Here is a 57,671-nt window from a genome sequence, read left to right on the forward strand (position 1 = left end):
GGCCAGAGCATCGCGCGCGCATTGCAGCGGCCATTCGTCCGCGTGTCGTTGGGCGGGGTACACGACGAAGCCGAGATGCGTGGTCACCGCCGCACCTATATTGGCGCAATGCCGGGTAATATCGTACAAAGCTTGCGCAAAGCCGGTGCGCGCAACTGTGTGATGATGCTCGATGAGGTCGACAAGATGTCGGCCAGTCTCCATGGCGATCCATCGGCGGCGCTGCTCGAAGTGCTGGATCCAGAACAGAATTCGACCTTTCGCGACAATTATCTCGGCGTACCGTTTGATTTGAGCCGTGTTGTCTTCATTGCTACGGCGAATGTAATCGATCATGTGCCGCCCCCGGTACGCGACCGCATGGAGATCATCGATCTGCCGGGCTATACCCGCGAGGAAAAACTTCAGATCGCGCTGCGCTATCTGGTGCACCGTCAACGCGAGGCTAATGGCCTGAGCGAAGCGCAGTGTGAACTGGCGACCGAGGCGCTGGATAGCATCATTGCCAATTACACGCATGAGGCTGGAGTGCGCCAGTTCGAACGGGAAATTGGGCGCGTAATGCGCCACATAGCCATGCGTGTCGCCGATGATGAGCGCCTTCAGGTAAGTGTCAATGCCGCGGACCTCGACGCCATCCTCGGGCCCGCGAAATTCGAGCATGAAATCGGGCTGCGTACCAGTCTACCGGGGGTGGCCACCGGTCTGGCCTGGACGCCGGTGGGCGGCGACATCCTCTTCATCGAAGCCACGCGGGTAAGTGGCAGAGGACAACTGATTCTGACCGGCCAGTTGGGCGATGTCATGAAGGAGAGCGCTCAGGCCGCGCTCACCCTGTTAAAAGCACATGCAAACGACCTCAATATTCCCGCGGCAATGTTCGACGGCATCGACGTGCATGTGCACGTGCCGGCGGGCGCTATTCCAAAGGATGGCCCCAGTGCCGGGGTTGCCATGTTCGTGGCGCTCACGTCACTTTTTACCGATCGGCCAGTGCATCACGACGTGGCAATGACTGGCGAAATCAGTTTGCGTGGATTGGTACTGCCAGTGGGTGGCATCAAGGAGAAGGTGCTTGCCGCACAACGCGCGGGCTTGCGGAGAGTGCTGTTGCCAGCCCGCAATCAGAAAGATCTGAGCGAAGTACCCGAAGCGGCGCGGGCCGCTTTACAGTTCATCTTGCTGGAAACCGTGGCTGATGCGATTCAGGCGTCACTGGGCGAGCGCGGCGCCCGTCCTTCTGAGTCAGCGTTCAAGCTTGTCTGAGCGCAGAGCTGGCTGGACCCAGGCAATTCAATTTTCGGGTATTGGTGTTCGATTGCTAACAGGGCCAGGGTGAAGCATCGGGCGTTGCGGCAACGTTATGGCTTGTTACGATACATGACCACCGTGAAGCGAACGCCATGCTCGTCGCGCGTGGCGTCCAGATCGAAGGGGTAGGCATTATTGGCATCAAGTTTACTGGCCACTGCGTCAGCATCAAGTCCGGCGTACCAGGCCCATTTGCCGGCGCCTGGTTGCCCAGCAATCGCAGCGAATCGCTGCTGGCCGTCCTCAACGTAGGCGCGCACACGCAGCAGGCTGGCACCCAGTTCGACGAGCCTGGTATCAAGTTCGTGTGCGGTGAGATCGGTTAAAAACCATGATGATCCAGATCGTTCCTCCAGAATCACGGCATATTTACGAACCCCATCCGCGACATACGTGACAAAGTCGGAGATGCCGTGGTGGCCGTCGAGGAGCTTGCGCACACTGGCCTCATCCAGATCGAGATGAACGTTGGACAGTGGCCCCGGTTCCTTTTGCAAAACCAACGAAAAGCGTCGCTGTGGCCCGCTGATATCGACAGTGATGGTGGCGGGCCAGGCCCCGGTTCCGCGCGGCAGAACTTCAATCGCGGCGTCGTCGAGATCGAGTACGTAACTGTGATCGAGTCCGGAATCCTTGAAGATCAGCGCGGCGAACCGTCGATGACTGCCTGTGCCATAGCTCGACAACCGCATCAAATTCATGCCCGGCACAACTATGCCGTCGATTTGATCTGATTCAATGTCGTGTGACCAGTACCAGGCCTCGGGTGATTTTCCTGCAATCATGCTTTCTCCTATTGCCACCCGAGATCTGTGGAGCGGTCTTACGGATGGGTGAGGGTGGGGTGCCGGTCAGGCTATTTCCAGCCCGACATTGAATGATCCAACATAACCCGTATCACTTTTGATGAGCGTCAGTATCAGTTGGTCTCCTCCACTCCATCGGAAAATACCATCCCCCTTATTTCTCGGCGCGCGGGGGCCCCTTTGGGCATACGGCTGCGTTGCATAAACATGATCGGTTATGGAATCGTCGAAGTAGAGTTGCGACGTGAACTCACGGGCTCGCATATATTTTGGATCGGTACGAATCTTGAAGTGGATATGGGGGGTTCTGCCCGAATACCAGCCGGGGTAGATAGTCGTAAATCGAACGTTGCCGTTTGTATCTGTTACTTGATAGCCGCGCAGGAATTTTTTGCCAACGGTATTAAAACCACTATCCATAACGTCCGAATAAACTCCCTGGGCATCGCAGTGCCAGATATCCACAACAGCGCCCGCGAGCGGCTTGCAATCGGTTTTATCTACTGAGGAAACATGAATTTCGAGCGCGAGAGGCAATCCTTCTCTTATTGAGCCATCCGAGGGATCGGAGCGAATATCCGGACGATGCAGACGTTCATCAACAAAATAGGGACCCTCGGTCTGCTGGGGGGTGACGATGCAGGAAAGTATCCTTCCATTGACTTCCCTGGTACCGGAGCCGCGAGACGAGCAGCCGGTGAGCATATTTATTCCCGCTGCTCCCAGCAGGGTAAGCATTTTTCGTCGGCTTAACAGCCATTCCTGGTAATCATCAGCGCTCATGCTTCTCCCCTAGAGTTTAGAACAGCGGCCAACTGCCAAAGGATGCCAGGACCCCACACGGGCTTCGGAGTGACGGATATCGCTGCCAGTTTTTGAGTAGCTCTTTCCTTTCCTTTGGCAGTACTCGCGCTAACTTCGTTCCCGGGATAGATGTTTTAGCGTGATCTGATATTTCCGCTCTGGTCCGAAATAACTATTTCCACCCGGCGATTCAATAGTCGTCCCGCCTGGTTGGCGTTACTGGCGATCGGAAAGTTTTTTCCATAACCGCGAGTTGTTATGCGATCCCCACTAATACCCAGATTCAGTAGCGTATCACGTACTGCATTGGCGCGTCGTTCGGAAAGCTCCTGGTTATGGCTATCGCTGCCCGTACTGTCAGTAAATCCTTCGATAAAAACCGTGCGTTGCGGATTCTGTTTCAGAACATCGGCAAGCTTTTGCATTTCCCGAGCCCCGCCCGACTTGAGTTGTGCCTGATCGGTATCGAATAGCACATCGCCAAGTGTAATGACTAGTCCCCGATCCGTTTGCTTTGCGTTCAGCTCATTGAGTTGTTGTTCAAGTTCCCTGGTCTGCTGCTGAGACCTGTCCGCTTCTTGCGTTCTGGCGGCAAGACGAACTTTATCGCGTTCCGCTTCGGCTTGGGAAACATCCGCTTCAGCACTTTTACGCTTTGCGGATTCCTGGGCGATTGCCACGCGCCGTTGCGCCAGATAAGCCAAATGGTCTACCGTGGCCGGATCTTGTCGCTGATTCCACGCATTGTTTGCCTTCGACAACGCGTCGCCTGCCTCCTTCAGTTCCAGGGCAGCCAGATTGACAACCTGTGGATTGCTCTGTGCATCGTTGTAGCTACTACGAGCGTCTTCCAGGCGGGCATTTCTGTCTGGCGTCGCACAGCCTGCCAGGATGGCCACGGCGACAAGCGAGATGGTTAGTAACTCATTCTTATTCATGAGCGAAACCTCCTTTGTATGGGGTTATTTTGCTGTTCGGTCCATTTCGTCCTGGAGAGTGCGGTTACTGTCCCTTAACGCGTCTGCTGCTTTCTGTGCTTTTGCCGCACGAGTTCTGGAACTGGCTAGTTGAGCATTTATTTGCGCTTTTTCACCTAACTTTATAGCTACTTTATAGTCATGCGCTATTGCTGCCTTTTCCGCAGCATCCAGATTTTCCTGGGCGTCTTTCAATTCCACCGCTGCGTATTCAGCTGCGCCGGCGCTTACCGCATCCGCAACGGTGGTTCTTGCTACCGCAAGCTGCGCCGCTGTATCTCTCTTTTCTGTGGTTGCGCAAGCCGCGGTGAATATAGCCGCAAAAGCAACTAAACTCATTGTTCGATACCACTTGAACCTGGAAATGTCTTTCATTTTGACCTCTAAGGAATCAGGTTGAATAATGAGGGAACCGAACAAAGTCTATCCGCTAAAATTGGATTATTCAGTGTGCTAGCGCACTTAGACCCTGAGACGAGCACATGCAACGCGGAGAAAATGGCGAGCCAAGGGTTTTCGGCCGACACGTTATCTGGGATGTAACGAGAGATGTTGCGTGGCGCGGGCGGTCGCGCGAGTTATAGTCAGCGAGAGAGGCATAACCCGCTGTCAACTGTTGCCGTGAAAAGCAACAGCCTTGTATCCTATCTCCGGGAGGGGGCAAATTTCAACCACGTTGGCAATATTCACGATAGCAATATGCCAGTTGAGGCCATTATTGAGCCGAATATCGGCCTGCCGTGAAATCGGGTTAACTCAGATCAACCTTCAATTCCGCAACGTAACATTAATCGGGGCATGATTTATTCGGGAGCGGCGTGGCAGTTATTTGCGAGTCTGCTCAATAGGTTGTTTTTCACTGCGGGCCACTCGTGCTGAAGTATTGAATAAACAACCGTATCGCGGATTGAGCCATCGGACATTCTTTGGTGGCTGCGTAAAATTCCATCCTGTTTTGCGCCTAGTCTTTCGATCGAAGTTCTGGAGACATGATTGAAATAATGTGTTCTGAATTCTACCGCGACAGCTTCTTTTTTCTCAAAAATATACTGAAGTAACAATAACTTGCTTTCACTATTCACACCTGTTTTACACACTGATTTTGCATACCAGGTGTAGCCCAGCATCGGCCTTTTGTTTATTTCGTCAACGTTATAAAAACGGGTTGTGCCAACAATCCTGCCTGTTTTATTGAGCCTGACGGCAAAAGCGATATTTCCTTTCGCTGCATCTTCAACAGCGTGCGTCACATAGCTTTCCATTTGTTCCGGTGAGGGCACCTTGGCAAACCAGAGCTTCCAGAACTCTCCATCCTGTACAGCAGCCTTCAACGGCGTGACGTGATCCATCCCGAGAGGGGCAAGTGTTACAACCGCCCCCTTCAACTCTACCGGTTCAAGCCAGCTCATTTTTTCTTCATGCTGTTGCTATTTATATGGATAACAAGTATCAGGAATTTCGTCATCCCGGATTTGGTGTGGATCCAGCTCAGATCAATAGTGGTGTACTTTGCATGCCAGATCAAGAATCACGTTGCATTGCGACGAGTTTTAAAACATTGGCTTCTTTTTGGCAGAGTTATAACGTTTGACCCCGCTCATGATTTCCGCCTTGGCATCTTTGACGCCAGCCCAGCCATTTATTTTGACCCATTTCCCCGTTTCCAAATCTTTATAGTGTGCGAAGAAATGTGCGATTTGCGAGAGCACCAGCTCAGGTAAATCGTCGTAGGATTTTTTTTTGCGGTAGAGGCCACATAGCTTATCTATGGGTACAGCCAGCACTTTGGCATCCTCACCGGCTTCATCAGTCATTTTCAGCATGCCCAGCGGCCTGCAGCGTACTACCACGCCGGAAATGAGCGGAACCGGCGAAATCACCAGTACATCCACCGGATCACCATCTTTCGACAGTGTGTGAGGAATATAGCCGTAGTTGCATGGGTAGTGCATTGATGTAGACATGAAACGATCCACAAACATCGCGCCGGTCTCCTTATCCACTTCGTACTTGATGGGGTCGGCGTTCATGGGTATTTCTATGATGACGTTGAAATCATTGGGCACGTCACGGCCAGAATTTACCCGGTCGAGATTCATATTAAGTTCCTGTTCTTGGTGGCTGAAAAATGTCTATTATAACTATGAGTCTGAGAGATTGCCCGATTTCCGTCCATGCGCATGTTGTTCAGTTTATCCATTATGGCTGCAATCGCCTATGCTGCATTGGCAGCATTGATATTTTTCGCCCAATCGAGCCTTGTCTATTATCCGGGATCTGGAAGAAATATCATCGAAACACCTAGTGACCGAGGCCTTGCTTACGAGTCTGTGGAAATTGCTACCTCGGATGGTGAATCCCTGCATGGCTGGTTTATCCCTGTCCCAGCTGCAACGGGGACGGTATTGTTCTTTCATGGAAACGCCGGCAATATTTCGCACCGCATGGACTATCTGCTGATGTTTCATCGCCTTGGTTACAACACCCTCATTTTCGATTATCGCGGCTATGGTCAGAGTAGCGGATCTCCTTCCGAGTCAGGTACTTATCTTGATGCTCAGGCGGCGTGGCGTTACCTCACCGAAACAAAAGAAATTCCCTCAACGCATGTTGTATTATTCGGTGAATCCTTGGGCGGCGCAGTGGCGGCGTGGCTTGCGGCGCGAGAAAAACCGGCATTGCTGGTACTTGCCTCCGTATTTACTTCCATCCCCGACATGGCGGCGAAGATTTACCCTTTTTTGCCGGTACGTCTGTTATCCCGTTTTGAATATAGTACGATTGACTATTTGCAAACTGTTACTTGCCCGGTGTTCGTCGCGCATAGCCCACAGGATGACATTGTGCCGTTCACGCATGGCGAGGCGCTGTATCAGATCGCACCTGAACCAAAGCAATTTCTGCGGTTGCAGGGTGGTCACAACAATGGATTTATTTTCATGCAGGAAGACTGGGTGGAAGCATTGAGGAAGTTTATTGACACAAACTTAAGCGCATTTCCATAGCTTTACTATAAAGAAAAGTAGCTGTGATTATGTTTGACCGATTAAATTTGCTTTGGACTATATCATGCTGGTGATAGCTCACCGCGGTGCCCACACCGCATTTCCCGAAAATACGTTGGCTGCTTTTGAAGCCGCAGTGGCGCTGGGCGTAAACGGTATCGAAACCGATGTGCGCATCAGTCTTGATGGTCTGCCGGTACTGATTCATGATCGTGTGATTGCATCGGGGCAAGCCGTGGCCGATCTCACCCGCAGAGACATCGAAGAGGTTTCAGGACATGAGGTGCCAACGCTGGATGAAGCGCTGGAGCAATTTTCCGGCATCCTGTGGAATATCGAGATCAAGACAACGAGGGCATTATCCTCGGTCATAAGAGTGCTTGAAAAGCATCAGGCCAGCCATCGGATTGTCGTCACCTCCTTCCGTCACGATCTGGTTGCAATCTGCGCGTCATCTCTTATGGTCAATTGCGGCCTGTTGGTGGCGCATCGGCCACAAACGCTAAATTCCTTGCTGGCTGATTCTGATTGTGATGGCAATCCCAGGGTCAATCATATTGTGTGGGATTATGATGTTCTGGATGATAGCCTGTTGAAGCAGGCGGCTACGGATGGTTTTCGTAATTTTGTCTATGGTCCGATGACAAAAATGGAGCACGATTACTGCCGGGAGCTCGGTGTGGATGGCGTGATTACCGACTATCCCCTTTTAGCCCAGAATGCGTAGCTTGCATTGAGAAAAAAAAGCGTTGCAGGTTGGCTAAAAGCAAGGAAGAAAGCTGATAGTTATCCTGCAAGCGAAGCGCTTATTTGACTATTTTGATTTTCTGGCCGGGTACCGGCTCGCCCTCAGGATACTGGCCATTAAGTAAACGCAAGTAATTTTCGGCGTTTACACCCAAGGGGGAATTCCGTGCCAACTCGGTGTAGCTCAAACCTTTCCTGGCAGTGATGGTTCTGATCTCAAGCGGTTTGATGGATTCTCGCTCCGCATCGGTGAGCGCGCGGAAACTTTCAATCGCGCTGGAGATTGCCGCGCGGTAACGGTCGAACGCGGCGGGAGAATCGCCTCTCCCCGCAAGAAGATATGCCTTGCTGTCGTGGTAAATCACGCCTGCCTTGAACGGCTCTCCATTCTGTGTAGTGGAGGTCACAACAGCGACAGGCAAGCCGTTATTGGTCATCGATAAAATCTGATCGGAGGATTCAAGACGAAAGCGTTCCCGAGCAAGATCAGCCGGGGAACCGCGGGGCGTATCGAAGAGACTCAATGCCATCAGCGCATCCCCATCGGGGCTGGTCGCCACAACTTCATCGGGCTTGTTGCGTACACGCCAATCGGGAGGAAACGACAACATGAACCCCATCTCTTTATGTCGAAACGTACTTCCTCGCACAACCCCTTGGTTGACCGCATCGCCAAATACCATCCCGTCGGTTTGGCGCAGGAATTCCGCGCGACGATCATCCGTGCCGGCCGGTTCGATGTATTGGTTCGCTTCGCCAACCACTTCCTGCAGGCGTGTGTCATTGTCGGGGTGAGTGGCAAAAATGCCATGATAGCGACGCGGTTCACGGCCTTCCTGCTTAGCGACTTCAATGTCAAATAGCTCCTGGTTTTTCAGCACGCCAATGACCTTGATCATTGCCTGTGGATCATAGCCGCTTCGCGCAAGATACTCGGCACCCAGACGATCCGCCTCCAGCTCGTGGCTACGGCCATAGCCCGAAAGGAGGGCACTGCCGGTAAACCCTAGAAGGCTTTGTAGGCCTTGTGCCAGTTGCCCGCCCAGTTGCGGCATAAATATTCCCGCCACCAGGCCCCCGACAGTGGCAGCGGCATTGGCGGCAGTGGCGGCGCTATATTGCCGTACGCTGTGGCGCGCCGTCACGTGGCCAATCTCATGCCCCAGCACAGCGGCAAGTTCGGCTTCGGAGTTAAGATATGCCAGTATGCCGCGCGTGACATAAATATAACCGCCGGGCAGGGCAAAAGCATTTACTTGAGGACTGTCGACGACCGTGAAATGATATTCGAGCTGCGGCCGGTGGCTTTTTTTGGCGAGTTTTTGTCCGACTGTATTAACATAGTTCTGGAGGGCGGGCAGATCATAATTATCATATTTCTTCTGAATTTCCGCGGCGGCCTGCCGCCCCTTGTTCATCTCGTCGGCTTCCGACATGAGAGTGAAGTTCCGGCTGCCGGTAACCGGATTTATCGCGCAACCCGCAAATAGAAGTACCGTACTGAGCGCAACGATAAATCCAGGTGTGGATGAAGTCCTCATGGCGCTATATCAACCTAATCTTCATCTTTTTGGTGAGTTCGCTACCGACTACCAGATTTAGGTTAACGATTGGAATACGAAAAAGTTGCAGGAAAATAAAAAAGGGCAGCTCGAAGCTGCCCTTGGTTTGCCTGGTGACCCTTACCACCCGCCCTAGCTGCCATCATACAGAGAGAGATAGAGATGGGGATGGAAACAGTGTTAAGCCGTTGTCTGTTTTTCCGTCTTTTTGCCGTATTTCTGGCGAAATTTCTCTACCCGCCCCGCGGTGTCAACGATTTTTTGCTTACCGGTATAGAACGGATGGCAGACCGAGCATACTTCTATATGCAAGGGCTTGCTCATGGTGGAGCGGGTCTGAAATGTGTTGCCGCAACTGCAGGTCACGGTGATTTCCTGATAATCTGGATGAATTTCTGCTTTCATGGTTCGTGTCCTTGATCTAACCCCGTCCGGCAGGCTGCGGAACGGAAAGGGGCATATTATCCTTTAATCGGGAAGGGGTTGCAACAATGTGGTTGTTATGTGGAGGTTGCCGGTGGGCTTGAATCAGGAACACAAGACGTATTTACCTGATCCTTCATCGCCTATACCCGCCGCATTGAATCAAAGAAATCCGCGTTGTTTTTCGTGGCCTTGATCTTGTCGAGCAAGAATTCCATTGCATCCATGTCATCCATCGGATAGAGCAGCTTGCGCAGCACCCAGATTTTCTGTAACACGTCGGGCTTGATAAGCAATTCTTCCTTGCGGGTACCGGAACGGTTGACGTTGATTGCCGGATAGGTGCGTTTTTCCGCCATGCGCCGGTCGAGATGGATTTCCATGTTGCCGGTGCCTTTGAATTCCTCGTAGATCACATCATCCATGCGCGAGCCAGTATCGACCAGTGCGGTGGCGATGATGGTGAGGGAGCCGCCTTCTTCGATGTTGCGCGCGGCACCAAAAAAACGCTTGGGACGCTGCAATGCATTGGCATCGACGCCACCCGTCAGTACCTTGCCGGAGGCGGGTACCACCGTATTGTATGCGCGTGCCAGACGCGTGATCGAGTCCAGCAATATCACCACATCCTTCTTGTGTTCCACCAGCCGCTTGGCTTTTTCAATGACCATGTCGGCGACTTGTACGTGACGCACCGCCGGTTCATCAAAAGTGGAAGAAACCACTTCGCCTCTGACCGAACGTATCATCTCGGTCACTTCTTCGGGACGCTCATCTATCAGCAGCACCATCAGGATAACGTCAGGATGGTTGGCGGCGATCGCGTGAGCGATATGTTGCAGCATGACGGTTTTCCCCGATTTGGGACTCGCCACCAGCAGGCCGCGCTGTCCCTTGCCGATGGGGGCAATGAGATCGATGATGCGGCTGGTGACATTTTCCTCGGCTTTGATGTCACGTTCGAGCAGAAGCCGTTGGGTGGGAAAAAGCGGGGTAAGGTTCTCAAACAGAATTTTATGCTTGGAGTTTTCCGGCGGCTCGTTGTTGACCTTGTCTACCTTTACCAGTGCGAAATAGCGTTCGCCATCCTTGGGAGTGCGGATTTCGCCTTCTATCGAATCTCCGGTATGCAAGTTGAAACGCCGGATTTGGCTGGGGGAGACGTAAATGTCGTCGGGGCCCGCCAAATAGGAGGTATCCGGCGATCGCAGAAACCCGAAACCATCCTGCAAGACTTCCAGCGTGCCTTCACCGAAAATACTCTCTCCCTTTCGCGCCTGGTTTTTCAGCAATGCGAAAATCAAATCCTGTTTTCGCAGACGGTTGGCGCCGTCAATTTCATTGGCAATAGCCATCTCTACCAGTTCGGTGACATGGAAGTTCTTAAGGTCGGATAGGTGCATGGACGGAATTCGTGGGTGAAAAAGCAGGGGGCGTAAAGCTTCAGAAAACGTTGGGGAAGGGCGATGGGGTAGGGCAAGAATTAGAAGCGGGATCCAACCGGATTCCGCTTTACTTACTTTAGGGAGGCAACAGTTATAAGAGTAGCCGGTTTAAATATGGCTGTCAATAAAAGCGGTCAATTGCGATTTGGATAGTGCGCCAACTTTGGTTGCCTCAATATTGCCATTCTTGAACAACATGAGCGTGGGGATACCCCGGATACCGTATTTTGGGGGCGTCGCCTGATTTTCGTCAATATTAAGTTTTGCCACCTTGAGCCGCTCCCCATATTCTTTAGCAACTTCGTCCAGAATGGGTGCGATCATCTTGCACGGACCACACCATTCCGCCCAATAATCAACCAATACGGGCACGGCTGATTGCAAGACTTCGGATTCAAATGTTCCATCGGAGACGTAATGGATATGCTGGCTCATGGGGCTCTCATTCAAAGGTTAATATATTCGGCTAATGACGTACGGCAAAGCGGAGGTATCGGTGTATACGTCTGAGCCGGTCAGAATAGATGTATAAGATAACAGAACATAGAAACTATATGCTAAAAAATTAAATATTGTTATATTTTGCCTATGCTAGCGAAAAAATGTGCGAAAGGGAAGTGTCATATCATAATCAAATTATGATCAGTGACACGTGATAGAAAAAAATACCCTGGCACCGCGCGTAAGCCGCCTAATCCGGGTGTGACATCTGACCCTGTGGGTAAAAGCCTTTTACGTTTGATTCCCATTCCGCCGGATATCAGGCGATTTTTCCCCACGAATCCCGCAATGTTACCGCACGGTTGAATACCGGTTTGCCCGGTTCCGTGTCCTTGCGGTCGGCGATGAAATAACCGTGACGTTCGAACTGGAAGCGATCTTCCGGTTGAGCCTCGCTGAGCGAAGGTTCCACGTAAGCGGTGATGATTTTCTTCGAATGTAAATTGAGGGACGCCTTATAGTCTCCTCCTCCGGCATCCGGATGCGCTTGCGCAAACAGACGATCATAAAGCCTTACCTTGATTTGCCGTGCATGTTTCGCTGCAAGCCAGTGGATATTGCCCTTTACTTTGCGTTTCTCCGCTCCCGCCGTGCCGCTTTTGGTGTCGGGATCATAGGTACAGTGAATTTCCATGATTTCTCCGTTCGCATTTTTCACGACGCTAACGCATTTTATAATGTAAGCATAACGCAACCGTACTTCGGCACCGGGAGAAAGGCGGAAATAGCCCTTGGAGGGAATTTCCATGAAATCACCACGCTCGATATAAATAATTTTCGACAGCGGCACGATGCGCTTTCCCCACTCCGGCTTTTGTGGATGATTGGGGGCAAGGCATTCCTCTTCGCTATCTTCTGCATAATTATCGATAATGACTTTTAGCGGTTCTAGGACGGCGATACGCCGGGGTGCACGATCATTCAGGTCTTCGCGCAGGCAGTCTTCCAGCACGCTCATATCTATCCATGAGTCGGCTTTGCTGATACCGATGCGCTCGGCAAACAGACGTATGGACTCAGGCGTGTATCCTCGACGCCGCACGCCGGCCAGGGTATTCATGCGCGGATCGTCCCAGCCATCGACGAAACCATTTTCAACCAGCTCGATCAGTTTTCGCTTGCTCATCACCGTATAGGTTAGATTCAGCCGCGCAAATTCGATTTGCTGCGGGTGGCATGGAACAACGTCTTTCAACTGATCCAGTACCCAGTCGTAGAGAGGGCGGTGATCCTCGAATTCCAGCGTGCAAAGCGAGTGGGTAATTTTCTCCAGCGCATCGGAAATACAATGCGTGTAATCATACATCGGGTAGATGCACCATTTATCGCCGGTACGGTGATGATGAACGCGACGGATGCGGTAGATCACCGGATCGCGCAGGTTAATGTTGGGAGAGGTCATGTCGATCTTAGCGCGCAAAACGTGGGTGCCGTCGGCGAACTCCCCTGCTTTCATGCGGCGGAACAGGTCGAGATTTTCCGCAATGGCGCGTTCACGGTATGGACTGTTCTTGCCACCCTCGGTTAAAGTGCCGCGTAGCGCGCGGATCTCCTCGGCATTGAGGCTGTCCACATAGGCTTTCCCCTGGGTGATGAGACATTCGGCAAATTCGTAAAGTTTGTCAAAATAGTCGGAAGCATAGTGGAGATGATCTCCCCAATCGAAACCAAGCCAACGGACCGAATCGAGTATTGAATCGACATACTCCTGCTCTTCTTTCTCGGGATTGGTGTCATCGAAGCGCAGATGGCAAGCGCCGTTATAATCATGTGCGAGGCCGAAATTGAGACATATGCTTTTTGCATGCCCGATGTGGAGATAGCCATTCGGTTCGGGGGGGAAACGGGTTTCCACCCGTCCATTCCATTTGCCGGCGCGATTGTCTTCTTCAATGATGTTGCGGATGAAGTTGGAAACGGGCGGCGTGGCGGGGATTGCTGCGGAATTATCTTTCAAGTCGGCCTCTCGGAATATCATTCTTATACGTCAGACAAACTATTATAGTGGTAATCGTATTCAGGAAGCCCCTGAATACGTTTTTCATTGTATTTTCGGGTCAGCAAACTTTCTGTCTAAGCCCAGGAAACGACTCAAGAATTTATTTGGAGGAGAGGGTTACCCGATAAGCCGCAGTAACACAGGCGAGGATATTTACACTACACTGATTGTCATGAAGCCCCTTACTTTTTCCATTCTGCGTCTATTGAGCGATGGTGCCTTCCATTCCGGCGTGACGATTGCCCAGAGGCTGGATGTCTCGCGCGCAAGCATCTCTAATGCGCTCCGCGACCTGGACGAAGTGGGTCTGACCGTGCACAAGGTGCACGGTCGCGGTTATCGCCTGCCTGATCCGGTGCATTGGTTGGAGCGAAACACTATTTTGAAGCATCTCGGCAAGGAAGCGCGCAATTTTAATCTGGAAGTGCTGGATATCGTCGAATCCACCAATAGCCTGTTATCACAAAAAGCTGCAATGGTATCGAGTCCCGGTAACGATAGTATTCATGTGATCGCAGCCGAGTTGCAAACGCGCGGACGCGGACGGCGCGGGCGACAATGGCATTCCGGCCTGGGTGACGGTCTTACTTTTTCCCTGTTATGGCGGTTCCAGCAGGGTGCGAGTTTTCTATCGGGTTTGAGCCTTGCGGTCGGAGTAGCTATCCTGCGCGCACTAAAATCGATAGGGATTAAAGATGCCGCGCTCAAGTGGCCGAATGACGTGATGGTTAGCTTCTGTAAATTGGCGGGAACACTGATCGAATTGCAGGGCGACATGTTTGGTCCTACCGTTGCGGTGATCGGTGTCGGCATGAACCTGAAATTGCCGGACACCATCCAGGCGCGTATAGATCAGGGTGCTACAGATATATTCTCCATCACTGATGAAATGCCTGACCGTAACAAATTGATGGCGATACTATTGATTGAACTCATAACGATGCTAAGGGAATTCGAGCACCGGGGCTTTGCACCGTTCCAGAAAGAATGGGTGGATCACCATGTATGTGAAAATAAACCTGTCACACTCAGCCTGCCTGATGGCTCAAGCCAGGAAGGCATAGTACATGGCATAGCGGCCGATGGATCGTTGCTGCTCCAGACTGCGACAGGAACTCATGGTTATAGCAGCGGCGAGATCCTGCTGTGCAGGATGGCATAATCCTGGTCCGGCGGTTGATCGCTCATATTCCATATTAGTGTTATGATTCACAAAGATTTTTTGCGCCGCATGATTTTCACCTTTTTGGTGAGTTCGCTGCAGGATGGATTAGACGGTTTTTACGGTAATGACTGCGTTGCAACTTCCTGGAATGGAATAGCCATTCCGAGTCGTTATCCGTACCTTTCGCCAGAAACCGTCCACTCCTGTCCAACTCCGGATTTAGGTTAGTATGACAGTCTCTCCACCCCTTCTGCTGATTGTTGATTCGGGCAACACCCACGTCAGATGGGGGCTGCATGATGGCAGCAAATGGCTGAAGCAGGGGATGGCGGCGCAAACTGGAAAGGCATCGCTGGAGCGGGAATGGCAAGATCTTCGGGAGCCCGCGCGTATCCTGGTATCCCACGTTGCCGGTACGGATGCGAAGGCGGATTTATCTGAGCTATTTTCTCGCTGGAGGATTGAGCCGCAATGGGTCACTGCCGTTGCCTACCAGTGTGGCGTGCGCAATTATTACGCTGACCCCGCACAGCTTGGCAGCGACCGCTGGGCGGCGCTGGTTGCGGCGTGGGAATTGCAACGGCAGGGCTGCCTGGTAGTGGATGCCGGCACCGCCATGACCGTTGATGCGCTTTCTGACACCGGGGAGTTTCTCGGCGGTATCATCACCCCCGGTATTGATATGATGCAAAGAGTATTGGTGGAACATACCGCATCGCTAAAACCCGAGGAAGGAAAGTTTTGCGATTATCCCGACAGCACTGCTGACGCCATATTCAGCGGTGCGGTGCATGCACTCGCAGGCGCCGTGGAGCGCATGGCCGCGTTGCTCGCCACCACCCTCGGCCATGTGCCTGACTGCATCCTTTGTGGTGGCGCGGCGCAGCAGTTGCAATCCCAACTTAACCTGAATGTCAGAGTGATGGATGATCTGGTGCTGGAAGGTCTGATATTAATTGCCCGGGAGAGCATGGAGGATGCGGCTACCGGCGCTATAAAGCTGGATCCCTGATTACAAATTACAAATGATGTAATTCGGTATTTTTTTGCCACCGCGGCTGATCTGGAAATATATGTCCGTTTTTCAGCACACAACTTTCTATACTACGGTTAATCAGCTGCAGCAGTTGCCGCCGCCGGATGGTGTAGAGATAGCTTTTGCCGGACGCTCCAATGCGGGTAAGTCCAGTGCTATCAACTCACTCACTAATCGTGCCCGTCTTGCTTTCGTTAGCAAAACACCCGGACGTACTCAACACATAAATTTTTTTCAATTGGGAAGCGGTCGTTTTCTGGTTGATCTTCCCGGCTATGGTTATGCTAAAGTGCCCGCTGCAATTCGCCAGCATTGGGAACATCTGCTCAGTACCTACCTCCAAACTCGCGAATCTCTTCACGGCATGGTATTGATCATGGACGTGCGGCATCCTTTGACCCCGCTTGACCGGCAAATGCTGAACTGGTTTGCGTCAACGGGAAAACCGGTGCATGTGTTGCTGACAAAGTCGGACAAGCTGAGCAGGCAACAGGCGGCAAAAATACTCAAGGACGTACTATCGTTTTTGCGCGAAACATATCCGCAATGTAGCGTACAATTATTTTCCAGCATGACCCGGGAAGGGGTCGAAGAGGCTACCGCCTTGCTGGGTACGTGGCTTGGATTGGATACAAATCTGATTCAGGAATTAAATGCTGCGCAAAGCCAGAAAACGAAAATAAAAAGCCCCCGGTTAAAGGGGAATAAAACCGGGGGCAAACTACCTTAATAGGGATTAAGGTACCCGCTCAGGGAGGAAAAGCGGGAGACAATTAAACACCGTCTGTTAATAAGATAGAAAATTTGGATACAAGTTCCCCATATTTAATTTTTTATCTGATTTATTCTTTTTTTTAGGTTGATCATGTCAGTTTTTAGCCAGTTCCCACAGAAAAGGATGCGCCGCATGCGCCGCGATGAGTTCTCACGCCGCCTGATGCGGGAGAACCACTTGCGCCCGGACGACCTTATATATCCGGTATTTGTACTGGACGGAAAGAAACAGGAGGAAACGGTAGCCTCAATGCCGGGAGTGGTGCGGCAAAGTCTGGATCTGCTCATGTACCGTGCGGAAAAGTGCTTGCAACTCGGTATACCGGCGATGGCTATTTTCCCCGTTATAGAGCCTGGCCTGAAGAGCCTCACCGCCGCCGAGGCGGTCAATCCAATGGGACTCGTGCCCCGCATTGTGAGCGAACTGAAGAAGCGTTTTCCCGAACTCGGTATTATCACCGACGTGGCACTCGATCCCTACACCAGTCATGGTCAGGATGGCTTGATTGATGCCAATGGCTATGTAATGAACGAGGAAACTGTGGCGGTATTGGCTCAGCAGGCGTTGATGCATGCTCAGGCCGGTGCTGACGTTGTTGCGCCATCAGACATGATGGACGGGCGCATCGGTGCGATCCGATCTGCGCTTGAAAGCCGGAAGTGCATTCAAACCCGCATTCTTGCTTATTCGGCAAAATATGCTTCCAGTTTCTATGGCCCGTTTCGCGATGCGGTGGGCTCGGCCGCCAACCTGGGTACGGGAAATAAATACACCTATCAGATGGATCCGGCCAATTCAGATGAGGCGCTATGGGAAGTCGGATTGGATCTGGAAGAAGGCGCCGATATGGTGATGGTAAAACCCGGCTTGCCCTATCTCGATATTGTCCGGCGAGTCAAGGACCGATTCGGTGCACCCACCTTTGTTTACCAGGTCAGCGGAGAATACGCCATGCTTAAGGCTGCCGCGCAAAATGGCTGGCTGGATGAGAAAACCTGCGTTCTGGAAGCCATGCTGGCTTTCAAGCGAGCGGGCGCAGACGGTATCCTGACCTACTATGCGATGGATGTGGCGGAATGGCTAAAGCAGAGAGAGTAAATAGCGAGGGAAAAACCGGTAATTTGCAAGTGTGCCGCAATGCCTGGGTTTAGCCTAATCCGGTAGCAGCGGACTCATCTAAAAATGAGCGGTCAACCGCCGGGTCTAATGAGCGAGGAATTCCCTGATTACGTCCTCCGCAGATTTGATCGCCTCGTCCACCCCCTTCACACTATCCGCTTCGGGCGGCAATTGCTCCTCCAGAAAATACTCCGTCATCGTACCCCCCGCGTCTCTTAAGCCAGTCGCGGGATTGATTTTAACCGCCGTAATGCCTGGTGGGGGCGTATAAGCCGCCATTGGCACACCTTTTAACGCCTTGCCCATATAATTCATCCATATGGGCAGAGCGGCCTGGCTCCCCGTTTCTTTATTACCCAGCGATCTGGGCGTATCGAAGCCAATCCAGGCAATTGCGACCAGATCGGCCTGATAACCACAAAACCAGGCGTCAACGTGATTGTTGGTCGTGCCTGTTTTGCCAGCCAGATCGGTGCGGTTCAACTGTTTTGCTTTGGTCGCCGTACCTCGCTGAATCACATCCTGCATCATGCTGGTCATAAGAAAAGCGTTGCGCGGATCGATGATCTGTTTTGCCTTTTCCGCCGCCAACGCCGGTTCCGATTGCTCCAGAATATTGCCTTTCACATCCTCGATGCGCTTAATAAAATAGGGAGATACACGGAAACCCCCATTGGCGAATGCCGCATATCCCACCGCCATTTGCATCGGTGTGACCGATCCGGCGCCCAATGCCATCGGCAAATAGGGAGGATGCTGTTTGGGATCGAAGCCAAAGCGGGCGACATAATCCTGTGCGTACTGGGTACCGATTGCCTGAAGAATACGAATCGACACCAGATTCTTGGATTTGGCAAGCCCTTCACGCATACGCAATGGACCCTCGAAATTGCCATCGAAATTTCTCGGTTCCCAATCCTCGCTTCCTGTTTCCGCAGCGGTAAAAAAGAGTGGCGCATCATTAATGACGGTTGCAGGCGTAAAACCCTTCTCAAGAGAGGCGGAATAAACGAACGGTTTGAAGCTGGAACCCGGTTGGCGCCAAGCTTGCGTGACGTGGTTGAATTGATTTCGATTGAAGTCAAACCCGCCTACCATGGCGTGAATCGCCCCATCTCGCGAATTTATTGAAACCAGCGAGGCCTCAACCTGAGGGAGTTGTACAATTTGCCATGTACCCTTTTCATTCTTCCATATACGGATTAACGACCCTCGGCGGATATGCTGCTGGTTGGGGCCAGCTTTGCTGGTAAGAAATTTTTGTGCGAACTTGAGGCCATCGCCGGTAATCTCGATGATTTCTCCACCCCTGCGGTATACCTTGACGAATTTTGGGTCAGCGGCCAGTGCCACGGCAGCATGAATATCACCGCTGTCGGATACTTCCTGGAGTGCATCTTCCAGTATTTCCTCCCGGTCAGAGCTATTTTTGGTTAGATCAATAACCGCCTCGGGGCCGCGGTAGCCGTGACGCCTGTCATAATCCATCACGCCTAGACGCACTGCTTTATTGGCTGCTTCCTGATCCAGTTTTTTTACCGTCGTATAGACTCTGTAACCTTTGGTGTAGGCATCATCCTTGTAACGTTCGTACACTGCCTGGCGTGCCATCTCCGCCACATAATCGGCGCGCATGGTGAATTCTTGTGATTCGCGCTTGACATGCATCGGCTGTTTTTCCGCTTCTTTAAATTCCTGATTGGAGATATAGCTTAAGTCGTGCATGCGCCGGAGTACATAAAGTTGGCGCGCTTTGGCGCGCTTGATGTTGACCACCGGATTGAAGCGTGAGGGTGCTTTGGGAAGACCCGCAAGCATAGCCGCTTCAGCAAGGCTGATATCATTCAGGGGCTTGCCAAAATAGACCTGTGCCGCGGCAGCGAAACCGTAGGCACGTTGCCCGAGATAGATCTGGTTGAAGTAAAGTTCAAGGATTTCATCCTTACTTAAACTGTGTTCGATCTTGAATGCAAGTAAAGCCTCGCTGAATTTCCGGGTCAGTGTTTTTTCCTTAGTCAGGAAAAAATTCCGCGCGACTTGCATGGTAATGGTGCTGGCTCCCTGGCGTACACCGCCGGAAGTGAAGTTGGAATAGGCGGCGCGCAGTATACCAATGTAGTCAACCCCGCCATGCTGATAGAACCGGTCGTCCTCGGCAGCCAGGATCGCCTGTTTCAGCCGCTTTGGCGCCGTACTGATTTTAACCACCTGGCGGCGCTCTTCGCCAAATTCTCCGATCAGGAGACCTTCGTCACTGTAGACGCGTAAGGGAATTTTTGGGCGGTAGTCGGTTAATGCTTCAAGCGAGGGAAGTGTGGGGATGGTAACCAGCGCCGCAAAACCCACTAGTAGAACACCAAGCAGACCCACCGCAAAAAATGCGGCGATCAGATAAACCCACCAGCGGGTTAGCATGTGGGCTGAACGTTGAAGAGGAGCGTCAAAATAAACATTCGCAATTATCCCAGATAATCTATTAGGCGGCTCTCTGAGCCTACCCGAGTGCTGGCTGCCGGTTTGCGGCAATTTTCGCCGCCGTTCTTGCCACTGGCGCGGCGTCCATAGATCAGGCTATGAACTTCTCGCAACCGGCAAAATCGTCTCGCAACCTGCCTCGTCATCATCTCGCGTCCTGATGGATTATCTGGAATTATAAGGAGCTGATTTCAATCCTGATGTAAAAAAATGGTGAGACTAAGTATAAGGGTCGAAAGCAACCAGCGGAATTGAAATCCTATTTCTGCTGTGTCCTATCACAGTGAACGCATACAATTATAAAGTAATCGCTGAAAATAATACGTCACATATGGTTTTGACCGCTAAAAGTTTAGAATCCGGTCTATGTTGATTGCTTATGACGTCAAGGAAAACACGGTAGGGTTTTTAGTTAAGGCCACCAGTACGATATAAAGAAATACGACCTGAGCAGCGATCCAGGCGGAAATTTTCGCTTTGCGGGTTTTCCCGAATCTCAACGCCATCATGCCGAGGCCGATATAAAGCAGCAGACCCGCGATCTTGGCGCTGAGCCATGAGTTATTTACCGGGTCCTGGTCAATCATGATAGCCAGCGCAATGGCACTCGTCAGCAGCACGGTATCCACTATGTGCGGCGTGATTTTTACCCAGCGCTGTTGCAATGCGGCGGATCCCCGCATCATCCACACGCCACGCAAGGAAAACAGCAGATAGCTGATCACAATGCTGGTGACATGAATCATTTTTAATGCCGCATAGCTCATACCTACTCCCCGCGCAGCATCCAGCCGTGGCTACCTGCCACCGCCCCAGCGACAGCGATCAGACTCAAGCTTAGCATTACCCAATGCATACGCCGCATTCGCGCCAAAATCTTTTCCGAGTCATGCTCCGAGGTATTTTTAATCCGCCGGCGCAGTACAAAGGGCTCCACCACGAATAGCATCAACGTAAACATTAGCCATACCAGGACCATGGCATGCATCCACCAGAAGCGCAATTCCGTGAAACGGCTCCATGCGTTGAGTATATGTACCATGTAGAAGCCGCTCAAGCCGACAAGTAGCGTGGTGAAGCGCGCCTGGGGAGCGAAGCGGCTTTCGACACGACTGAAAAACTCCGTTCGCTCGGACGCCGATTTCATTTGTGCCATGGCGGGAATCAATACAGTGGTGACCATCGCCACACCCCCGATCCATAACACTACTCCCAATACGTGGAGCACTCTGGCAAATGCGAAATCATCCATAACAGGTAATCCCCCTACGTTGCTCGTATGTACCGCGTATCGTGCTTGTAATGACACGCTCCCGCCTTGGACTCTGCTTTATTCACGGAATTCAATAGTGGCGATTGCATCAGCGCCGACCCGTCCGATAATCATCGTGCCGCCTGCTTCATCGCCTTTGTTATATGCATCGTTTCCACACCCATTGTGGTCACGCGCACGAGCAAATCGATCATGGCTTCCTGCGCATGGATGAGGAATTTCTGTTCGGCGTTGCGGACTTTGGCGTTGGCGCTATGCTTATTTTTATCGGACTGTTCATCAACATGCGCCGGTACGGTTCGGTTGCGACTGGATCAAATCAAGTAAAGTCCAATCAATCCAGTGCGTCGGCATTGAATGCGTCACAGGCGGCGAGGTCGGATTCGCCGCAGGGGGGAAGTTGTGCCGCCAGATCGCGCAAGGCGGTGCGAAGACCTTCCTCCAGAACCGGGTGGTAAAACGGAAGCCGCAGCAGGTCTTGCACCGTCAGCGAACGATCAATGGCCAGCGCCAACAGGTGTGCCATATGCTCGCCGGCGGGCGCGCACATCTCGGCACCGAGCAGCCGGCCGCTTTCCGGCTCCGCATAGAGGTGCATGATACCCTTGTTGCGCTGACCGGCGCGGGCACGGCCCTGGTGTTCGAAGCGCACTTCGCCCGATAGTGTCTTTTTGCCATTGAGCGCCTGGAAGCCGCTGCCTACTGTCGCGATACCGGGATCGGCAAAAACTATTGCAAGCGGTGTCCGGCGTGTAAAATAAACCGGAGTGGAGCGAGTGGCGTTGATCCCGGCTATGTGTCCTCCATCGGCCGCCTCGTGCAACAGGGGTATCTGCTGATTGGCGTCACCAGCCATGAAAACCGGCAGATCGGCCACTTGCATGGTGTGGGGATCAACCGGCGGCAAGCCTTGACCGTTCAGTTCCACACCCAGCGTCTCAAGCCCGATGCCGTTGATATTGGGGCGACGGCCCAAGGCGACAAGCACACAGTCGACGACAACTTCCGTAGCTCCTGATTTTACCCGCACACCGTTGCCTACAGCGTCCAGGTCAGCTTTCTCCCCCAGATACAAAGGAAATTCACGTCCCAAAAGCTCTCGCGCAACAGCATTGATTTGCGGATCGCTTAATCCGGCAATGGTGTTGTTTTCACCAAATGCCGTCACTTCCACGCCAAGCCGGGAAAGTGCTTGCGCCATCTCGACGCCGATGGGACCCATGCCGACCACCGCCATGCGTGAAGGCAAGGACTCCTGTTCGAACAATGTATCTGTAGTCAGTAATTGTTTGCCCAGCGTGCGCCAGGAGGCCGGTACGATCGGGCGCGATCCGGTGGCGATGATAATGTTGCGCGCCCGGAGTTCTCGTCCGTTTACCTCCAGTCTGCCAGCGTCAAGCAGGCGCGCACGGCCGGAAATGGCGCGCTTACCCAGGGTATCGGTAGCTTTTAGTGTACTGGCGACAAAATCGTCACGCAACCGGCGTACGCGTCGCAGCGCGGCGGCGATATCGAGTGTGAGACCGCCGGCGCCCCGGATACCGAATTCCTCGAAGGTGCCGCGATGGTGGAAGGCATTTGCCGCCTCGATGAGTAACTTGGAAGGCATGCAGCCCACCCGGGCGCAGATCGTTCCCCATGGCCCGTCGTTGATGAGGGCAAAATTATGGGTGCGCTTTTTCACTTCCCGCAGGGCAGCAAGCCCTGCAGTACCGCCACCGATAATGATGACATCGAATATTTCACTCATGGTGATTTCTCCGGTAGTGAGGTTTTATGTCGAAAGATCTGATCCAGGTTTCCAGAAATTCACAATTTCTGTCAGGATTGAGCCTGACAGGGTCAGGTTCTCAGTCGGTCATGGTGGGATTGGTTTTGCTGATCCGGGCGAAAGTTTTTCCATGGGAGTTCTTCTTTAGTTCAGCCTGAATGGGGCGGCTGATCGCTCATTTTCACTCAATTTGTTAAGCTCGGTACCATGACTTCCAAAAACTTTTTGCGACATTTGACTTCACCCTTTTTGTGAGTTCGCTGCGGGCGGATTGCATGGTCTTTGCGCACACGGCTACGTTGTTCCCCGCCTTGGAAGTGCCCCCGGAGGCGCCCCCCGGAGGCGTCGTATGCAGGGCTCCGCGAAGCGGGGTCGAGTAGCATTGGGGATGCCGTGACCGCGCTCAGGTTCCATGGACGCTCGCTACGGGTTACACCTTCTTCCGAAAGGCGCTGCTTCGCCCGTACATTATTCCGCGTTATTCGTCTTGCCTGCACCCAAAACGCTGTCCGCCTAGTTCAGCTTCCGGTAATGCCCTTTACTCGGTCTGGCCGGAGAATGCGGCATCCGGCTCACTGGCGGGACTGGCGGGGGATACTTTATTTTTCATGCCTGCAGCTTCCGGCACGTATGGTTCGGATTTGGGTCGTGAGGCGAGCCACTCACGAGAAATCTTTTGTGCCTGCGCAAGTTGCTTGGCGCTGAGAGATCTCATAACCTCATCCCGAGCCGTCACAGCCTGCTGGATGCCGGCTGCGGCCGCAAGATTCAGCCACATGTAGCTCTTTACCGGATCAATAGCGAAACCATGGCCGGTACGATAAATCAGGCCCAGCTCATACTGTGCAAGCGCATAGCCTTGTTCTGCAGCCAATTTAAGCCATCTGGCAGCTTCGTCGAAATCCTGCAGGGCACCATTCCCGGTGAGATATAACAACCCAAGTTTGTATTGCGCATCGCTATCTCCCTTTTCCGCGTTTTCCTGATACAACCGCACTCTGAAATAGTGATCATCGGCAAGCTTCTGTGCACTGGACGTTGCCGGCTGTGCGTCAGGGATTATTTTACGGTCAGAGGACTTGTTGTTATCGGTATTCCTTGCGTCCTGTTGTGTCAAGGGATCGCGATAAAGTTTAGCAGCTTCAGAAACGGCAGGCTGCTCCGATTCAGTTTCCGTCGCGATGTACCCATCAGCCATATTGGCTGATATGATCAACCAAACCGCACCAATAAACAGTCCGCTTATCGCCAGGGTTGCCCCCGCTGCGATATACGCATTGGGGTTTCGCACCCAGAAGCGTTCTTTGCATTCGCGGCAGCGCATGGGTTTGAGAAACAATCTTTCCAGGGTTCGTTCACCTGGACGCACACGAGAGCTGTGCGTCTTCTCGCTTCCGCACTTAATGCATTTCGCGTACATAATATCTCTTGTTGTTCTACGGTTATGCTCGAAAATGACAGATATTGCTTAACTTTCCATACAGTCTAGGTATTGACCTGCCGGGCGTCAACCCGGCGAGGAAACGCCTGGTGCCTTGAGGGTGCCAGGCGCTGTCCTGAAATTCTATCAATCCTTTCGAAGATAAGATCAAAATTGGGTGTCGTCGCAGGGGCACCGCTTATTGTTGAAGTGCTATTTAGGATTCGATTGCCAAAGAAGAAGTCAGCGGTTAGCAACGGCGATGCGATATCGGTTAGATCCCGGCGCCTCCGTCGAATACCTCATTGCGTATCTGCGCCTGTGAGATGTTACTGCCAGGAGGAACGCTGCGCGTGAGCCAGACGTTGCCGCCGATGGTCGAGCCACGGCCGATGGTAATGCGGCCCAGAATGGTGGCGCCAGCATAGATGACCACATCATCTTCGACAATGGGATGCCGTAGATTGCCCTTTACCAGTGAGCCATGTTCATCGACTGGAAAGCGCTTGGCGCCGAGAGTCACCGCCTGATATAGCCGTACGTGTTCGCCAATGATGGCGGTTTCACCGATGACGACGCCGGTGCCATGGTCAATGAAAAAACTGCCGCCAATCTGCGCACCTGGATGGATCTCGATGCCGGTGGCGGAATGAGCGATCTCGGAAATCATGCGAGCAATCAATGGCGCGCCAAGAGAGTGCAATTCATGGGCGAGCCGATAATGCGTGATAGCGGTAAATCCGGGATAGCAAACCAGTATTTCGTCGATGCTTCGTGCGGCCGGATCCCCCTCGTAAGCTGCCTGAATATCGCTCTCTAGCAAACTGCGTATATGCGGCAACCGTTCGGCAAACGCCTGGGTAATGGCGGCGGCCTGCTCGCGATCCGCATTGCTTGTAGCGTCGAGACCGGATGCAAAGCGCAGTTCACGGCGCACTTGCACCAGTAAATCCCGGAGTGTCACATCCAGCATGTGACCAACGTAATAATCGACACTCTGATTAGTGAGTTCCGGCAAGCCAAGGCGGTGAGGAAACAGCACGGCGCTCAATCCATCCGCGATGCCAACCAGTACCTTGCGGGAAGGAAGCTTGGGTGGTCTATCCCGTCTTTGCCGGTTTTCCAGCGATTTCTCACGTAGGGTGCGTAACTCGGCCACAACCGTGTCAATTTCCAAACCTGTCCCTTTCAATGATGAGTGCTCCGTTTTTTTGAACTCTGCCATTATGCCGTCAGCCCTCGCGTATCAAACACATCCTCGAAGAGGATGGAGCTCAGGTAACGTTCTCCGGAATCCGGCAGGATAACGACGATCGTTTTACCCAAATTTTCTGGACGCTGGGCATAGCGTGCCGCAACCGCTACAGCGGCGCCGCACGAAACTCCGGAAATAATGCCTTCCTCACGTGCAAGGCGGCGCGCGTAGTGTATGGCTTCCTCATTGCTGACCTGCTCGATTTCATCCACTAGCGAGAGTTCCACGTTTTCCGGGACAAAGCCCGCTCCAATTCCAGGAATCTTGTGCGGTCCGGGCTTGAGCGGTTCACCGGCGCGTTGCTGGGTGAGTACCGGGCTGGCGGATGGCTCGACCGCGACCGAAATGATTGCTTTTCCCCTTGTCTTTTTGATGTAGCGTGAAACACCGGTTATGGTACCGCCTGTGCCTACACCGGAAACAAAAATATCAACGGCGCCATCGGTGTCGTTCCAGATTTCCGGTCCAGTGGTTCGCTCATGGATGGCCGGATTGGCGGGGTTGGTGAATTGCTGAAGTAACACGAACCGGCTGGGATCGGAGGCGACAATTTCCTCAGCTTTCGCTACAGCGCCTTTCATACCGCGCGCACCTTCCGTCAGGATCAGTTTTGCGCCATAAGCGGCGAGCAGTTTGCGACGTTCCAGGCTCATGGTTTCCGGCATGGTCAAGGTCAGTGGCAGGCCGCGCGCGGCAGCAACGAATGCCAGTGCAATACCGGTGTTACCGCTGGTCGGCTCCACCAGTTCTTTTCCAGGACCGAGCAGTTCACGAGCTTCCGCATCCTCGATCATTGCCGTCCCGATGCGGCATTTTACGGAATAAGCAGGGTTACGTCCTTCGATCTTGGCCAGCACCGTCGCCGGGGCGCCATCGGTGATGCGGTTAAGCCGGATCAGTGGCGTGTGTCCGATGGATTGCGAGTTATCTTTGAACCAATGTGGCATTTTGAGACTTCCTTCAGTACGGGTTGCCGAGTTTTGCCCAGTCAATTTTTCGCTTCGATTCTTCAAGTCCGACAGGCTTTAGCAACCGGAAAAGGGAAAACCGGGGAAACCTTCCAGAGTTGATTATAATAGCGAACTTTCTTGTCAGGTTTCTGCCTTCTTTCAGCAGGCTTTCGGCCAACATACGGTTTTATTCAAACTTGGTGCGGATAACGATACCGCGATATTGGAAACCAGAAGTGAGCCTGCATTGTATGTACGGAATCTAAAAAGGAAGTAGCTGACAAATGTCAAACACAGAATCTTCTGGCGGTAGATGATCTTACCCGCGAAGCATGATATGAAGTTTCTTGATCTCCCGGTGGTTAAGTCCGCTGAAGGCGTGGTGCGCCTGCCTGGCTCCAAGAGCATTTCCAATCGTATTCTGCTGCTTGCCGCGCTGGCAAATGGCGTGACCCATATACGTAATTTGCTTGCCTCCGATGATACGGCACGGATGCTGGATGCACTGCAGACCTTGGGCGTAACCATCGTTCAGATCGATGGGAGTGATTATCGTGTCCAAGGTATCGGTGGACAGCTTCCCTTGCGTTTCCCGGTCAATGAGGCGGATTTATTTCTGGGTAATGCAGGCACGGTTTTCCGTCCATTGACCGCCGTACTGGCGCTGGCACAGGGATGTTACCGGTTATCGGGCACATCGCGCATGCATGAGCGGCCCATCGGAGATCTGGTGGATGCATTACGTCAGGTGGGTGCGGAGATCACTTATCTCGGTGAAGAAGGTTTTCCACCACTGCAAATCCAACCGGCCCGGATTCGGATTAGCGCGATAACCGTTAAGGGCGATGTATCCAGTCAGTTTCTGACCGGGTTGCTGATGGCATTGCCCCTGTTTGCGCCGGTTAAGGGTGAAACACCGGCGATAACGGTGAAGGGAGAGTTGATCTCGCGGCCTTATATCGAACTGACCATTGCCCTGATGGGTCGTTTCGGCGTACATGTTGAGCATGAAGAATGGCGCCATTTCTCACTGACTGGAGGACAGCGCTATTGCAGTCCGGGGGAAATATTTGTTGAAGGGGATGCCTCCTCCGCTTCATATTTTCTCGCCGCGGGTGTTGTCGGTACCGGCCCGGTAAGAGTGGAAGGAATAGGACATGGAAGCCTTCAGGGGGATATCCGTTTTGCTGAAGCCCTGGAAAAAATGGGAGCCTGTATCAGGCGGGGATACGATTGGATTGAGGCTGGTGCACCGGAATCCGGTGATCTGCGGGCGATTGATCTTGACTGTAATCATATTCCCGATGCCGCCATGACGCTTGCAGTAGTGGCGTTGTTCGCAAAGGGTACCACCACGCTTCGGAATATCGCCAGTTGGCGGGTGAAGGAAACCGACCGTCTTGCGGCAATGGCGCGAGAGCTTCGCAAATTCGGTGCCGTGGTGGAGGAGGGGCCGGATTTTCTGCGCGTCACGCCGCCGCCGGATGGGAATCTTGCCGCGCACGCGATCGTTGATACGTATGACGATCACCGTATGGCCATGTGCTTCTCGTTGGCATCACTGGGTGTTCCGCTGCGGATAAACGACCCCGGCTGCGTAACCAAGACATTTCCCGATTATTTCGAAAAATTCGCGGCAATAGTCAGAGCCTGACTTGGGTAGACAAATGGAAATGGAAACTTTATCGAGGTTCTTTTATGGTTATTAATGACATCCCGGTTATCGCGATTGATGGTCCTTCCGCGTCCGGCAAGGGCACGGTTGCGCAACGCGTTGCGGGGAAGCTTGGGTTCCATTATCTCGACAGCGGCGCGCTTTATCGTTTGGTGGCATTGTCAGCAATGCGATCGGACGCCGACCTGGCGGATGAGCATGTTCTGAGCGATATTGCCGCCCGGCTCGATGTTGTTTTTGAAGATGCGGAAATCTGGCTGGAGAGCGAAAATGTTACCGATGCGATCCGCGCGGAAGCATGCAGCAACGCGGCCTCCAGAATTGCCGCTTATCCGCGGGTTAGAGTGGCGCTTTTGGAGCGGCAGCGCGCATTTCGCCAGTTTCCCGGCCTGGTGGCGGATGGCCGCGACATGGGCTCCGTGGTGTTTCCTGATGCCGCTCTCAAAATATTTCTTACCGCGAGTGCGGAAATACGCGCACAGCGGCGGTATAAACAGTTGATGGAAAAAGGGATAGATGCTAATATCTCCACCCTTTTGCAGGATCTGCGGGAGCGCGACGCGCGTGACAGCGGTCGTAGTGTGGCGCCCTTGCAACAGGGTGAGGGTACAAGTTTATTGGATACGACTTCGCTCGATATCGAACAGGCGGTGGATTGTATACTCAGGCAATACGCTGAAATTTAAGCGGAGAGGTGCCTCTGGAAATTCCAGGATTTCGGGAAAGCTCAAGCTCACTGCCAGTTCGTTCATAAAATAATTGGGTTCAATAAGTTTGGGACCGAACCGGCGCAGAAGACTGGAGTAAGCCGGCAAATAAAATATAAAAGCTGACGCAGCAACATCCTGAGATATAACGGAATTGTTATTGTAGTAATGATATTTGCACAAAATCAGGATTTTTAGTGTATCAAAGGAAACATAGTTCTCGATAGTCGACCCGGTGCTGCCGCATCACCCTCTTTGATAAACGGCAAGAGAGTGGATTTTGCATTCAGGCAGTTATTATTAACCTACTTACCCCGTCAAATTCTTGTTTGACGGGATCTCAAATCAGGTATTTTTTATAATGGCCATCGCTTCCTCCGCTACAGATTCCCCCGAAAGTTTTGCGGCGCTATTTGAAGAAAGTCTTTCCCGCCAGGAGATGCGGGTCGGTGAAGTCATCACCGCCGAGGTTGTCCGGGTTGACTACAATATCGTTGTCGTGAACGCCGGGCTCAAATCGGAAAGTTTTATTCCTGTTGAAGAATTCAAGAATGACAAAGGCGAAATCGAAGTTAAACCTGGTGATTTCGTTAGTGTTGCAATCGAAGCGCTTGAAGATGGATATGGCGAGACCCGCCTGTCGCGCGACAAGGCCAAGCGCCTGACGGCCTGGCATGACCTGGAAGCCGCCATGGAAAGTGGCGCTATTGTATGCGGCCTGGTAAGCGGTAAAGTCAAGGGTGGCCTGACCGCCATGATTAATGGCATCCGCGCTTTTCTGCCGGGATCGCTGGTGGATATCCGGCCGGTCAAAGACACCACGCCGTACGAAAACAAGGAAATGGAATTCAAGGTTATCAAACTTGACCGCAAGCGGAACAATGTAGTGGTATCGCGTCGCGCGGTTCTGGAAGAAAGCCAGGGTGCGGATCGTCAGTCGTTGCTCGCAAATCTGGCGGAAGGCGCAGTGGTCAAAGGTATTGTCAAGAATATTACCGATTACGGCGCGTTCGTGGATCTGGGCGGTATAGATGGCCTGTTGTATATCACGGATCTTGCATGGCGGCGGGTGAAACATCCATCCGAAGTCATCAATGTCGGCGATGAGGTAACCGCCAAGGTGCTCAAATTTGATCAGGAGAAAAACCGCGTTTCACTGGGTATGAAGCAGTTGAGCGAAGATCCATGGGTCGGGCTCTCCCGGCGTTATCCGCAAAATACCCGTCTATTCGGCAAAGTCAGTAATCTGACGGATTATGGCGCGTTTGTTGAAATCGAACAGGGTATTGAAGGGCTGGTGCATGTGTCTGAAATGGATTGGACCAACAAGAATGTGTATCCATCCAAGGTGGTGCAACTGGGTGACGAAGTCGAAGTGATGATTCTTGAAATCGACGAGGAACGCAGACGTATTTCGCTGGGTATGAAGCAATGCAAGGTGAATCCTTGGGATGACTTTGCCATGAATCATCAAAAAAGCGATAAAGTGCGCGGGCAAATTAAATCCATTACGGATTTTGGCGTGTTCATCGGATTGCAAGGCGGTATAGATGGATTAGTGCATTTGTCCGACCTGTCGTGGAATCAGCCTGGCGAAGAGGCGGTACGTAATTACAAGAAAGGCGATGAGGTTGAGGCGATGGTACTGTCTATTGATGTCGAACGCGAACGTATTTCGCTGGGTATCAAGCAGATGGAAGGTGATCCATTCAACAGCTTTGTCTCGGTAAATGACAAGAACAGTATCGTCAAGGGTACCGTCAAGTCAATTGATGCCAAGGGTGCGGTGATCGCGCTGGAAAACGATGTGGAAGGTTATCTGCGCGCATCGGAAGTATCACGTGACCGGGTTGAGGATATTCGTACCCACTTGAAAGAGGGCGATACGGTTGAGGCGATGATTATTAATGTTGATCGCAAGAACCGGGGTATTAATCTTTCCATCAAGGCCAAGGACATGTCGGAGGAATCCGATGCCATGCAGAAAGTTACCAGCGACAGCTCCGTCAATGCCGGAACCACCAGTCTGGGTGCACTGCTTAAAGCCAAGATGGATGTCAAAAATACTGAACAATAGGGATTGCCCATGACAAAGTCCGAATTGATCTCAAAGCTTGCAGCCCGTTATCCGCAGTTAGTGGCGAAGGATGCCGAGCTTGCGGTCAAGGTGATACTTGATGCCATGGCCAAGAGTCTGTCACAGGGGCAGCGCATTGAAATTCGTGGATTTGGCAGCTTCGATCTGAACTATCGGCCGCCACGTATCGGACGCAACCCGAAATCCGGAGAAAAAGTGCGTGTTCCGGAGAAGTATGTTCCTCATTTCAAGGCAGGGAAGGAAATGCGTGAGCGGGTCGATCACAAGAACTAAAAATCGTAAGATGTAGATGCGTATAATGGCGGCAGGTCGCGAGACCTGCCGCTTTTTTTAGACTTGCTGCGGGGATTTAGGATTAGGATCATGCGTTATCTGATATGGTTCCTGCGTATTGTTCTGTTTCTATTGCTGCTTGGCTTTGCCGTAAGAAATGCTGAAACGGTGACGCTGCGTTATTATTTTGGCTACGAATGGCAGGCGTCCCTTGTGCTGGTAATATTATTATTTTTTGCTCTCGGGATGGCCATCGGTATTCTGCCCTGCCTCGGTAAGATATCCAGGCAAAGACGGGAAATTGCGGCATTCAGGAAAAAATATCCCTCGCTGGATGAGCATGGATAAACACGGAACACTGACTCGTAATTTAGTGAGTAACAGCGTTGATCGCACGGGTGATCCTCGCATTATCGTTGCGCTGGATTTTCCTGACGCAAAACAGGCGCTGGCTCTTACGGACAGGCTTGAACCGGGATCGTGCCGGGTAAAGGTGGGCAAGGAGCTTTTTACCGCCGCCGGGCCACGGGTGGTGGCTGAAATAATGAGTAAAGGTTTCGAAGTTTTCCTGGATTTGAAATTTCACGATATTCCAAGCACCGTGGCAAATGCATGCAAGGCCGCGGCAGGCCTGGGAGTATGGATGATGAACATCCACGCTCTGGGTGGAAGAAGAATGCTATCCGCTGCCCGGCAGGCGGTACCAACGGGAACGGCCAAGCTTATCGCTGTGACTCTGCTTACCAGCATGGAGCGCAGTGACCTGAATGAGATCGGCTTGAATGGGGATCCACAGGATGTCGTACAGCGGCTGGCGCTGCTGGCAAATGATTGCGGACTGGATGGAGTCGTATGCTCCGCCCAGGAAGCGCCGCGGCTCAGGCAAATCACGAGCAGGAGTTTTTGTCTGGTCACTCCGGGAATCCGTCCTATCGATGCTTCCATGGATGAGCAGAAACGGGTAGCAACGCCGCGGCAGGCGGTCGACAACGGCGCGGATTACCTGGTTATCGGCAGGCCCATCACGCAGTCGGCAGACCCGGTATCCATGTTACGGCAATTGAATCATGAAATTGAGGGAAGGACCGGGTTCAAAATTTAGCAGTCCGCCGAGCTTGAAGAAGATCGGCTGCAAAAGCTAGGATCTGTTCATATTTCACCGCTACTGGCTTTCAAGATCGTCAAAAATCTGTTCTCGCCCAGTTACCTTTCCGTTTCGACCCTTCAGGTCCGACAGGCTGCTAGCCGGGCAATAATACTGCGGATTGTAAATGATAGTAGTCTCAATGGGACCTGTTTTTTCTTCGAAAACGATCTCGGGTCTATCGGCTTCCGATTGCGTAATTTCCCATAGTATCGGGTAGTTAGGGGTAGTTGGCGTCCGCATATATTGTATTGACCCATCATCCCGTTGAGCGTAAAGTTAATAAGGGATGCTTGAAATTCAATTCTTCTAATTTCGAGCGTATCCCCATTCACCCATGCTGGAGGACAATACCATGCCCGATTATCACGTCCTTCCCGCACAGCGCCTGACGGGTGCTGTGCGGGTAACTCGCCCCGTTCCGCCAAAATCTGTCACGCTAACATCTCCTGCCCTTGATGTGATGACCGATCTGCGGCATATCCATGCTGCGGTAATCGAATTACATATGACGATGGAATCAGCAAACACATATATGATACAGCGCGGTATACGTTCCCTGCTGGTATTAGATCAGGATCAAGCCCTCAATGGTTTAATCACCGCAACCGATATTCTCGGTGAGAAGCCGCTCCGTTTTATTCAGGAGCGGAGAATGAAGCACAATGAGATTCTGGTTTCCGATATCATGACTCCGCTCGACCGGTTGGAAGCGATCCCCATTGAGGAAATTCACCACGCTCGGGTTGGCGATGTTATCGCCAGCCTGCTGGATACCGGCCGGCAACATACCCTGGTAATGGAGAATGACACTGATGGCAAGCCGGCGGTGTGTGGTATTTTTTCACTGACGCAAATCGAGAAGCAATTGGGTACCTCCATTCCATCCACGGAAGTTGCTAAAACGTTTACCGAGATCGAGACTACATTGATGCATTGATCGTGAGTGGGTATCGCATTTTCAAGGGGGTGCAGGTACGTGGTCAAGATGGATCTCTTTGGGTCAAATCTCCGCGGTTTGCGGCGTTGTAGACCGAACAAGCATGATGAGTAACAACCCGTTCCTTGGGGGCGGGTTGTTTATTTGACCCAATTTCGATTGAGATTCGATGCTTGCGGTTGCACGGACTTAATTTCGGATCTTGGCAATTGCCGAGGAATTTCTGAATAGATCCCCCAAGGCCTGGCCGTCAGTTCAATCCCTCCGAGAAGACCCGCCTCCTCGTTCTTATTATGTTCGGTGGGTAAATTCCACGCCATGGTTCAAATATATGAGTCCGTCTCTGACCGGCGCTCAATACACACTCCCAATTTCTTTACGCCGCGTATCGCACTGAGCTTCGCCACGCTGACCTTGACCCACGGCGATTTAAATTCTTTCAGGATAATTTGTGCGATGTGCTCAGCCAAGGCCTCCAGCAGAGAGAAATGTTTTTGTGACAAGGTTTCATTGATACGTTGGACAATAAAGGCGTAATCCAGCGCATCCTCGAAATTGTCTGTTTGGCAGGCCCGGCTCGTAGGCATCGCAACTTCCAGGTCGAGCTGGATGGTCTGCGCGATATTGCGTTCCCACGGATAAATGCCAATCAATGTTTTGACCTTGAGTTCCTGCAGGAAAATAATGTCCATTATCTAGGAGGGAATTAAAGCGCTTCCGGAACGTGTCGCGGAAGCAGGTTTTTCACGTAAAATCAGCCTGGGATTTTATTCTATTTGCAAAGATGACGCTAATGACATGACGTTGATGGTTCTTATACCACTGGCTTATTTGCTGGGATCCATCTCCTTTGGAGTGTTGGCGAGCTGGATATTTCAGTTGCCCGATCCTCGCATGTATGGCTCGAAGAACCCCGGAGCAACCAATGTTCTGCGCAGCGGGAAGAAAGCGGCGGCGGCATTCACGCTACTGGGCGATGCCGGCAAAGGCTGGGTGGCGGTGGCATGGGCGCAACATTTCATGCCTGCTGCCGGGGGGGATGATAAAGCGATTGCCGCAGTAGCGCTGGCGGTATTTTTGGGCCATATATTCCCGATATTCCTACGGTTCAAGGGAGGGAAAGGCGTAGCGACCGCCGTTGGCGTCTTATTGGGACTCAATCCGTGGATGGGGTTATCGGCCATTGCCATCTGGATTTTGGTCGCGGTAATCTGGCGCATGTCATCGCTGGCTGCTTTGGTCGCGGCGGGGCTTGCGCCGATTTATGCACTATTTTTTTTGGGTTTCGAAGCAAGCACTCTTGCCGTTCTTATCATGTCCCTGGTAATCATCTGGCGGCACAAGTCGAATATCGCGAGCCTGATTGCAGGCAAAGAAACCCGTATCGGTACGCGTGGTACCCCTTGACTGGGTATCCGGTTTAAGCCTCCGGCGACATGCCCTGAATTTCCAGATCCCATCGCGCCTTTATGGTAAAGGTGTCATCCGGCTTTTGATTCCGGGTGCCTGGCGACTGCAATCGCATCGCCCCCGCGAATGCGATCATGGCGCCGTTATCGGTACAAAATTCGAGCTCAGGAAAAAAAACTGTGGCGCCTATTTTCTCGGCGTCACGGCAGAGGTTTCTACGTAATTGACGGTTGGCGCCTACCCCGCCTGCGACCACCAGTTGAGTCAAGCCGGTTTTTACCAGCGCCGCCAATGATTTTCCCGTCAGTACGTCTACCACAGCCTCCTGAAAAGCCAGGGCAATGCCGCCCCTGGTTTGCTCAGTCATTTCGTGTTTATTTGTCAGGGTCAGCACGGCGGTTTTCAGACCGCTGAAACTGAAATTGAGGTCGCCGCTATGGAGCATGGGGCGGGGAAGTTTGAAGCGTTTCTGTTGATTCGAGCTGGAGAATTCATCGGCGAGTTTCGATAATGCCGGTCCGCCGGGATAACCCAGCCCCAGCAGTTTCGCGGTCTTATCAAAAGCTTCTCCCGCCGCATCGTCCACGGTTTCGCCTAGTAGCGTGTATTGCCCCAGGCCGCTCACTTCCATCAACTGGGTATGGCCACCCGACACCAGCAGCGCCACAAACGGAAAATCTGGCGCGGGGGTGGATAAAAGCGGAGACAGGAGATGCCCTTCAAGGTGATGAATACCCAGCACCGGAATTTTCAGCGCGAAACCCAGGGCTGCAGCAATACTCGCCCCTACCAGCAGTGCCCCAGCCAATCCCGGTCCCCTGGTGTACGCGATTGCATCGATGTCCCGCAGATCGAGACTGGCCGCCGCCAGGACTTGTCTGATGAGTGGTAATACTCGCCGGATATGGTCGCGTGAGGCAAGCTCCGGCACCACGCCGCCATACTCGCCGTGCATTTCCGTTTGCGAATAAAGCGCGTGACTCAGCAGTCCGCGCTTCGTGTGGTAGAGCGCAATGCCGGTTTCGTCGCAGGAAGTTTCAATGCCAAGTACAAGCAATGGAGTGTGAGAAAAATTAGTCTTTTACAACAGAATTACGTACTGCTATATAATGGCGAGCTTTGTATCCGTTCCACTATTCATTACACGCCATTTATCCAATTATTTACATTTCAAGGAAGGGGACTACATCTTCATGACCACCATTAAAGTCAAGGAAAACGAGCCATTTGAAGTCGCCATGCGTCGTTTCAAGCGTACCATAGAAAAAACCGGTTTGCTCACTGAATTACGTGCCAGGGAATTCTACGAAAAGCCCACCGCTGAACGCAAGCGCAAGCTCGCCGCCGCGGTTAAACGTACCTACAAACGCCTGCGCAGTCAGTTGCTCCCCCCGAAACTTTATTAGTTAAAGTTAGTCATAAAAATTATCTATGGATCTTTCATGCCATCACGGATTGATTGCGAGAGGGATATCAGTTTCATAAGCTCATGGTTTTGCTGGCCGAATCATTAACTGGCAATACTTGATGCAATATGCGATTTAATCGACGGGTTTCTGGCAAATAGGCAAATATCTCTATTGTGAATCTGAAGCAACAAATCACTGAGGACATGAAAGCCGCAATGCGCGCAGGCGACACCAGGCGGCGCGATGCTATCCGGTTGTTGCAGGCCGCGATCAAGCAGCGCGAAGTGGACGAGCGCATTGTGCTGGATGACGCTGCGGTCGTTGCAGTGATAGAAAAGATGCTCAAACAGCGTAGCGATTCTATTACGCAATACGAGGCTGCAAATCGTCAGGATTTAGCCGATGCGGAGAAATATGAGGTTGATGTACTGCGGGGTTATATGCCTGAAGCATTAAGCGACGCTGAAGTGGAAGGCGCTGTAACCGACGCGATTTTAGCCACTGGAGCGAAAGGGCAGCAGGACATGGGGCGGGTGATGGCGGTGCTCAAGCCCAGGCTTTCCGGGCGGGCTGACATGGGTAAAGTATCCGCACTGGTCAGAACAAAGCTCCTTAGCTGATATTTCGGTGCGTTGTCGTGAGCGGTATAGTCACATCATCCTGTTTGCGGATATGCCGGTATGGGGAACGTGTTCCCTTGCATTTTCAGAAAACATCCTATAATGAAAATCGTGTGATCAGGTTTTCCTGATTCGCACGCCGTCTGGGATATTATTGGTTTATCCGCTATAAATGATCTCACAATCATTCATTCAGGATTTGCTCAACCGCGTAGATATCGTAGATGTCATTGAACGCGACGTGCCGCTCAGAAAGGCCGGCTCAAATTACACCGCCTGCTGCCCGTTCCACAGTGAAAAAACGCCTTCATTCACGGTAACGTCCACCAAGCAGTTTTATCACTGTTTTGGTTGTGGCGCGCACGGAAGCGCCATCGGCTTCGTGATGGAGTATGGTGGCATGAATTTTGTCGAAGCAATAAATGACCTCGCAGCGCGCGTCGGAATGCAAGTGCCCGCTCAGGAACCTGAATCTTTTCGCCGAGCACCCGGATCCGAATCCCCGTCAAGCGCAACGCCAGACAAAACCCACGGGACAGAAGGTTCTTTCCAGGATTTGCTTGAGGTAATGAATGTTGCCGCGCGGTTTTACCGGGAACAGCTCAAGCATTCAGAAAGCGCCGTTGCTTATCTGAAAAAGCGCGGTTTGACGGGTGAGACGGCTGCCCGTTTTGCCGTTGGCTATGCTCCGGCCGGTTGGCGAAACCTGGACGCGGCATTTCCTGATTACGTGGCGAAAGCACAGACAAATCTGCTGGTGGAGGCCGGGTTGGTCATCAAGAGTGATGATGGCAAACATTATGACCGGTTCCGTGACCGCATCATGTTTCCCATTCTTGACCTCAAGGGAAGAATCGTCGGTTTCGGCGGACGGGTGCTGGAACAGGGTGAGCCCAAATATCTCAATTCTCCCGAAACACCCCTGTTTCAGAAGGGCCGCGAGCTCTACAACCTCTTTGCTGCGCGCAGGCCGATTCGCGAGGCAGGACGAGTGGTCATGGTAGAGGGGTATATGGATGTCGTGGCGCTTTCGCAGCATGGCATCGAATATGCTGTGGCTGCCCTGGGTACCGCTACTACGTCGTTTCACATACAAAAGCTTTTGCGCCAGACTGACAATGTGGTGTTTTGTTTCGATGGAGATAATGCGGGCAGGAAAGCGGCATGGCGTGCACTGGAAGACAGTCTTGCACAGTTTCTGGATGGTAAGAACATCGGTTTCCTCTTTTTGCCTGAGGGTGAGGATCCCGACAGTTATGTCCGCAATTTCGGCAAGGAAGCTTTTGAGGGATTACTCAAACAAGCATTGCCGCTGTCCGTTTTTCTGTTCAGGGAATTGTCAGCACGTGTCGACCTGACAACCAGCGAAGGCCGCGCCAAACTGGTGCAGGATACAAAGCCCCTGCTGGCGCGGGTTACGGCTCCAGGGTTGGCACTCATGCTGTTAAAGCAATTGGCGGAGATCAGCGGCACCACCCAAAGGGAGTTGGAGGATTTATTAAAGATCAGGCGCGTTTCATCCTCTCCGTTTCGTGAAAGAGCGCCGCGGCCACAGCCTGCTTCGCCCTGCCGTTGGCTGATACAAATATTGTTATACGATCCTGGCTATGTTCGGAAGCTGGATAGAGCGCTGCTCGTGGAAAGCCGGGAATATGCTGAAGAAATAGCAGCGCTGTCAGCACTGGTTGAATTTATCGATACTCACCCCCATCTTGGAAAAGACACGGCAATACCTTCGGCGATCACATATTTTCACGATAGCCCCCATCGTGTGCTGCTGCAAAAAGCCGAAAGCGAAACACTTGCGTGGGACAACAACATCGATCTGGAGGCGGAATTTTCCGGTGCACTGGCGCGCTTGCGGGAAATGCAACGTAAACAACGCATGACAAGGTTACATAACAAGCCCTTGAGCATGCTTACCCCCGAGGAAAAGCAGGAACTCCAGCGATTGGCTGTATCGTGAAAGTGATAAGCCGAACAGCGTTAACAAAATTTTGATATAATCGAAAAATTTTTAGGTCTCAACCAGCCGTACTATTTCTGGGAATCGACATGGTAAAAGCGAAAACGCAAGCCAAGGTGACGGTAAGAACAAAATCGAAGGCGGCGGCTTCAGAAGCCGCGGCTGTGAGTCATTCCGCCGACAAAGTCAAGGTGGCGAGAAAAAGGGAAACAAGCCAGTCCGTTACGAAGCCGCTGAAGGAAACGGCAAAATCGCCGCTAAAAGCGACTGCGGAAGCGTTGGAAGAAAAAATTACGACCGTTGCGAAATTATCCGCTAAAGCACCGGGCCGCGTGACAGAGATCGAGAAGGCGGTGCTGGCGGCCACGGAGTCCAATTTGCTTACCGCGAAAATAGCTAGAGCCAAGGCGATAAAGGAAGGCAAGAATCAGGCGAAAGACGTCGAGAAAACCACGCTCGCACCGCAAGACATTGAGGCGCGGCGCATGCGCCTGAAGAACCTTATCGTGCAGGGCAAGGAGCGTGGCTATCTGACTTATGCCGAGATCAACGATCATCTTCCCGATGATATGCTGGATGCCGAGCAGATCGAAAACATCATCAGCATGATCAATGATGTGGGCATCTCTGTTTATGATGAGGCGCCCGACGCGGAAACACTGTTGATGTCCGAAACCGCGCCTACGGTAGCCGATGAGGACGTGGTGGAAGAAGCCGAGGCGGCGCTTTCCACCGTGGATTCCGAGTTTGGCCGTACCACCGATCCGGTACGCATGTATATGCGGGAAATGGGCTCGGTGGAATTGCTCACACGCGAGAGCGAAATCGAAATTGCAAAGCGTATCGAAGATGGATTGAAGCATATGATCCAGGCAATTTCCGCCTGCCCAACCACTATCGCCGGAATACTTGATCTCGCCGACAAGGTGGCGCGGGATGAGATGCGCATTGACGAATTGGTGGACGGATTGCTGGACCCGAATGATCAGGAAATGGTCAGCGAGGAAATCTCCGACGAAACGCTGGAGCAGGAATTGGGCGCGGAGAATACGGAAGATGAAGATGTCGCCGCGATAGCAAGCGCTAATTTACTCAAGCTGAAGAATGACGCGCTGGAGCGTTTTGCGGTGATTCAGCAGGCGTATGTCGAGATGCAGAAAGCGCTGGAAAAAAAGGGATCCACCAACAAGGCGTATAAGGACCTGCAGGAGAATATTTCAGCCGAATTGATGGCCATTCGCTTCTCCGCAAAAATGGTTGAGAAGCTCTGTGATACTCAGCGTGGCCTGGTAGATGAAATGCGCGGCTACGAGCGCAAGATCATGGAGCTATGCGTGACCAAGGCGGGTATGCCGCGTAATCACTTTATCAAAGGCTTTCCAGGTAACGAGAGTAATTTTGACTGGGTGGCACAGGAACTCGCGGTTGGCAAGCCGTATAGTCAGACGCTGGGACGTTACCAGCCGGCCATCCTTGAACAGCAGGAGAACTTGCTGACGCTGCAGAAACGGGTCGGTATCCCGCTTAAAGACCTCAAGGAAATCAACCGGCGCATGTCCACCGGAGAGGCCAAGGCACGCCGCGCCAAACGCGAAATGACCGAAGCCAACTTGCGGCTGGTGATTTCCATTGCCAAAAAGTATACCAACCGCGGACTGCAATTCCTTGATCTCATACAGGAAGGTAATATCGGGCTCATGAAAGCGGTGGATAAATTTGAATATCGGCGGGGTTACAAGTTTTCGACGTACGCTACCTGGTGGATTCGTCAGGCCATCACTCGCTCCATCGCTGATCAAGCGCGCACCATCCGTATTCCGGTGCACATGATCGAAACCATCAACAAGATGAATCGTATTTCGCGCCAGATTCTACAGGAAACCGGACAGGAGCCGGAGCCGGCGCTGTTGGCACAAAAAATGGAAATGCCGGAAGAGAAAATCCGCAAGATCCTCAAGATTTCCAAGGAGCCGATCTCCATGGAGACGCCTATTGGCGACGACGAGGATTCCCATCTGGGCGATTTTATCGAGGATTCAGCTACCATGGCGCCTGCGGACGCCGCGGTCTACGCCAGCCTGCGGGATGTTACCAAGGATATACTGGATTCCCTGACGCCGCGTGAAGCAAAAGTACTGCGTATGCGTTTCGGTATCGAAATGAATACCGATCACACGTTGGAGGAGGTGGGCAAACAATTCGACGTGACGCGTGAGCGCATTCGGCAGATTGAAGCCAAGGCGCTACGTAAATTGCGGCATCCTTCACGTTCTGAACGTCTACGCAGTTTTCTGGATACCGAAGGCTGATCGGCCTTCGGTTGTTCCGTTTTAGTGTTTGAATAGGGTCTGTAGCTCAGTTGGTTAGAGCAGGGGACTCATAATCCCTTGGTCACTGGTTCGAGTCCAGTCAGACCCACCATTAAAACAAGCACTTAGCGCAATCCCGGCTAGGTGCTTTTCTTTTGTGGGACACTGGTGGGACAAATAGCTATCACCCTTTCTTGCCCAAAGTCTGTTAACGGTGTGTCAACGGCGTACCGATGGATACCTTAGTCCTACCCCCTAACCGCCGACAAAGCCCCGGCCCCCTTTCCCTGTAGGAAAAGCGTTTGCCCTCTCAGCCACTAATATTTTTTACGAGACAAGCCTAATTTGTATCGAGGATGTTAAGTAACGCCAGATAAAGCGCGTACCGATGGATACCTTACATGCCGCCCCCACCTGACGACAATGCCCCCGGCCTCTTTCCCTGTAGAAAAGCCTTGTGAGCGTCTTATTCACGTTAAGATTAAAGATGCTTCCATGCGGACGATCTGGTGACGCATGGCGGAATGTATTGCTGCCCGTAACCTGAGTTTTGCCCTTATTCGGGACTGAATTGTCCCATGAGTGTCCCGCTATCTCGGATGATTTGAATAAGTAACTGTTAATAAGAGATGTAATGAGACACAACAGGGGAATATTAATCGCATGTTGCCTTTGAAACAGTAATCGTGTAAGCTATTTTCCATACCACTGGGAGTAGGCGAACATGGCGACTATAGAAAAGCGCGTAGCAGAGGATGGCAAGGTTTCTTATCGGGTTAGGGTTCGCATTAAGGGATTCCCTGCGCAGACTTCCACGTTTGAGCGTAAGACAGATGCAAACAAGTGGGCGCAGGATACAGAATCAGCAATTAGGAACAACCGCCATTTCAAGACATCAGAAGCTAAACGCCATACGTTAGGTGAACTGATAGACCGCTATGTTAGGGATGTGCTGCCTACCAAGCCTAAGAGCAAGGAAAAGCAAACCGCACAACTCGGATGGTGGAAAGCAGAGATAGGTCGTTACTCCCTGGCTGATGTAACACCCTCGCTGATTGCTCAATACCGGGACAAGCTGATTAATGGCATTACTCATCACGGCAAGCGCCGTTCCGCTGCTACGGTTAACCGGTACATGGCGGCTCTATCTGTAGCCTTCACTACAGCCGTGAAGGAGTGGGGATGGTTAGAGGATAGCCCCATGCGTAAAGTGACAAAGCCTAGAGAGTCGAGAGGGCGCGTGCGCTTTCTGTCTGATGAAGAACGCCAAGCCCTCTTAAAGGCGTGCAAGGAATCCGCTAACTCGTATCTTTACCCTGTTGTGGTGCTAGCTCTCTCTACTGGAATGAGACAGGGCGAAATCATGGGGCTTACTTGGGATGTAGTGGACTTAGTTAAAGGCCGTGCGGTACTTCACGATACAAAGAACGGCGAACGACGCCCTGTAGCGATAACAGGCCATGCTTTGGAATTGATTAAGGAACTTAGCAAGGTACGCCGGATAGACAGTAAATTACTCTTTCCTTCCAAGGATAAAGCAATACAAAAACCGATGGATTTACGCTCACCGTGGGAAAAAGCAGTTAAAAAAGCCGATTTAGAGAACTTCCACTTTCACGATTTACGCCATACAGCCGCTTCATACTTTGCTATGAACGGGGCAAGCCTTGCGGAGATTGCGGAGATATTGGGGCACAAAACATTACAGATGGTGAAGCGTTATGCTCACTTGAGTGAGGGGCACACTGCTCGCGTAGTTGAGTCGATGAATAGCAAAATATTTGGTTAGTCAATGGTGCCAGATGAAGTTCAGGAATAACAACCAATTGATAAAGAAGAAATATATATTTTTAGTGATGTGTAAAATACCCCTTGTGCGATCATAAGTGTTATAAAACAGCAGCTTAACCTGTTTTGGCGTTTCACATACAGGGCCTAAGTCGTTAATTGCACATAGTAAATCGTATAGTTGTCCAGACGCGGGAATTGCTGGGGAGTATGATACGATGTTCTAGTAACATCACATCAGTTCAAACTATACCAATGTTTCGGTGATTAACATCGACGCAGTGGTTTTTCTATTCTCTCATTATTGGAAAAATAAACATGCCACATCATAGCAGTAATATAACAGGGGCGATTGTTCCGGTCAACACTCAAGGGCGGTTTTCTCCGCCTGTAATGTTAACGGTAGAGCAATTTAGTAGCAAACATCCCTGTTTCACGAAAGGGAGCATACGCAGCTTAATTTTCTACGCCAGGAACAGGGAAAGCAGTAATGGACGAATATCTGGAAACGGCCTTGAAAACGCATTAGTGAGAGTTGGGCGGCGTGTTCTTATTAATGAAGAACTCTTCTTCTCGTGGCTGGATACTCAGTCCAATGGTTAATTCTTCCTCAGAAACAGCATGGGAGGCAGCCTGGAATGCGGCTACAACTATAGAACGGCGCACGTCCCGGCGATGGGATGCTGGAGATAGGTTCCGATCAGGATTACGCGGCGGACACTCGCAATGCTCGAGCTGTGGGGACTTCTTTAACTCATCGACAGCATTTGATCTTCACAAAACAGGAGAGTTTGGAGTTAACCGGCGCTGTATGACGATTCCAGAGATGCTCCGCAATGGATTTTCAAGAAACCTGTCGTTTTATTGGGTAAGTACACAGATGCAGGATTACATGGGCGCAGCATAATCCATTTCTTGCACTCACCATCAGCGGCAGAGCCACGAACGGAGGAAGGGTAAGGGGGTAGGTAGGGTAAGAAGAAATAATCGCTCTATGGCGATGTTTTGGACAGCCGTTACACATAACCTTATTCCTTTCATGATAGCACATTAAAACGTCATGCGCTATTTATGAGGCAAACAATAAGGAAAAATATGGAAAGCATTAATAAGGGAGAAGCATGGGAAGAACGATTACAGGAGCTATGTGTTCAATATTCTCACATGGGGGCAGGGGAGGATCTTGCCACAATGTCCGAAACGGATGCGTGGGGTTTATATTGCTATCTCTTAAGACTTGATGGTTAAGCAATGGGACGTGATAGATACAAAGAGGCACGAGAAAAGCGCGACGGAGGGTGTTATGTAGCATTTCCCCATGATGTGCTTAACAGCGCCGCCTTTATCGGTTTAAGCGCCCATAGCAGGATGTTACTGTTGGACTTAGCCGCACAGTATAAGGGAAGCAATAACGGGGACTTATGCGCGGCATGGTCAATAATGAGAATCCGGGGGTGGAAGTCTGAAGAAACGTTACACAATGCAAAGCATCAATTAATAGAGCGTGGCTTGATAGCCGAAACAAGGAAGGGAGCTAGACCAAACAAAGCCGCGTTGTATGGATTGACTTGGTTCGCGTTAGATGACTGTAAAGGTAAATTGGATATCACACCCGCACAGTTCAGAAGGGGTGCATATAAACTGCTAGAGCCACTACCAAAAATCACTCCAAAAAACGCATCGCTTACTACGGTAGGCGTAGTAACAGCGTTAGGATAGCTACGGTAGGCGTAGTAAGGAATCTCAAAAAGCGTCTTTGCTACTACGGTAGGCGTAGCTATCAGGGGCTTTTTGACACCCTCTCTACTACGGTAGCCGTAGTGCTTCTTAGAGATACCAATCTATGTGTGCTTACAGTGCCATTCTTGCCCGTCTAAAACAATTAAAGAGGATAGAGGATAAACCAGCAAAAAATATTTGATTCACGCTTTTGCATTCACATATAACTTATGTAAGATAGCACTTGTAGCACATATTTTTTATCACGTAAATAATCTAATCGATGGGGGATGTATGGCCCGGATGTCAGCAAACTTAATATTGAAAGAACACAGAAAGACAAGGGCTACCAAAAACTGCTCTACAGCTAGCCGCCCTGAAGGAGCGTGTAGTATTCCTGACAGCAGAAGCCAATAAGAACTCGAGCAAGAAGTAACAGCTTAAAGCCGGAGCGGGGGATTATTGAGCGTTAAGGAAGGGAACCCACCCCCAAAAGAGATAAAGGCCGCACGTGAAGCGGTGGAGCTAACACAGGCCGCTGCCGCTTCCCTTGTCCACTGCACGCTTAACACCTGGCAGAAGTGGGAATATGGGGAAAGTAAAATGCATCCCGCTTTTTGGGAACTGTTCCAGATTAAATCACGACTGCTTAAACGGTAGCGCGTAAATTGAATCTATTGGCGCTTATCACAGGCAATTTCCCAAAGATTCTGTCCCATGGACTCAGGCATTATTGGTTTCCACTTGCTGGGTTCTTCATGTGAATAAAGCACACGACCCTGCCCTTTGGGTTCGCTGAAATGTGAGAAGGTGAGAATCCTGCTCTGCTCTTCTTCGCAATCGTACTCGATCTGTGCTTTCGAGGACCAATAATAACCGCTTGCGCCGTGGCTTTCCATTCCCCTTTTGTAGTCAGTTAAGTCCCACATTTTGACTTTAGCGCCCACTGCGCGAATGGTTGTCGGATATACATATAAAGTTAAATCTTTGCTCTCAGTTACTTGCATTAATTCAGCAAACACATCAATGCTAGTAATAGTCAGCATTAAGACTATTAGTATTTTTTTCATCTTTTGCCGATCCGGAGGGAAAGCGACACATTAACATGCGAACCTGAAGCACCTAATTCAGCCCATACGGGCTACGGTATTTGTCGGGTGCGCGTACGAGAGGTAACTGACGCGCTATTATATAGATTTCATTCATATATTCGGAGGCGGCGAACATAACCATTTATAGAGATGCGGTTTCTCGTAGCACTATCCAGTGGCGGGCGCATTATCTTTTCACGGCAAGGGGTTAGCCTACCCTGGAACAAATGAAAGGCTGGCACGTGCGCTAGGACTGACTTCCACGGAAATCAATAGTAGGTTTTAAGGGAATTCCCTGATACGCACTCTTGCAGATTAAAATCAAACTAGCACAGTATCTGTCGCGTGCGCATGTGCGCGAGGCGCAATTTACCGTCACGGTTCTTTAACACATACCGCCTTGAGTCACGTATGCACGCGTATGACGGCACCGTGCGTAGCGTATGTGTAAGGTAACAATCTAGCGTCTTGTGTACGCGCGAGGTTCAGTTGCTTTCGTACTATGCGATAAATGGCGTGTTAAACCTTGGCTATGACATCAACCAATTCACGCACGATCGCTTGAATAACTTTAGACATTCGTTTTCCTTCATCACGAAGGATGTCGGCAGTTTCCTCACAAACATCCTGAAGAACTGACCCAATGTCCCAAATTTCGCCGGTTTGGCAGGACTGCATTGCGAAGCCTCGCTCGCGTGCAGAGCTTAGGAGGGTTAAATCAAAATGCTTGTCCCCTTTCCAAAATACAGTCCCGTGCACTAGATTGTTGCGTATTCGGATAGTATCCTCAAATGCGTATTGAAACGCTTTGCGCGCTCTTGGAACCTCATCGGGCTGAATATAGCGGCGGCTTGCTGCTGCTTTTATGACTCGATTGAACGACTCTCTGAATCGATAGAATTCGTGGAAATAGGTGCGGACAAGAAGGTAGTACCTCTTTTCTGGCGATCCTTTAAGGAGAACATAATTGTTAGAAAGCTCACGCATATCTATCAGTACGATATTTAGATTCTCAATAATTTCATTGATCTCCGTTATCCAGTGGGCAAAGAACAATGCAACGTCGAGTTCTTTGTCTACCTTTCCTACATTGATTAATCCGCTCTCAATTGGTAGACCATCGCGTTTCATCGCCGCAAGCATCAAGGGAATTGACCGCTTGAGGTCTGCAAGATGCTCCTCGGGATAGACCACTTCTTCGACCTCCTTCAGAAAACGTAGGGGCATAGCTTCAAGGCGTGGCTTGTAATTACGGAATAGCAATATAACATTTGAAACGCTAACCGCTCAATCCGAAACTGGTATTTCCGCCGTTCTCCTCGTGGGACATTGGTGGGACACTCAGTAGTAAAACACGGCAATAAAGCACGATCAACCGGAATTAAGGAACATGTAACAACTCATTGATTCAATTGCTTTGATGTGTTGCTGTTTGTTACGACATATTGATTGGATAGGACTCATAATCCCTTGGTCGTTGGTTCGAGTCCAACCAGACCCACCAGTAAATATGCGGCCATCAGCGATGAAGGCCGTTTTTATTTTCCTCTGAGGCACACTTTTGGCACACTTCAGTTGAAATGAAACCGTTCTTGCTCACCTATACACTGATATACGGAACATACCAACGCCGGTTTTACACAAAAATGCAATCCATACATAGCGGGGTTGATTCCGATTATCAATCTGCGGCACCCGTGTCCCCAGCAATGCACACCCCCGCGTCGGACACCAAGAGCACATGGTTTTATTATTACTGGCAATATTGCCAGTTTTGGCTTTTCCCGCTTCTCAATGAAAGATGTTTTTTGATTTTTTTAAAGATTCGCTAGGAGACGTAAGGTGGGCAACTTCAGTAACTACCCAAATGGCTTTAATCGCGGCGTATCCATTCGCGGCATTCCGATTCTTAACACCTACTCAGGGAACACCTATTGGGTAGATTCTCGCGGCGCATCCAACGGTGAGGGCACATTCCAGCGTCCGTTTGTAATACTGCAACTTGCTTTGAACGCATGTACCGCAAGCAAGGGAGATATGATTATCATCAAGGCAGGTCATGCTGAAACGATATCAAGCGCCACCATGCAAGAATAATGCATATAAGCAGGTCACTTAAACCAAGTATATAAAATTTAGGTTATCCGGTATATAAAGTTTAAGTCATGCGAAATACCAAAATATAAACAGTCCCGCTATGAATATCAAACGTCACGGCACTACGATACGTTTTAGCAGCGATTAAATAAGATGGCAGCGCATGAGATTAAAAAACTAGTTATCACATATAAACAATTGCATATGGTTTGATCCGGAGCGGCTGCGGCGAATCCTCTCGAAGATGCTTGACGAGAACGAGTTCCTGAGCCCCTACGGCATCCGCTCGCTCTCCAAGTTTCACGAGCAAAATCCTTACATCTTAAACGTGGGCGGCCAGGAGTACCGGGTGGACTACCTGCCGGCCGAGTCGAACACCGGCATGTTCGGCGGCAACTCCAACTGGCGCGGACCGATCTGGATGCCGGTGAATATCATGATCATTCGGGCGCTCCTGAATTTCTATCTCTATTACGGCGACAATTTTAAAATTGAATGCCCCACTGGGTCCGGCAAGATGATGAACCTCTTCGAGGTCTCCAAGGACATCGCGGACCGGCTGAGCCGGATCTTTCTTCGCAATGAAAAGGGTCAGCGTCCTGTCTATGGCGGCACGGAGAAGTTCCAATCCGATCCCCACTGGCGCGACCATCTCCTCTTCTATGAATACTTTCATGGCGACAACGGAGCGGGCCTGGGTGCGAGCCATCAGACCGGCTGGACCGGGGGCGTGGCGAAACTCATCCAGCTCTATGGGCTCCTGGACGCCAAGCAGGTCCTGGAAGGGGGCAAGCGGGCCGCATTCAAGAAAGGAAACGCATGAGCCCCTTGCCAAAATATCCCATCATCTATGAGATCAACACCTGGGTCTGGCTGGGTGAGCTGAGTCGGACATACCGGAGGCCCGTGACCCTGGACACGGTGCCGGATCAGGAATGGGACACCCTTGCCGCTTACGGCTTTGACGCGGTCTGGTTCATGGGCGTTTGGGAGCGGAGCCCTGCCGGCATCGCCATCTCGATGCGAAACGAAGGGCTTCTTGAGGATTTTCGCCGGGCGCTTCCCGACTTTTTGCCGGAGGACAATGTCGGCTCGCCCTATTGCGTACGTCGCTATGTTGTGGACCAGCATCTGGGAGGGCCGGCAGGGCTTGCCGCAGCGAGAAAAAAGCTGGCAGACCGGGGGCTGCGGCTGCTCCTGGATTTCGTCCCGAATCACGTGGCGCCGGATCATCCCTGGGTCACGGAGCATCCGGACTATTTCATCCAGGGCAGCACCAGCGATATGACACAGAAACCGGATGAGTTTTTCCAGGCCGGCGACAAGGTGCTGGCCCTGGGAAGAGATCCGTTCTTTGCGCCCTGGCCTGATGTGGTGCAGCTCAATGGGTTTCATCCGGGATTGCGCAAGGCGATTATCGAAACTTTAGAGTCCATTGCCGGGCAATGCGACGGCATGCGCTGCGATATGGCGATGCTGCTCATGACACCCATCTTCGAGCACACATGGGGGCAGCGCGCCGGGCCGTGTCCCGACAAAGAATACTGGCCGGAGGTAATCCAGGAGGTGCGGAAGCGTTACCCCGATGTCTTTTTCATAGCTGAGGCTTACTGGGATAAGGAATGGGAGCTTCAACAACAGGGATTCGATTACTGCTATGACAAAAGGCTGTACGATCGTCTTGAGCATGATCAGGCCGAGAGCATACGCCTGCATCTGTGTGCCGATCTGCCGTACCAGGAGAAGCTCGTTCGCTTCATTGAGAACCACGATGAACCGCGTGCGGCCGCGACGTTTGCGGACCAGAAGGCGCGGGCTGCCGCAGTGACGTTCGCGACCCTGCCTGGCGCCAGACTATTTCACGAAGGGCAATTCGAGGGACGCCGCGTGAGACTCCCTGTATTCCTGCGCCGCCGTCCCGATGAAACCCCCGACCGGAATCTTCAGGAATTCTACAAATTGCTCCTTCAAGCCCTTCGCAGCAAAGATTTCGGGGACGGGGAATGGAAACTATGCGAACGGACCGGCTGGCCGGACAACGACAGCTACTTGAATGTGGTTGCCTGGTGCTGGCAACAAGGAGCCGACCACCACCTGATCGTCGTCAATCTTTCTGGGGTCCGTTCCCAGACGCAGGTCAAATTACCATGGGCCGATCTTGCCGGCCATTCCTGGCGGTTGACCGATCCGCTGCAAATGACGGTCTATGATCGAGCAGGCGACGAACTACAGGAGGCGGCTTTGTACGTGGACCTGGAACCGTGGGGCTATCACGTCCTCCACTGCAAGCACAGCTGATCGAACCGAATCCAGGCGGCGGGTAACGATAGGGTTTCGATGGAATTGCATGAAATCATCGGTTTTGTAGCGGGCTTCGGCACCACCTTTGCCGCCGCCCCGGATTTGCTCGCAATGCTCAAGCGAAGGAGCTCCCGAGGTATGAATCCAACCATGGCAGGCATCATGGGCACGTTTCAAATCGTGTGGGTATATTACGGTGTCTTGATTGACTCGATACCCGTGATAGTCTGGAATACTATCGCAGTGGTGATCAATTTCCTAGTGGTGGGCGCATTTTTTTACTTTGTCCACAACGAGAAAATATCCAGGCGCGAAGCAGAAAGGTAGAAGGTAGCAGGTGAAGAGACTAATCCCACGCCGGAGTCACAGGCATCATGAGTTCAGTAACCTCGCGGCTACAGATTTCACCGATAGGCCATAACGCCCCCTTTCCTGTTTACACACTCCAGCTATCGATAAAATACGCTATTAAGGGTAAATACGCGGTGGAACTTTTCATGAACACAATAGTGCACCGCCTCTTATTTTGCTACAGAACCGTCATTTTTGCTTCAAACTGGAATTCCGTGCCATGCGAATCTCTTCCGCCAATTGCCACACGGCCATGGCGTAATGCACGCTGCGGTTGTAGCGCGTGATAACGAAAAAATTATTAAAACCCAGCCAATACTCGTTGCCACTTTTATTCACCAACTCAAGCAGTGTGGCCGGATGATCACGGGGAATGTCAGCCCGCGTCATGACGCCCAGTTTTCGTATTTCTTCCACTGTATATGATGGCTTGCTCCCAGCGAATAAAACGCTGCGATAACTCTCGCCATTCACCATAGCGGGGACCACTACCGTTCCCCCTGTCTCCCAGCCGAAGCTCTTCAGATAATTCGCGACACTGCCTATGGCATCCGCCGTGCTGCCAGATAAATCGACCTTGCCGTCACCATCAAAATCCATCGCATTACGCCGGTAGCTGCTGGGCATGAATTGCGGAATACCAATGGCTCCGGCATAAGAGCCCTTGATATTAAGGATGTCAGCACCCTGCTCTCGCCCCAGCAATAGATATTGCTCCAACTCGTCCCGAAAGAATGCGGCGCGCCTCGGATAGTCAAAGGCGAGCGTGGTCAATGCATCCAGCACGCGGTGTTTACCGATCTGCCCGCCGTAAGTGGTTTCCACGCCAATTATCGCGGTGATGATTTCCTCGGGGACACCAAATTCTGCGCGCGCCCGCTCCAACGTCGCGGCATGATTATTCCAGAAATCGACACCGCCCGTTATGCGCCGCGGGTTGATAAAAACAGGACGGAACTCATGCCATGGCCGGGAGGTCGCCGGCCGGGAAATTGCATCGATGATGGTGGGCTGAAACTTTACGGCGCCAAATATATTCTCCAGTTCGGCCTGTCCAAATCCATGCCGCGCCACCATCTCACCGATAAAGGTTTCGATCTCCGGACGCAATGGCTCGGCCATGGCTGGTGTACTCCCGGCGATTGCAAGAAACCCGAATGCATATAATAGCAGCCGCATGATTACCCCTACCGAAAACACCAAATAATCGCTTATTGATACAGGCGATCAATAACCCGGCGCTTCATTGATTCCTTCCGTTGAGCTGCCCAAAAACTAACCCCGAACGACATCGCCTCGGTGGGCGGGGCATTACTCGTATATGGCCGGTTTACAACATCGCAAGCAACGGGGAATTTGACCATGCCGGACTCTATTCTTCACCGCCCCACTCCCGCCATCCCCTTAACAACGGAAAATACAATCCTCGCTTCACCGGCTCATCGTCAATCATACGCATAAGTGCGGCATAGCGGTCAAGTTGAAGCCGATAGCGATCCTGCTCACGATCAAGAAACCCTTCCATATCCGCACCTTCATGACTGCTGGTCTTGTAATCCACCACCCAGCGCTGACCTTCCGCATCCCGGAAGGTGCGATCGATGACGAGATCTCTCTGCTCGCCCTCCATAATCGCCGTCATGCGCAGCTCGTTGTAGACATCCCGCTGCGGTCCAAGCAACCATTGCCCGCGCTTATCGCCCACGGTTTGGGCAAGCGCCGTTATTACGCGTCCCGCTGCCGTATCGATATCGCTGCCATGGCGATCCATACCACATGCAACCAGCTGGCGCTTGAAAGTATCGCGCAAAACCTGAATCCGCGCCATGCTCCAATTTTCCATGCCGTCCTCCGCGATGCGCCGCAACCAGCGATGCACGATGGTTCCAATATGGCGAGCCGTCTCACCGGCCCATGAATACTCGATATCACCCATCGCGGGCATCATCCGCGGCTGCGCGTTCCACCGCACCGGCGGCGGCGCAGGTGGCAATGTCCAATCAGAGACAAGGCGGTGCAAGGATTGATCGATCGAGGGCTTTTCCTCTTTTTCACTCTCTTTCGCATCCGTGATTGAACACGTATCCGAAGCCGCTATTCTCGCCGCAACGTCCGTATAAGCAGGCTTGACCACGGACCAAATCTTGCTCAACAATGTTTTTCCGGCGGGGGGCTTCAGTTCGAAACCTCCATCACCATCGTAAGTGATACCCGTGCTGCCAAGCAGATGCAGCCGCTGCCTGGCGCGCGTTGCGGCAACATAGAGCAGCCGTTCGTCCTCGAAGCGCTCTTTCTCACCATCCAGTTTCTCCAGCCAGGAATAGATGCGATCAGCATCTGTACCCGTTTCCTGAATGGGTGCAAGCAATAAATCGCTTCCTTCATTCCATTCTCCCGTCGACGGTTTGGCGCGTGGCTGTTCCATCCACATGAACAACTTCTTGTCGCTGGTACGTGACGGGCGGCCAAGACCGGGCACGATCACGCAATCGAACTCCAATCCCTTGGCCTTATGAATGGTCATGACCTGTAGCGTATCGTCAGCTTCCAGGTCAGGTAACGCGTAGAGTTTTGCGAGCCCTTCTTCCAATGCCGAAAGTGCGGGAATACTGCCAGCCTCTTCGTGCGCTTCAAGATAATCAAGATAGACTGCAGCGTCTTCAAGGTCTGTCGCGTCGTCAATGCAGCTGGGGCCTCCCAGAGCAAGCCATGCCGCCTCAACAGTCACACGGAACGATTGACGACAGCGATTATCCATACAGCTCTTCAGCACCTCGCGTACACGCAGTAGCCGGACGCGGCCATCGCGGGAAACCGCCGCCATTGGCGCATCATCAACGAGCAACTCCCATACTGTTCGATTATTCGCTCTGATGTTTCGTCCCACTCCTTCAATCCCGGCGGGATCGTCCATCCCGCCGCAAACAGCGACCGCATGGGTCGAAACGAGCACGTGCATATCCTGGAGCGTAAGACCGCACCATGGTGCGCGCAGCAACGCAAGCCATGCCAGACGATCCGCTGGATGTGCCAGTGCGCGTGTCAGCGCCAGCAAATCCTGCACTACCGGCCGGCGGCCCAGCCCTTCAATTTCGATCGCACGAAACCTTATTCCGGCCTCTTTGAGCCGGGGCACGATTTGCTGAAGATGATTACGGCTGCGCACCAGAATTGCCGTGGTGGCGGATGGATCATTACGCCGTACCTGCATGACAATTTCCACCACTCTCGCCGCCTCGGCTATGTGGTCATTATTGAAAAACGGATGTACGCTGACTGCCTCGCCGGCGAGTAAACCGTGCGTCGCAACCGACGGCGTATAGGAAACCGCACCCAGTGTGATGTCCTCTTGCCGCGGCATCACCTGCTCGAAGGTATTGTTAACCCAGTCCACAATACCGCGCTGCGACCGGAAATTGCTGGAAAGAGAAACCGGATACAGGACAACATTGCCAATGCCCGCCACACGGGTGCGCAAGAATAATCCAACCTCCGCCTCGCGAAAACGATAGATGGACTGCATCGGGTCGCCAACCAGCAGCACACTGCGGCCATCTCCCGACTCCCATCCAGCGGTAAGTTTCGTGACGAGTTCGTATTGACTGATCGATGTATCCTGGAACTCGTCTATCAATAGATGTCGAATGCGGTAGTCGAGCGCGAGAGCAAGATCAGTGGGCATCTCGGGCTCGCCAAGCGCACGCAAGGCACCTTGCGCGACCTCCGTAAAATCGACCTGGTTATGCGACTGAAATACGAGCTTGAGCTGCCCGGCGGCACGCGGCAACAGCCGCGTGATCGAACCGAGCACTGCCCATTGCTTTTCGGTATAAACGGGCGGGGGCAGGAAACGAATATCATGTAACGCATGGCGCAGTGTTTCGCCATCATCCACCGCCAGTGCGTCTGCCAGCGCTAGCGCTCTTTCCTTCCATGACTTTGCGATTGCTTTTTCAATCTTGGTTCCGCCGGGCGGGAAGCCATCCCTGATCGTATGCTGCTTGCGCCAGGCACCCTCTTTTGTAAGCAACAGATCGGCAATGGCAACCCAGCGGGCAACATCCTGTTCCTCATCGCCCGGCAACCCACCGCCTGCATCGAGCCCCTGATACGCAACAATGGGCGCTCCCCCGCTGGCAGGGGTTAAATGACCGGCAGCATAGTGGGCAAGCTCCACCAGCTCGCTTTGTATCGAGACAGGATAGCGTCCGTATAAGCTGCATAGGTGCTTCAGTGCCCCGTGTCGCGTATTTTTCAACGCCGCTTCCAGCTCATCGCGCGCTCTGCCATGAATATGGCGTAACCAGTGGTCGCGCCGAGCCAGCATCTCGGCAAGCAGATTTTCGATGCGAGCCACATCATTGTCGAGGTGTTCCAGCAAATGCTGGACATCCTGCGCCATCGCATCGTGACCTTCGACCAGACCGATGGTTGTGCGCGCCGCTTCGAGATATAACTCGGATGCGTCCTCGACAGTTTCAGGTTGCGCGCCAAATTTTGATAGCATCGGCATCTGGCGCGTTAGCGATGCACACAATGAATCGAGAGTTTGAATGCGTAATCGTGTGGGATTTTCGATGATATGCCAGCCAGTCTGCCTATCTCGCTGCAAGACAGCTTCAGCTAGCTCACGGGTCAGTTTCTGGTGCCCGGTTTCAGGGGTTTCAGGGGCATTAGCGGAATCAGGTGCGTTGCCGCTCTTCACAAGCGCCGCCACTATACGTTCGCGCATCTCCGCTGCGGCTTTGCGGGTAAACGTAATCGCAACGATCTCTTCCGGCTCATTAGCGCACGCAAGCAGCGTGAGATAGCGTTGAATCAGAAGCCCGGTCTTACCCGATCCGGCAGGCGCCTGAACAATAAAAGAATATTCGGAGTTAAGCGCACGGCAACGCCCGGTAAAATCGGGTGTATCGGGCACCGTTGAAGCGGTACTCACTCTTCGTCTCCCTGCTCGGTATACGTGCGCCGCATTCGCTCATCAATACGGCAGAAGGAACGCAAATCACAGTTGCGGCACGTATGCGGAAATTTCCTGGGGTCAACCTGGGCATCACCGCTGGAGAAACTGACCGCGATGCGGGTCAGATCTGTCCGCCAGGTGGCAACCAGCTCCTCCCATGAGCCGTATCGGTCACCCGGGCGCGATTCGGACAACATCTTCCCTCCAGGCAGCAGATCACTATCGCGTGCAAGGGCGGCGAACCGCATATCACCCGTCTTGACCTGCGCGAATGCTACCGCGACGGCAGCCGGCTCGGCGGCGACGAGATACAACGGCAACTGCGGCTCCTCTGGACGATCACCAAGCATGGTGTTCTCTGACGGTGCCCGAGTCTTGTAGTCGATGATGATACGGCGTCCATCGCCGAACTCATCGACGCGGTCGAGACACGTCGACAACCGGAGTCCGCCGATCTCGATGCTGCGCTTGTCTTCAATCGCTATGACTGTGTAACCGCCACGCGCTTTCTCTTTGTCAAGCCATGCACGTGCCAGCCGCACCAGGCGCCGGCGCTCAATCTCCGCGAAACGACCCGAGAGCGTGGTTGGACGATCGCGATGAATACGTACGATTGCTTCATCCGTGGCATGCATGATCATTGATTCAAGATTGTCATCGCTGATAGCATCCAGCCTACTTTTGGTCTTGAGCTCACTCCATACTTGTGCGAGCACATGGTGCACCAAGGTACCGCGCTCCATCGCATCAAGCCCCGTGTGAGGGGTTCTCAGACTTTCCGCGCCAAATCGATGCACCGCCAGCGAGCGAAATGGGCAAGCGGCATGATCTTTTATTACCGCCGTGCCGCCAGCGACATCGCCGTTTCCAGTAAGCGCCTGGTCGAGCGCCGGTGCTTTGTCATCATCGATGGACTCAAGCCGGCTCGCGCTTTGAATCAGATCGCGGTGGCTTGCATAAACGGGCAACACAAGTTCGCGATCAGCAATGTTTGCGATCAGCGGACTGGGTGCAAGTTCGCGGGCATCGTGAACATCGCCGTGCCGCGGATGACTGAGAATGATCTCATCCGCACTCGACAGCCACGCAGCAGTAAGCCGCTGCGCGAGTTCCAGTGACGCAACCGCCGAGCCCAGCGGCAACTTCTGCGCTCGCTGTAATTCAATCGGCAGAAACGGATTCGGACTTGGCTGCAATGGCCATACATCGTCGGACAACCCCATTACCCAAAGGTAATCGAATTCCATGCCCGCGGCCTCGAGCACGCCAAGTATCTGAATCGGAACGTCTGGCGTCCTGGGCTGGAACTGCGTCTCCACTACCATGCGGTAGAGACGCGATACCGCGTTGCTGTACCGCATGCGCGACACAACACAGCCGAGCGTAGCAAAGCCGGCTAGAACTTCATGCCATTTTTCCAGTGCCTGATACTCGGATGAGTCCAGGACACGCTCACCAGGAAACCCGACGATCCGCAGGGCTTCAGAAATTACTCTCGTCAATGCTGAGGGCGTTTGCAGACCGGATAGCTTTGCCTTACGAAATTCGGCAAGAGCCGATAGCCTTTGCACCAAAATAGGGCAACTTGCTCCACCGTCGTCACTCTCAATCAGAACAAGCAGCCGTTCGAGCGTAATCATGGGCTCGGCGCGCTTGCGCAACTGTGCATCGAGTCGCGCACGATTGACCATTTCAATCTCTGCCCCGTCGAGAAAAGGCGAACGGAGTAAAAGGCTTACGCGCTCGAACTCAATTTCCTGCCCACCAAGTTCGAGTATCAGGAAAGCTGCGCTTACCAGTGGATAAGCACTCAGAGCCATGCCAAGCGATGCGTTAAAGGGCAGCACGCGTCTGGTGGTACCCGGCAGCGATTGCTGAACATCCGGCTCCATCACGGAACCGAATATACGCATGATTGCGCTGCGATATTTTGAAAACTCCGGAACGGCCACACCAATACGTACCGTACCATCGGCCTCGATTCGCGCCCG

The 57,671-nt window shown here is 52.2% G+C and carries 50 protein-coding genes and 1 tRNA gene (2 of these 51 running past the window's edge); 26 read left to right on the plus strand and 25 right to left on the minus strand.

The annotated features are described in order from the left end of the window. Window positions 1–1,266: the 3' portion of an endopeptidase La gene (gene lon / locus BLO43_RS04590; protein ID WP_090906033.1), read on the plus strand. It extends 1,110 nt beyond the left edge of the window; the window shows 1,266 of its 2,376 coding nt (coding positions 1,111–2,376); its start codon lies beyond the left edge, outside the window; it ends in the stop codon at window positions 1,264–1,266. Window positions 1,267–1,361: 95 nt separating this feature from the next. Here the strand turns inward: lon and BLO43_RS04595 are convergent, their stop codons facing one another. The 6 genes from BLO43_RS04595 to ppa all read right to left on the minus strand — a co-directional run bounded on the left by BLO43_RS04595 (window position 1,362) and on the right by ppa (window position 5,997). After that, on the minus strand, window positions 1,362–2,096 hold the full coding sequence (locus BLO43_RS04595; protein WP_090906034.1) for a hypothetical protein: 735 nt from the start codon (window positions 2,094–2,096) through the stop codon (window positions 1,362–1,364). 66 nt (window positions 2,097–2,162) lie between these two features. Beyond that, window positions 2,163–2,900 (minus strand): intradiol ring-cleavage dioxygenase, encoded by a 738-nt coding sequence (locus BLO43_RS04600; protein WP_090906035.1) that lies wholly within the window; start codon window positions 2,898–2,900, stop codon window positions 2,163–2,165. A 155-nt stretch (window positions 2,901–3,055) separates the two neighbouring features. Next, complete coding sequence (locus tag BLO43_RS04605; RefSeq protein WP_090906036.1) at window positions 3,056–3,859, minus strand: OmpA family protein; 804 nt, start codon at window positions 3,857–3,859, stop codon at window positions 3,056–3,058. A gap of 24 nt (window positions 3,860–3,883) precedes the next feature. After that, a complete protein-coding gene (locus tag BLO43_RS04610; RefSeq protein ID WP_090906037.1) occupies window positions 3,884–4,318 on the minus strand; it encodes a DUF4398 domain-containing protein in 435 nt (144 codons plus the stop codon). 383 nt (window positions 4,319–4,701) lie between these two features. After that, window positions 4,702–5,307, minus strand: a complete 606-nt coding sequence (locus tag BLO43_RS04620) for a GNAT family N-acetyltransferase (protein ID WP_090906039.1) — start codon at window positions 5,305–5,307, stop codon at window positions 4,702–4,704. 141 nt (window positions 5,308–5,448) lie between these two features. Further along, complete coding sequence (ppa, locus tag BLO43_RS04625; RefSeq protein WP_090906040.1) at window positions 5,449–5,997, minus strand: inorganic diphosphatase; 549 nt, start codon at window positions 5,995–5,997, stop codon at window positions 5,449–5,451. 75 nt (window positions 5,998–6,072) lie between these two features. On the opposite strand from ppa, the gene BLO43_RS04630 reads away from it, so the two are divergent. Both BLO43_RS04630 and BLO43_RS04635 read left to right on the plus strand, forming a co-directional pair. Then, entirely contained in the window at window positions 6,073–6,903 is an 831-nt protein-coding gene (locus BLO43_RS04630) for an alpha/beta hydrolase (protein WP_175443859.1), read from the plus strand. Window positions 6,904–6,967: 64 nt separating this feature from the next. Continuing rightward, window positions 6,968–7,630: a glycerophosphodiester phosphodiesterase gene (locus tag BLO43_RS04635; RefSeq protein WP_090906041.1), complete on the plus strand. Its 663-nt coding sequence runs from the start codon at window positions 6,968–6,970 to the stop codon at window positions 7,628–7,630. A gap of 79 nt (window positions 7,631–7,709) precedes the next feature. Here the strand turns inward: BLO43_RS04635 and BLO43_RS04640 are convergent, their stop codons facing one another. From BLO43_RS04640 to BLO43_RS04660, 5 genes are all read right to left on the minus strand, one after another. After that, a complete protein-coding gene (locus BLO43_RS04640; RefSeq protein ID WP_254773330.1) occupies window positions 7,710–9,191 on the minus strand; it encodes a M48 family metalloprotease in 1,482 nt (493 codons plus the stop codon). 201 nt (window positions 9,192–9,392) lie between these two features. After that, complete coding sequence (gene rpmE / locus BLO43_RS04645; RefSeq protein ID WP_074633858.1) at window positions 9,393–9,617, minus strand: 50S ribosomal protein L31; 225 nt, start codon at window positions 9,615–9,617, stop codon at window positions 9,393–9,395. Window positions 9,618–9,778: 161 nt separating this feature from the next. Further along, a complete protein-coding gene (gene rho, locus BLO43_RS04650; RefSeq protein WP_004179512.1) occupies window positions 9,779–11,038 on the minus strand; it encodes a transcription termination factor Rho in 1,260 nt (419 codons plus the stop codon). Between the two features lie 150 nt (window positions 11,039–11,188). Beyond that, window positions 11,189–11,515 carry a thioredoxin TrxA gene (gene trxA, locus BLO43_RS04655; RefSeq protein ID WP_074633857.1) on the minus strand — a complete coding sequence of 109 codons (327 nt, stop codon included), beginning with the start codon at window positions 11,513–11,515 and terminating at the stop codon, window positions 11,189–11,191. Window positions 11,516–11,840: 325 nt separating this feature from the next. Then, a complete protein-coding gene (locus BLO43_RS04660; RefSeq protein ID WP_254773331.1) occupies window positions 11,841–13,538 on the minus strand; it encodes a glutamine--tRNA ligase/YqeY domain fusion protein in 1,698 nt (565 codons plus the stop codon). A 214-nt stretch (window positions 13,539–13,752) separates the two neighbouring features. Between BLO43_RS04660 and BLO43_RS04665 the strand changes: the two genes are divergently transcribed. The 4 genes from BLO43_RS04665 (at window position 13,753) to hemB (ending at window position 17,654) form a co-directional block, all read left to right on the plus strand. After that, the gene (locus tag BLO43_RS04665; protein ID WP_090906043.1) at window positions 13,753–14,742 is read left to right on the plus strand and encodes a biotin--[acetyl-CoA-carboxylase] ligase; all 990 of its coding nucleotides are present in this window, start codon (window positions 13,753–13,755) and stop codon (window positions 14,740–14,742) included. A 232-nt stretch (window positions 14,743–14,974) separates the two neighbouring features. Then, on the plus strand, window positions 14,975–15,757 hold the full coding sequence (locus tag BLO43_RS04670) for a type III pantothenate kinase (protein ID WP_090906044.1): 783 nt from the start codon (window positions 14,975–14,977) through the stop codon (window positions 15,755–15,757). 61 nt (window positions 15,758–15,818) lie between these two features. After that, window positions 15,819–16,511: a ribosome biogenesis GTP-binding protein YihA/YsxC gene (gene yihA, locus BLO43_RS04675; protein WP_090906045.1), complete on the plus strand. Its 693-nt coding sequence runs from the start codon at window positions 15,819–15,821 to the stop codon at window positions 16,509–16,511. A gap of 135 nt (window positions 16,512–16,646) precedes the next feature. Next, window positions 16,647–17,654 carry a porphobilinogen synthase gene (gene hemB / locus BLO43_RS04680; protein WP_090906046.1) on the plus strand — a complete coding sequence of 336 codons (1,008 nt, stop codon included), beginning with the start codon at window positions 16,647–16,649 and terminating at the stop codon, window positions 17,652–17,654. Window positions 17,655–17,759: 105 nt separating this feature from the next. On the opposite strand, the gene BLO43_RS04685 is transcribed toward hemB, so the two are convergent. The 7 genes from BLO43_RS04685 to cysK form a co-directional block, all read right to left on the minus strand. Further along, window positions 17,760–20,090, minus strand: a complete 2,331-nt coding sequence (locus BLO43_RS04685) for a penicillin-binding protein 1A (protein WP_090906047.1) — start codon at window positions 20,088–20,090, stop codon at window positions 17,760–17,762. Window positions 20,091–20,527: 437 nt separating this feature from the next. Continuing rightward, the gene (locus tag BLO43_RS04690; protein WP_090906048.1) at window positions 20,528–20,917 is read right to left on the minus strand and encodes a SirB2 family protein; all 390 of its coding nucleotides are present in this window, start codon (window positions 20,915–20,917) and stop codon (window positions 20,528–20,530) included. Between the two features lie 2 nt (window positions 20,918–20,919). Then, complete coding sequence (locus tag BLO43_RS04695; RefSeq protein ID WP_090906049.1) at window positions 20,920–21,402, minus strand: hypothetical protein; 483 nt, start codon at window positions 21,400–21,402, stop codon at window positions 20,920–20,922. A 355-nt stretch (window positions 21,403–21,757) separates the two neighbouring features. Beyond that, window positions 21,758–23,173: a dihydrolipoyl dehydrogenase gene (locus BLO43_RS04700; protein ID WP_090906050.1), complete on the minus strand. Its 1,416-nt coding sequence runs from the start codon at window positions 23,171–23,173 to the stop codon at window positions 21,758–21,760. Window positions 23,174–23,732: 559 nt separating this feature from the next. After that, window positions 23,733–24,614, minus strand: coding sequence for a tetratricopeptide repeat protein (locus BLO43_RS04705; RefSeq protein ID WP_254773332.1), 882 nt, complete (start codon window positions 24,612–24,614; stop codon window positions 23,733–23,735). Between the two features lie 274 nt (window positions 24,615–24,888). Then, the gene (gene epsC, locus BLO43_RS04710; protein WP_090906051.1) at window positions 24,889–25,839 is read right to left on the minus strand and encodes a serine O-acetyltransferase EpsC; all 951 of its coding nucleotides are present in this window, start codon (window positions 25,837–25,839) and stop codon (window positions 24,889–24,891) included. Next, complete coding sequence (cysK, locus tag BLO43_RS04715) at window positions 25,839–26,816, minus strand: cysteine synthase A (RefSeq protein WP_090906052.1); 978 nt, start codon at window positions 26,814–26,816, stop codon at window positions 25,839–25,841. The genes epsC and cysK overlap by 1 nt, the downstream gene beginning before the upstream one ends. A 340-nt stretch (window positions 26,817–27,156) precedes the next feature. Between cysK and aroA the strand changes: the two genes are divergently transcribed. From aroA to BLO43_RS04755, 7 genes are all read left to right on the plus strand, one after another. After that, window positions 27,157–28,473, plus strand: a complete 1,317-nt coding sequence (gene aroA, locus BLO43_RS04720) for a 3-phosphoshikimate 1-carboxyvinyltransferase (RefSeq protein WP_090906104.1) — start codon at window positions 27,157–27,159, stop codon at window positions 28,471–28,473. Window positions 28,474–28,517: 44 nt separating this feature from the next. Next, complete coding sequence (gene cmk / locus BLO43_RS04725) at window positions 28,518–29,180, plus strand: (d)CMP kinase (protein WP_090906053.1); 663 nt, start codon at window positions 28,518–28,520, stop codon at window positions 29,178–29,180. A 382-nt stretch (window positions 29,181–29,562) separates the two neighbouring features. Beyond that, on the plus strand, window positions 29,563–31,278 hold the full coding sequence (gene rpsA, locus BLO43_RS04730; protein ID WP_090906054.1) for a 30S ribosomal protein S1: 1,716 nt from the start codon (window positions 29,563–29,565) through the stop codon (window positions 31,276–31,278). A 9-nt stretch (window positions 31,279–31,287) separates the two neighbouring features. Continuing rightward, window positions 31,288–31,572: an integration host factor subunit beta gene (locus BLO43_RS04735; protein WP_090906055.1), complete on the plus strand. Its 285-nt coding sequence runs from the start codon at window positions 31,288–31,290 to the stop codon at window positions 31,570–31,572. Between the two features lie 90 nt (window positions 31,573–31,662). Then, window positions 31,663–31,920, plus strand: coding sequence for a LapA family protein (locus BLO43_RS04740; RefSeq protein WP_090906056.1), 258 nt, complete (start codon window positions 31,663–31,665; stop codon window positions 31,918–31,920). After that, window positions 31,913–32,674, plus strand: a complete 762-nt coding sequence (gene pyrF / locus BLO43_RS04745) for an orotidine-5'-phosphate decarboxylase (protein WP_090906057.1) — start codon at window positions 31,913–31,915, stop codon at window positions 32,672–32,674. Before BLO43_RS04740 ends, pyrF begins: the two co-directional genes overlap by 8 nt. A gap of 397 nt (window positions 32,675–33,071) precedes the next feature. After that, a complete protein-coding gene (locus BLO43_RS04755; RefSeq protein ID WP_090906059.1) occupies window positions 33,072–33,656 on the plus strand; it encodes a CBS domain-containing protein in 585 nt (194 codons plus the stop codon). A 323-nt stretch (window positions 33,657–33,979) separates the two neighbouring features. Here BLO43_RS04755 and folB read toward each other — a convergent pair whose 3' ends face one another. Then, the gene (folB, locus tag BLO43_RS04760; RefSeq protein WP_074633837.1) at window positions 33,980–34,348 is read right to left on the minus strand and encodes a dihydroneopterin aldolase; all 369 of its coding nucleotides are present in this window, start codon (window positions 34,346–34,348) and stop codon (window positions 33,980–33,982) included. A 106-nt stretch (window positions 34,349–34,454) separates the two neighbouring features. Between folB and plsY the strand changes: the two genes are divergently transcribed. Further along, window positions 34,455–35,063 (plus strand): glycerol-3-phosphate 1-O-acyltransferase PlsY, encoded by a 609-nt coding sequence (plsY, locus tag BLO43_RS04765; protein ID WP_090906060.1) that lies wholly within the window; start codon window positions 34,455–34,457, stop codon window positions 35,061–35,063. A 13-nt stretch (window positions 35,064–35,076) separates the two neighbouring features. Here the strand turns inward: plsY and tsaD are convergent, their stop codons facing one another. Next, window positions 35,077–36,123: a tRNA (adenosine(37)-N6)-threonylcarbamoyltransferase complex transferase subunit TsaD gene (gene tsaD / locus BLO43_RS04770; RefSeq protein WP_090906061.1), complete on the minus strand. Its 1,047-nt coding sequence runs from the start codon at window positions 36,121–36,123 to the stop codon at window positions 35,077–35,079. 136 nt (window positions 36,124–36,259) lie between these two features. Here tsaD and rpsU point away from each other — a divergent pair, with 136 nt between their 5' ends. The 7 genes from rpsU (at window position 36,260) to BLO43_RS17235 (ending at window position 45,537) form a co-directional block, all read left to right on the plus strand. Continuing rightward, on the plus strand, window positions 36,260–36,472 hold the full coding sequence (rpsU, locus tag BLO43_RS04775) for a 30S ribosomal protein S21 (RefSeq protein WP_004179462.1): 213 nt from the start codon (window positions 36,260–36,262) through the stop codon (window positions 36,470–36,472). A 176-nt stretch (window positions 36,473–36,648) separates the two neighbouring features. Then, the gene (locus BLO43_RS04780) at window positions 36,649–37,095 is read left to right on the plus strand and encodes a GatB/YqeY domain-containing protein (protein ID WP_090906062.1); all 447 of its coding nucleotides are present in this window, start codon (window positions 36,649–36,651) and stop codon (window positions 37,093–37,095) included. Between the two features lie 172 nt (window positions 37,096–37,267). Continuing rightward, window positions 37,268–39,061, plus strand: a complete 1,794-nt coding sequence (gene dnaG, locus BLO43_RS04785) for a DNA primase (RefSeq protein WP_090906063.1) — start codon at window positions 37,268–37,270, stop codon at window positions 39,059–39,061. Between the two features lie 89 nt (window positions 39,062–39,150). Continuing rightward, window positions 39,151–41,370, plus strand: coding sequence for an RNA polymerase sigma factor RpoD (gene rpoD, locus BLO43_RS04790; RefSeq protein ID WP_090906064.1), 2,220 nt, complete (start codon window positions 39,151–39,153; stop codon window positions 41,368–41,370). A gap of 35 nt (window positions 41,371–41,405) precedes the next feature. Then, window positions 41,406–41,482: transfer RNA gene (locus BLO43_RS04795), tRNA-Ile, on the plus strand. A 612-nt stretch (window positions 41,483–42,094) separates the two neighbouring features. Next, the gene (locus BLO43_RS04800) at window positions 42,095–43,159 is read left to right on the plus strand and encodes a tyrosine-type recombinase/integrase (RefSeq protein ID WP_090906065.1); all 1,065 of its coding nucleotides are present in this window, start codon (window positions 42,095–42,097) and stop codon (window positions 43,157–43,159) included. A gap of 2,180 nt (window positions 43,160–45,339) precedes the next feature. After that, on the plus strand, window positions 45,340–45,537 hold the full coding sequence (locus BLO43_RS17235) for a helix-turn-helix domain-containing protein (protein ID WP_090906067.1): 198 nt from the start codon (window positions 45,340–45,342) through the stop codon (window positions 45,535–45,537). 14 nt (window positions 45,538–45,551) lie between these two features. Here the strand turns inward: BLO43_RS17235 and BLO43_RS04820 are convergent, their stop codons facing one another. Together BLO43_RS04820 and BLO43_RS04825 are read right to left on the minus strand one after the other, a co-directional pair. Next, window positions 45,552–45,947, minus strand: coding sequence for a surface-adhesin E family protein (locus tag BLO43_RS04820; protein WP_090906068.1), 396 nt, complete (start codon window positions 45,945–45,947; stop codon window positions 45,552–45,554). A 540-nt stretch (window positions 45,948–46,487) separates the two neighbouring features. Next, a complete protein-coding gene (locus BLO43_RS04825) occupies window positions 46,488–47,162 on the minus strand; it encodes a hypothetical protein (RefSeq protein ID WP_139149239.1) in 675 nt (224 codons plus the stop codon). A gap of 648 nt (window positions 47,163–47,810) precedes the next feature. Here BLO43_RS04825 and BLO43_RS04830 point away from each other — a divergent pair. The 4 genes from BLO43_RS04830 (at window position 47,811) to BLO43_RS04845 (ending at window position 50,693) form a co-directional block, all read left to right on the plus strand. Then, complete coding sequence (locus tag BLO43_RS04830) at window positions 47,811–48,065, plus strand: hypothetical protein (RefSeq protein WP_090906070.1); 255 nt, start codon at window positions 47,811–47,813, stop codon at window positions 48,063–48,065. A gap of 244 nt (window positions 48,066–48,309) precedes the next feature. After that, window positions 48,310–48,888 (plus strand): MGH1-like glycoside hydrolase domain-containing protein, encoded by a 579-nt coding sequence (locus BLO43_RS04835; RefSeq protein WP_254773333.1) that lies wholly within the window; start codon window positions 48,310–48,312, stop codon window positions 48,886–48,888. Next, the gene (locus BLO43_RS04840; protein WP_090906071.1) at window positions 48,885–50,363 is read left to right on the plus strand and encodes an alpha-amylase family glycosyl hydrolase; all 1,479 of its coding nucleotides are present in this window, start codon (window positions 48,885–48,887) and stop codon (window positions 50,361–50,363) included. The genes BLO43_RS04835 and BLO43_RS04840 overlap by 4 nt, the downstream gene beginning before the upstream one ends. A 39-nt stretch (window positions 50,364–50,402) precedes the next feature. Further along, a complete protein-coding gene (locus BLO43_RS04845; protein WP_090906072.1) occupies window positions 50,403–50,693 on the plus strand; it encodes a SemiSWEET family sugar transporter in 291 nt (96 codons plus the stop codon). Between the two features lie 213 nt (window positions 50,694–50,906). Here BLO43_RS04845 and mltB read toward each other — a convergent pair whose 3' ends face one another. The 3 genes from mltB to BLO43_RS04860 form a co-directional block, all read right to left on the minus strand. Continuing rightward, window positions 50,907–51,896, minus strand: coding sequence for a lytic murein transglycosylase B (mltB, locus tag BLO43_RS04850; protein ID WP_090906073.1), 990 nt, complete (start codon window positions 51,894–51,896; stop codon window positions 50,907–50,909). A 193-nt stretch (window positions 51,897–52,089) separates the two neighbouring features. After that, window positions 52,090–55,656: a UvrD-helicase domain-containing protein gene (locus BLO43_RS04855; RefSeq protein ID WP_090906074.1), complete on the minus strand. Its 3,567-nt coding sequence runs from the start codon at window positions 55,654–55,656 to the stop codon at window positions 52,090–52,092. Next, window positions 55,653–57,671, minus strand: partial view of a PD-(D/E)XK nuclease family protein gene (locus BLO43_RS04860; RefSeq protein WP_090906075.1) — the 3' portion only. The gene runs 738 nt beyond the window's last position; 2,019 of the gene's 2,757 nt are visible here — the last part of the coding sequence; the start codon falls outside the window, past its right edge — the gene reads right to left on this strand; its stop codon occupies window positions 55,653–55,655. The genes BLO43_RS04855 and BLO43_RS04860 overlap by 4 nt, the downstream gene beginning before the upstream one ends.

The sequence above is a fragment of the Nitrosospira sp. Nsp13 genome, assembly GCF_900101945.1.
GTDB classification, from domain to species: Bacteria; Pseudomonadota; Gammaproteobacteria; order Burkholderiales; family Nitrosomonadaceae; genus Nitrosospira; species Nitrosospira multiformis_D.

Coding starts and splice junctions, on each gene's coding strand:
- trxA (WP_074633857.1), bottom strand. CDS start 11,515: ATGAGCCAGCATATCCATTACGTCTCCGATGGAACATTTGAATCCGAA.
- ppa (WP_090906040.1), bottom strand. CDS start 5,997: ATGAATCTCGACCGGGTAAATTCTGGCCGTGACGTGCCCAATGATTTC.
- rpmE (WP_074633858.1), bottom strand. CDS start 9,617: ATGAAAGCAGAAATTCATCCAGATTATCAGGAAATCACCGTGACCTGC.
- BLO43_RS04690 (WP_090906048.1), bottom strand. CDS start 20,917: ATGAGCTATGCGGCATTAAAAATGATTCATGTCACCAGCATTGTGATC.
- BLO43_RS04640 (WP_254773330.1), bottom strand. CDS start 9,191: ATGAGGACTTCATCCACACCTGGATTTATCGTTGCGCTCAGTACGGTA.
- mltB (WP_090906073.1), bottom strand. CDS start 51,896: ATGCGGCTGCTATTATATGCATTCGGGTTTCTTGCAATCGCCGGGAGT.
- rpsU (WP_004179462.1), top strand. CDS start 36,260: ATGACCACCATTAAAGTCAAGGAAAACGAGCCATTTGAAGTCGCCATG.
- cmk (WP_090906053.1), top strand. CDS start 28,518: ATGGTTATTAATGACATCCCGGTTATCGCGATTGATGGTCCTTCCGCG.
- BLO43_RS04635 (WP_090906041.1), top strand. CDS start 6,968: ATGCTGGTGATAGCTCACCGCGGTGCCCACACCGCATTTCCCGAAAAT.
- rho (WP_004179512.1), bottom strand. CDS start 11,038: ATGCACCTATCCGACCTTAAGAACTTCCATGTCACCGAACTGGTAGAG.
- BLO43_RS04670 (WP_090906044.1), top strand. CDS start 14,975: ATGACAGTCTCTCCACCCCTTCTGCTGATTGTTGATTCGGGCAACACC.
- BLO43_RS04665 (WP_090906043.1), top strand. CDS start 13,753: ATGAAGCCCCTTACTTTTTCCATTCTGCGTCTATTGAGCGATGGTGCC.
- rpsA (WP_090906054.1), top strand. CDS start 29,563: ATGGCCATCGCTTCCTCCGCTACAGATTCCCCCGAAAGTTTTGCGGCG.
- BLO43_RS04685 (WP_090906047.1), bottom strand. CDS start 20,090: ATGCTAACCCGCTGGTGGGTTTATCTGATCGCCGCATTTTTTGCGGTG.
- BLO43_RS04845 (WP_090906072.1), top strand. CDS start 50,403: ATGGAATTGCATGAAATCATCGGTTTTGTAGCGGGCTTCGGCACCACC.
- plsY (WP_090906060.1), top strand. CDS start 34,455: ATGACGTTGATGGTTCTTATACCACTGGCTTATTTGCTGGGATCCATC.
- epsC (WP_090906051.1), bottom strand. CDS start 25,839: ATGGCAGAGTTCAAAAAAACGGAGCACTCATCATTGAAAGGGACAGGT.
- pyrF (WP_090906057.1), top strand. CDS start 31,913: ATGGATAAACACGGAACACTGACTCGTAATTTAGTGAGTAACAGCGTT.
- yihA (WP_090906045.1), top strand. CDS start 15,819: ATGTCCGTTTTTCAGCACACAACTTTCTATACTACGGTTAATCAGCTG.
- BLO43_RS04700 (WP_090906050.1), bottom strand. CDS start 23,173: ATGAGTGAAATATTCGATGTCATCATTATCGGTGGCGGTACTGCAGGG.
- cysK (WP_090906052.1), bottom strand. CDS start 26,816: ATGCCACATTGGTTCAAAGATAACTCGCAATCCATCGGACACACGCCA.
- folB (WP_074633837.1), bottom strand. CDS start 34,348: ATGGACATTATTTTCCTGCAGGAACTCAAGGTCAAAACATTGATTGGC.
- dnaG (WP_090906063.1), top strand. CDS start 37,268: ATGATCTCACAATCATTCATTCAGGATTTGCTCAACCGCGTAGATATC.
- BLO43_RS04820 (WP_090906068.1), bottom strand. CDS start 45,947: ATGAAAAAAATACTAATAGTCTTAATGCTGACTATTACTAGCATTGAT.
- BLO43_RS04705 (WP_254773332.1), bottom strand. CDS start 24,614: ATGTACGCGAAATGCATTAAGTGCGGAAGCGAGAAGACGCACAGCTCT.
- rpoD (WP_090906064.1), top strand. CDS start 39,151: ATGGTAAAAGCGAAAACGCAAGCCAAGGTGACGGTAAGAACAAAATCG.
- BLO43_RS04735 (WP_090906055.1), top strand. CDS start 31,288: ATGACAAAGTCCGAATTGATCTCAAAGCTTGCAGCCCGTTATCCGCAG.
- BLO43_RS04800 (WP_090906065.1), top strand. CDS start 42,095: ATGGCGACTATAGAAAAGCGCGTAGCAGAGGATGGCAAGGTTTCTTAT.
- BLO43_RS04600 (WP_090906035.1), bottom strand. CDS start 2,900: ATGAGCGCTGATGATTACCAGGAATGGCTGTTAAGCCGACGAAAAATG.
- BLO43_RS04630 (WP_175443859.1), top strand. CDS start 6,073: ATGCGCATGTTGTTCAGTTTATCCATTATGGCTGCAATCGCCTATGCT.
- BLO43_RS04835 (WP_254773333.1), top strand. CDS start 48,310: ATGCTTGACGAGAACGAGTTCCTGAGCCCCTACGGCATCCGCTCGCTC.
- BLO43_RS04840 (WP_090906071.1), top strand. CDS start 48,885: ATGAGCCCCTTGCCAAAATATCCCATCATCTATGAGATCAACACCTGG.
- BLO43_RS04620 (WP_090906039.1), bottom strand. CDS start 5,307: ATGAGCTGGCTTGAACCGGTAGAGTTGAAGGGGGCGGTTGTAACACTT.
- hemB (WP_090906046.1), top strand. CDS start 16,647: ATGTCAGTTTTTAGCCAGTTCCCACAGAAAAGGATGCGCCGCATGCGC.
- BLO43_RS04755 (WP_090906059.1), top strand. CDS start 33,072: ATGCCCGATTATCACGTCCTTCCCGCACAGCGCCTGACGGGTGCTGTG.
- BLO43_RS04695 (WP_090906049.1), bottom strand. CDS start 21,402: ATGGATGATTTCGCATTTGCCAGAGTGCTCCACGTATTGGGAGTAGTG.
- BLO43_RS04740 (WP_090906056.1), top strand. CDS start 31,663: ATGCGTTATCTGATATGGTTCCTGCGTATTGTTCTGTTTCTATTGCTG.
- aroA (WP_090906104.1), top strand. CDS start 27,157: ATGAAGTTTCTTGATCTCCCGGTGGTTAAGTCCGCTGAAGGCGTGGTG.
- BLO43_RS04595 (WP_090906034.1), bottom strand. CDS start 2,096: ATGATTGCAGGAAAATCACCCGAGGCCTGGTACTGGTCACACGACATT.
- BLO43_RS04605 (WP_090906036.1), bottom strand. CDS start 3,859: ATGAATAAGAATGAGTTACTAACCATCTCGCTTGTCGCCGTGGCCATC.